Source organism: Pseudomonas sp. I2, from assembly GCF_040984075.1.
In the GTDB taxonomy this organism is placed as follows: Bacteria; Pseudomonadota; Gammaproteobacteria; order Pseudomonadales; family Pseudomonadaceae; genus Aquipseudomonas; species Aquipseudomonas guariconensis_B.
On record NZ_JBCGFQ010000042.1, the window covers coordinates 1 to 48,770 of the forward strand.

A 48,770-nucleotide genomic window follows, 5' to 3' on the forward strand; every position below is an offset into this window, starting at 1 on the left:
GTACCTCGCCATGCAAGGGCGCCACCACCCTGTTGCGGCCACTGGGGCATCCACACGCGACCAGCGAGCCATCCATCGCCAATGGCTGGCCATTGGAAATCCACCCGAGATAGCCCTCCACGACGATTCCAGGTTCGCCACACAGGGGGCATTCAGTGGTTGCATCCCCAACCCGCAGGACCTTGCGCCCCTCGCAGAAATAGCCCTCGCCACTGGCGATGCAGATCGCCCCCGTCGTGGTGATGTCACCGTCTACTGCCTGGCCTCTGCCCTCGAGACTGACGCGGTACATAGGCAGGTTCCTTTGCCTGGAAAAGCTCCGAAACCTAACAGGTGCAAGCGGGCCTGTTGCCTGGGCGCTGACAAAAGAGACCTTTCCTACGCCACGCAGAAAGTATTCTCGCAGGATCGGCTCCCATGGCGTCTGAGTCGATCACACATGATGTGATTTGCCGAGCCTTGTGGGGCCTTGCCCCACGAATGAGCTCCCTCGCGTCCTGTCTCGGAAATACGTTCGCTTTTGGCGAGTGGCTTGGGTGTTCGGTCAAGGCGCCGCCAAAAGCGAACAACTTATCTCCGAGACAGGGCACTAGGATGACAACCTTGAGCTGACTGGCATTAGCCCCCTACTTCACGCCGACTGCCCAGGCTCCTGCAACAACACCATGCTCTGCGGCGACGACAAGGCGATGCCCTCGTCACGCAAGCGCCCGAGCACGGTGAACAGCAGGTCGCTGCGTGTGCCCGACACCTGCCGTGGGCTGGCCACGTAGCCACTGACGCTGAGCACCATGCCGCTGGCGGTGATGTCCTTGAACGACACCGACGTCGCGGGCGCATCGAGGATCGACTCGTGCTCGTGATAAGCCGCCAGCAGCAGTTCGCGCACCTTGTTGGCGTCGGTATCCAGCGGCAGGGTCAGGGTGATACCGACCACGCCCAGGGCATTGCCCATGGTCACGTTGCGCACGTTCTGCGAGATGAACTGGGAGTTGGGCACGATCACCGTGGAGCGGTCGGACATCTGGATCTCGGTGGCACGCACGTTGATCCGGCGGATATCCCCCTCGACCCCGGCCAGGCTCACCCAGTCGCCCACCTTGACCGGGCGCTCGGTGAGCAGGATCAGGCCAGAGATGAAGTTCTGCACGATCTGCTGCAGGCCGAAACCGATACCCACCGACAGGGCACTGACCACCCAGGTCAGGCTCGTCAGGTTGATGTGCAGGGTCGACATCACCAGCATGGCCAGGAACAAAAAGCCCAGGTAGCCGACCAGCGTCACCAGGGAGGCGCGCATGCCAGCGTCCATGTCGGTCTCCGGCAGCAGGCGCTCGCTCAGCCAGCGCTTGAGCACACGAAGACCGAACATGCCGCCGATGAACATGGCCACGGCCAGGAAGATGTCCTGGGGCACGATGTTCAGGTTGCCGAGGACCTTGCCACCGCTCCCGTCCCATTCCCCCAGGCTCAACAGCAGCTCGCCGGGGCTGGTGCCCGACGGCATGAAGGCGAACAGCGCGGCGACGAACAGCAACAAAGTGCGGCCGATACCCGCCAGGATGGTGCTGGCCTGGGCCTGGTGGCGCTGCTGCAGGCCCAGGGCCGAAGCCAGGGCCAGGCCGCCAGGCTGGCGCGGCGAGAGCAGGTTTTCGCAGAGATCGCCGAACAACGTGATGAGCAGGTAGGCGCAAGTAGCTACCACGCTGATCCACAGGAGCTTGGCAGTGAGGAAGTAGGCCAGGGTCAGGTAGCCGGTGAGCAGCGCCAGCAGGATCAGGCCGACCCACACCAGGCTCACGAACGGGATCAACCCAGCCAGCCCAGGCGGGCGCGCCAGGCCATGCTGGCGCCGGGTGCGGCTGTAGCGCACCAGGGCCGCGACGAAGATCAGCGACACCACCAGGGCGGTCAGGCCGTTGGTGGCCACGGTGAGCGCCAGGCTGGTGCCGATCACGCTGTTGATGCGCTCCTGGGTCAGCAGCACCATCAGGGCCAATGCCAGCAGCGGTGGGAACCAGCCCAGGGCGCGGGCGATCTCGTCGGGGATCGGCGGCAAGCGCCAAGTGGGGCGTTGCAGCATCAGCATGGCGCGGCCAAGGCCGGAAATGAAGGCGCTGAACACCACCAGGGTGAGGATGTGGTTGGTCAGGCTGGCGATGTCGGCGCCCAGCTCGGCGCTGCTCTCCAGGCCCCAGCGCACCAAGGACACCGCGCCGCCGATGGTGGCCAGGGTGGCCAGGCTGACACCCACGGCCAGGGCGCTGCGGCGCAGTCGGCCCTCGGGTAGCCAGCGGATCGTGGCGTCGGCCAGCAGGCGTTCGACCATCCGCCGGAGCAAGGTCCAGACCAGCACCGCGATCACCAGGCTGGCGACGAACAGCCAGCGCTGCCCGGCACTGAAAGCGCTGGCCACGGCATCCGCCGCCTCGCCGCGCAGGCTGCGCAGGCGCGCCAGGTCCTCGTCGGTAGGGCGGATCAGGCTCGACCAGAACGCCGGGCTCAAGGGGCTGGCGGCACGGCTTGTGACCTGCGAGTTGAACAGGCTGCGGCGCAGGTTGACGATCTGTGTCGACAGGTCGCGGGCCGACTGGGTCAGCTGGGTGGCCTGCGTCTGCTGGGCGAGCAGGGATTTCTTCTCGTCCTCCAGCTGCTTGCGCTGGCGGGTGATGCTCTCGGCCTCGTCCGGCAACACCGGGCCGAGGACCTTGAGCTGGTCGTCCAGGCGCTCCACGTCGGTGGTCCGCAACGTGCCCAGGGCGTCAGCCTGGCGCTGGACCTGCAAGGCGGCCTGGCGCAACTGCGACAGCAGGTCGTCGTTGGCATTGCTGGTAACGCCCTGGCGGATCTGGTCGAGCCGGTCGCCCAGTTGCTCCAGGCTGGCGTTTTCATCCAGCACCGACAGCTCCGCCGGCGCCAAAGGCGCTGCCGACGCCGACCAGGCCGGTGTCGCCACGCACAGGAGCAAGGCCAGCAGGCCGATGCATAAATGGTCAAGGCTCAAGCGCCTCATCCGAATTCCCCTATTGATAAGCTCTGTTGCGCGGGAATTCTACGCTGCTCGTGATGATCAGGTGAGTGCCGTTTCTCGCTCCAGCAACTGCCGTTTGCGCTCCACGCCCCAGCGATAGCCGCTGATGTCGCCATCACGACGCACCACCCGGTGGCAGGGGATGGCCACGGCGATGTGGTTGGCCGCGCAAGCCTGGGCCACGGCGCGCACTGCCTTGGGCGCACCGATGCGTTCGGCGATCTCGGTGTAGCTGACCCGGCTGCCGGCCGGCACTTCGCGCAGGGCCTGCCAGACCCGCTCCTGGAATGCCGTGCCCTGCACATCCAGCGGCAGGTCCAGGCCCAGGGCGGGCGCCTCGACGAAGCCCACCACTTCGGCGACCAGGCGCTCGAAACCGGTGTCCGCGCCAATCAGCCGTGCCTTGGCGAACTGGTCCTGCAGGTCTTGCAACAACTGTTCAGGGTCATCGCCCAGCAGGATGGCACAGATGCCTCGCTCGCTCTGCGCCACGAGGATCGCGCCCAGCGAGCACTGGCCGATGGCGAAGCGGATGGTCGCGCCTTCGCCGCCGGCGCGGTATTGCCGTGGGCGCATGCCCAGACGCTGGTCGGCGTTTTCGTAGAAGCGGCTGTTGGAGTTGTAGCCAGCGTCGTAGATGGCCTCGGTGACCGTGCTGCCTTCAGCGTCGAGCCGCTGGCGCAGGCGCCGGGCGCGGAAGGCCGAGGCATAGGCCTTGGGCGTCAGGCCGGTCTCGGCCTTGAACAGGCGGTGCAGGTGAAAGGGGCTGACGGCGAGCGCGGTGCCGAGCTGGTCGAGGCTTGGGGGCGTCTCGCTGGCCTCGATCAGGCGGCAGGCGCGGGTCACCAGTTCGGTACGGCGTCCATTCGGGTCGGCCATGGCGTTCATGCAACGCTTGCAGGCACGGTAGCCGGCAGCCTCGGCGCTGGCGGCATCGGCGAAGAACTCGACGTTTTCGCGCTTGGCCAGGCGCGAGCTACAGCCGGGGCGGCAGTACACGCCGGTGGTGCGCACGGCGTAGACGAAGTGGCCAACGGCCTCGGTATCACGGGCCTGCACGGCGAGCCAGCGTTCGTGGTCGGAGGCATAGGTGGGGGCAGGCTTCATGGGGAGGTCTCCTTGCGGTTGATGGCACTAGCCTGGCAGGCCTGGCTTGGGCCATCACTCCGATTCTTGCCGGTGAATCTTCGGTGTCTGCATCTGGAAAGCAATGGGGCTGCCGTGCAGCCCCGACTCCCCGGCCTGAAGTATGCCATTCCCCCTGGCCCGCACTAGGCCCGCCACAGGTACCAGGCCGCCACTGTCCGGTACGGGCTCCAGCCACCACCCAGCGAGCGCAACTGCGCCGGTGTCGGCGCCTTGTCCAGGCCTTTCATCCGACGATACCCCTCACGCACGCCAAAGTCGTCCACCGGTAGGATGTCGGAGCGCTCCAGGCAATAGATCAACAGCATCTCGACCGTCCAACGCCCGACGCCACGCAGGGGCACCAGGCGCTCGATCAACGCATCGTCATGCAGGGTCAACGCCTCCTCGCGGCTCGGCACGATGCCCTCCAGGCTCGCCTGGGCGATGCCTTGGAGGGTCGCAAGCTTGCTGGCAGAAAAGCCGCAGGCCCGCAGCGTCTCGGGCGCGGTCGCCAGCAGTTGCCCAGGGCTGGGGAACGCCACGTCGGGAAACAGCGCCAGCAGCCGCCCGAGGATCGCCTCGGCCGCCCGCGCATGCAGTTGCTGGTAAGCGATGGCCCGCACCAAGGCCTCGTATGGCTCGCGCCCTGGCATCGCCGCATGCTGGCAAGGACCGATCGCGGCGATGTGCCGCGCCCAGTCAGGGTCCAGGGAGGCAAGAAAGTCCGTAGCCTCGCGGTAGGCCTCGGGCGACAGATCGGCCAGGATCATGGCGTGGTACCTGTGGGTGTTGGGGAACAACCAGCTTAGCCCAACCGCTCATCGGGCAAACGCCGGATCTTGCGCGGCAAATTCCCGGCACGCCATTGCTCTGCGACCAATGGCCCGCATAGAATTGAGAACTATTAGCAAACGCACCTCCATCCGGAACCAGGGTTTTCGACACGATGCAGATGAACGACACGCTCAAGCCGTCCGAGGTCGATCTGCTCTATCAAACCCACCACGCCTGGTTGCGCGGCTGGCTGCGAGCACGGGTCGGCTGCCGGGAGAATGCCGCCGACCTGGCCCAGGACACCTTCGTGCGCCTGCTGCGTGCACGCCAGCCTTCCCCCCTGAAGGAACCCCGCGCCTACCTGAGCAGCATCGCCCGGGGCCTGATGATCGACCAGTTCCGCCGCCGTGCCCTGGAGCGCGCCTACCAGGAAAGCCTGGCCAGCCTGCCCGAGGGCGAAGCGCCCAGCGAGGAACACCGGCTGGTCATCCTCGACACCCTCGGACGCCTCGACCAAGCCCTGCACCAGCTCAAGCCACGGGCACGCCAGGCGTTCCTGCTCGCCCAGCTCGACGGCCTGAGCCTGGTGCAGGTCGCCCAGCGCCTGGGCGTGTCGCGGGCCACCGTCGAACGCGACCTGGCCAAGGCCCTGGGTGTCTGCTACCGGTTGCGCTATGCCGACGCCTGATCGCCACCCGGCCCAGTCCCAGGTCGACCAGGCCATCGACTGGCTGGTGCGACTGCGCTTCGACACGCCCAGTGCGAAGACAGAGCAGCAGTTCCAGCAATGGCTGGCCAGCCATCCGCAGAACGCCGTGGCCTGGCAGCGGGTCAGCCACCTCAGCGACGAGCTGGCGGGCTTGCCCAGCGAGCTGAGCCGACGCACCCTCGAAGGCAGCCGTCGCCAACGCATCGGCCGCCGTGACCACCTCAAGCTACTGGCCGTGCTGGCCGTAGGCGGCAGCCTCGGCTGGACCGCGCGCGAGCCGCTGGGTCTACCAGCGCTGCTGGCCGACTCCAGCACCGGTACCGGCGAGCGACGCAGCCTGCAAGGCAGCGATGGCAGCCGCATCCAGCTCAACACGGCCAGTGCCGTCGACCTGCGCTACAGCGCCGATCAGCGCCTGCTGACACTGGTCAGGGGCGAGGTCAGCCTGGACAGCAACGCCAACGACAACCGGCCGTTCCGCATCGACACCCGCGTCGGCCCCCTGGGAACCCAGGGCGGCCAGTTGCTGCTCCGGGAGAACGACCAGGGCCTGCTGCTGGCGGTGCGCCGCGGCGAAGTCACGCTGTTCCCCTCCTCTGCTTCGCCGCGCCTGGTGCGCAGCGGCGAGGTCCTGCAAGTGTCGCCGTCGGGTACGTACCAGGCCGCCGCCCTGCATGGCGACCCCTGGGGCTGGACCGAGGGAGTGCTCAGCGTGCAACGGATGCCGCTGGGCGAGTTCGTCGCGGAGCTCTCGCGCTACCGGCCCGGGCTGCTACGTTGTGCCCCTGGAGTGGCCGACCTCAGGGTGTCCGGCACCTACCAGTTGGCCGATACCGAGCAGATCCTGTTGCTGCTCGCCCGTAGCCTGCCGGTGCGCGTCGACTACCGCACACGCTATTGGGTGAGCATCGAGGCGGCCTGAAAAAATTTTGAAAATAAATGAGGTGGAATCTCATTCTCGTTCGGCCTGAAGGAACAAAGCCCGAAAAGTGGTCTTCACAACCTTCAGGAGCGCTTCATGAGTCACCCCTGTTCCCCCCACAACGACCGGCTGCGCCATGCCGTGCGCGCCGCCGTGCTCGGCTTCGGCCTGGCCGGCGCCTGCTGCCTGCCGGCCCAGGCCCTGGCGGCCCCGGTCAGCCAAGGCCAGCAGATCGACTGGAACATCCCGGCAGGCCCACTGGCCGTCGCGCTGGACCAGATGGCCCGCCAGGGCGGCCTGAACCTGTCGTTCGATGCGAACAGCCTGCAAGGCAAGACCACCGGCGGCGTCCGGGGGCATTACGACAGTGCCCAGGCCTTGTCGATCCTGCTCCAGGGCAGCGACGTGCAAGTGCAGCAGCAAAATGACAAGAGCTTCCTGCTGATCCCCGCAATGGATGTCGGCAGCGCCCTGGAGCTGGGCGCCACCAGCATTTCCAGCAACCGTCTGGGCGAGACCACCGAGCACAGCGGCTCCTACACCACCGGTGCGGTGACCATCGGCAAGGCCCCCCAGAGCCTGCGCCGCACGCCGCAGTCGGTGACCGTGGTGACCCGCCAGCGGATCGACGACCAGAACATCACCAACCTGACCAACCTGCTCGAACAGACCCCAGGCGTGGTGGTCAACCTCACCGACAGCGAGCGGGTGCAGTACTACTCACGTGGCTATGCGATCGATGCCATCCAGTACGACGGCGCCACCGTGGTGCAGAGCAGCGGTGGCGGCTCGTTCATCCAAAGCGATTCGGCGATCATCGACCGCGCCGAAATCCTGCGGGGGGCCACCGGCATGTTGCGCGGCGCCGGCAACCCGTCGGGCACGGTGAACCTGGTACGCAAGCGGCCAACCTACGAGTTCCAGGGCGAAGGCAGCGTGACCCTCGGCTCCTGGGATGCCCAGCGCTACGTCGCCGACCTCTCCGGCCCGCTGACCGAGACGGGCAACGTGCGTGGCCGGGTGATCGCTGTGCATGACGACAAGGATCACTTCCAGGACTCACGCATGGAGCGCAAGGAAGTGTTCTACGGCGTGCTGGCCTTCGACCTGAACGACAGCACCACCCTCACCACCGGCCTCGAATGGACCAAGCTGGACGCCACCGGCGCCTGGGGCAACCTGCCGGCCGACTATGACGGCTCGCCCCTGCCCCTGGGCCGCAGCACCTATCTGGGCGCCGACTGGAACCGCTGGGACCGCAGCAACCTGCAGACCTTCGCCGAGCTGGAGCACCGCTTCGACAACGACTGGAAGCTCAAGCTGATGGCCCAGCGCACCCACTTCGAGCTCGATGACCACGGCTTCAAGCAGACCTACTTCACCCGCGCCAGCGGTGCCGACAACCCGACCAACAACCCGTACCTGATGAACTACCAGGTCACCGAGGGCGATGGCGGCGAAAGCCTGCAGAACAACCTCAGCGCCACCCTCAACGGCCCGTTCGAGCTGTTCGGGCGAACCCACGAACTGATGCTCGGGGTCGAACGCATCCGCAACGACTCCTATGCCTCGGCCACCCATTTCACCCCCTCGGGCCTCTTCGACATCCGCGACTGGGATCCGAAGACCAGCCTGCCGGAGCCGGACATCGACATCACCGCCCACCCGGTGCGCACCCGTACCACCCAGGAAGGTGCCTACGCCACCTGGCGCATCTCCCTGGCCGATCCGCTCACCGCGATCATTGGTGCACGGAACAACTGGTACGACTACGAGCAGGAGAACAACACCAGCGGCAACGGCACGTTCAGCGTCGACAACAAGCTCGTGCCCTACGCCGCGCTGATCTACGACCTGAACGAAAACTTCAGCACCTACGCCAGCTATACCGAGATCTTCAACCCGCAGACCGTGACCGACGTCAGCGGCTCGGTACTCAAGCCAGTCGAAGGCGAGGCCTACGAGACGGGGATCAAGGGCGAGTTCTATGATGGGCGCCTGAATGCGTCGCTGGCGTTCTTCCGTATCTACCAGGTCGGCAACGCCATCGATGACATCGCCTCCGGCATGCCATGTGGCGGCAACACCGGCTACTGCAAGATCGCGGCGGGCAAGAACCGCAGCCAGGGCTTCGAGCTGGAGATCTCCGGCGAAGTGCTGCCGGGCTGGAACGTCACCGGTGGCTACACCTACAACACCACCGAGTACCTGAACGACCCCAACAACCAGGGCAACGCGATCCGCACCACCGACCCCAAGCGCATGCTCAAGCTGTTCACCAGCTATCGCCTGCCGGGTGAGCTCGACGCCTGGACCATCGGTGGCGGCGTGCAGGCGCAGAGCGACATCTATTCACGCGCCACGGCCAGCTCGCGCGGCGTCAACCCCGACGCCGTGGCCAGCCAGTCGGGCTATGCGGTGTACAACGCCATGGTCAACTACCGCTTCAACGAGCACTACTCGCTGCAGCTCAACGCCAACAACATCTTCGACAAGAAGTACTACCGCCAGGTGGCACCGACCCCGACCGGTTACTACTGGGGCGATCCACGCAATGTGTCGGTGACCTTGCGCGGGACCTTCTGAGCCTGGCCCATCCAGGGCCAGTGCTTGCAAGGTCTTCTAGTGATGAGTCAGGGCAAAACTGGGGGCGCGAAGCGGCCCCAGTGGCTGTCTTGGAAGGCACCTCACTCCGCCACCGCCCGCAGCCTCCCCGCCCGCCGATACGACTGCCGGGCAAAGCACACGAACAACCCCGCCATCAGCGCCAGGGCCATGGGCAGCCCGTGGGGCGCCACGTCCATGGCCGCGCCACTGAGCAACGGCCCGACCAGGCTGCCGACACCCCACAGCAAGCCCACGCTGGCATTGGCGGTGACCAGGTCCTGGCCCTTGAAGCGCTGGCCGATCAACACCAGCGCCAGGGTGTAGATGCCCCCGGCCACCGCCCCCAGCAACACCAGCAGCGGCCACAGCAGCCAGGTCATCTGCAGCAGCCACGGCAGGCCGATGCCGATCGCCATGGCCACCAGCCCGCACACCAGGTGCAGCCCGGTACGCTCCACCCGGTCGGCCAGCCAACCCAGGGGCAGTTGGAAGAGCATGTCGCCAGCGAACACCACGGTGACCATCAGCGCCGCCACACCCACCGCGAAACCATGACTGGTGGCGTACACCGGCAGCAGCGACAACACCACCGCATCGAAGAACGAGAAGAACAGCACCGCCACGCACAACGCCGGCGCCACGCGGAAGAATCCTGCCAGGGTGAAACTCTTCTCGCCCTCGTCGCCATGCTCTACATGATCGTCGGGCACGGTCAGCAGGATGCACAGCAGCGCCAGGCCGTAGCAGGCGGTGACCACACCGGTCACCCAGGGGCTGTTGGCACCGAGCACCGCCAGCATCGCCGGGCCGAGCACCTGGAAGCCAGTGAAGCTGGTGGCGTACAGGGCCATGATCTTGCCGCGATTGTGCTCCGGGCACAGCTCGTTGACCCAGGACTCGCCGAGGATGATCGCGATGCCCATGCCGATCCCCAGGCCCAGGCGCAGCAGCGCCAGCAGCCAGATCGAGGAGAACGCCCACTCCAGCAGTGCGATGCTCAGGGTGCACAGGCTGAAGCACAGCAGGTAGATGGTGCGCCGGGTCAGGTGGCGGCAGCAGGTGTCGACCATGAACGCCGAGAGCATCATCCCCGCGGCGGGAATGGCCGAGAGAATGCCGATCTCCAGGGTCCCCGCACCGGCCTCGTGCAGGCGCAACGACACCAGCGGCAGGCTCGCCCCCAGGCTGAAGCCCACCACCGACACGGCGAACAACAGGCCCGCCAGCAAACGCATGTTCATGTACCACTCCTTGCACGCCGACGCACTGGCCCCCTGGGCACCGGTCGGCGGGAAATCACTGAAAAGATGTTCGAACGCAGGCGCCCGCAGCCACGCCATGGCGGCGGGTCATGCAGGGACGCGGATCAATTCAGGCAAGGTGTGGCGAAAAGGTGAAAGCGAACAGCACGCTACGCCGACGCTTGAGCACCGTGTCGCTCGGCCATGCACGACGTACCACCTGGACGACAGGCTGGCGGACGGGGCGAAGGCTCGGGGTACGGCGCATTGCATCGACTACATGGATTGAAAGGAGGCGGCACTCTAGGCCAAGGGCAGTCGGCTCGTCAATTGCCGGGGCCGCTTCGCGCGGTCTGGCAAGCCCGGGAGCCGGCTTGCCGGCGATGGGCTGCAAAGCAGCCCCAACCACGCTCAACGCTTGCCGGTAGAAGGCAGGAACACCGCCAGCAACCCGAACAGCGGCAGGAACGAGCACAACCCATAGACATACTCGATGCCACGCAGGTCGGCCAGGTACCCCAGCAACGCCGCGCCAATGCCGCCGAAGCCGAACATCAGGCCGAAGAAGATCCCGGCGATCATACCGACGCTCCCCGGTACCAGCTCCTGGGCATAGACCACGATGGCAGAGAACGCCGAGGCCAGAATGAAGCCAATCACCACGCTGAGCACGGTGGTCCAGAACAGGTCGGCATAGGGCAGCGCCAGGGTGAACGGTGCCACGCCCAGGATCGAGAACCAGATCACCGCCTTGCGCCCGATGCGGTCGCCGATCGGCCCACCGAAGAAGGTGCCGGCCGCCACCGCGCCGAGGAACAGGAACAGGTGCAACTGGGAACTGGCCACCGACACGCCGAACTTCTCGATCAGGTAGAAGGTGAAATAGCTGGTGAAGCTGGCCATGTAGAAGTACTTGGAAAACACCAGCAGCCCCAGGACCACCAGCGCCAGGATCACTCGCTGGCGGGAGATGCCGTGGCTCGCCGGGGCGGCCTTGCGTGCCTTGAACTGGTTGAGGTGGCCCTGGTACCAGCGGCGCAGCAGCAAGGTCACGGCGAAGAAGAACAGCCCGGCCAGACCGAACCAGGCCACGTGAGTCTGGCCGAAGGGGATGACGATGGCGGCCGCCAGCAATGGGCCAAGGGCCGAACCTGCGTTGCCACCGACCTGGAAGGTCGACTGCGCCAGGCCGAAGCGCCCACCCGAGGCCAGGCGGGCGATACGCGAGGTCTCCGGGTGGAAGGTCGAGGAGCCGATGCCCACCAGCGCCGAGGCCAACAGGATCATCGGGAAACTACCGACGAAGGCCAGCATGACGATCCCCACCAGGGTACACAGGGTGCCCAACGGCAGCAGGTTCGGCGTCGGCCGGCGATCGGTGAAGAAACCGACCCAGGGCTGCAGCAACGACGCGGTGATCTGGAAGGTCAGGGTGATCATGCCGATCTGGGCGAAACTCAGGTCGTAGTTGGCCTTGAGCATCGGGTAGATGGCTGGCAACACTGCCTGGATCAGGTCGTTGATCAGGTGCGCCAGCGCGCAGAAGGCGATGATGCGCATCACCAGTGGGTTGGCTTGCGCTGCCGTCTGCGGGGCGGCGCTGGTGGTCTGGGCACTGCTCATGGCCATGGGCTGGGTATCCGTGCGTGCGCGAGTTGGGATCCGATTATCCGGAAACAAGTAGATACATAGCTAGCTTTTTATGGCGCTCATCAAACACGCACTTGTAAATGGTTCTCAATATATTTAGCATCTTCAATTCTATACCCCTGTAAACATTGGGCGAAACCGCCCTTTCCGCGAGCAGATCCCATGAGCCCGATGCCCGCCTTGCAGATCCAGGCCGATCCCCAACGGGAGGCGCTGGAATGGTTTTCCCGCCTGCGCCAGCCCGGTGGCGACGAACGGCTGCACCAGGCGTTCAGCGCCTGGTGCCAGGAGCCCGACAACGCACGGGCCTATGCCGAGCTGGAAGCCTACTGGCAACGGCTGCAGCCACCTCCGGCACGGCCACGCCCCCGACAAGTCAAGGCGCGTCGCAGTCGGGCCGGCACGTGGCTGGCGGTGCTGTTCCTGCTGGTGCTGGCGGGCCTGGCCTACCTCTACTGGCCACTGGCGCAGCGCCTGGGCAGCGAGCTGCACACCGCCAGCGGCGAGCGCCGCAGCCTGCGCCTGGCCGACGGCTCCACCCTGCACCTGGACAGCGCCAGTGCCATGAACGTCGACTTGCGTGGCCGCACGCGCCTGTTGCAGCTGGTGCAGGGCCAGGTCTACCTGGAAGTGATGCTCGACGGGCGCGCCATGGAGGTGCAGGTCGACGCAGCACGCATCCAGGTGTTCGGCACGCGCCTGATGATCGCCCGTCATGCCGGCCATGACGAACTGGTGGTGCTCAAGGGCAAGGCCATGGTCATCCAGGGCGGCGAGCAGCGCATGGTCTCGGCCGGCGAGCGGGTCACCTTCACCGATACACGCATCGACCCGGTGCAGAAGATCGACGCCAAGGCAGCCGACGCCTGGCGCAGCGGCCATCTGCTGGCCAAGGACACGCCCCTGGGCGAAGTCCTGGAGCGCCTGGCCGGCTACCTGGGCCGACGGGTCTGGCTGATGGACGAGCAGACCGCCTATCGACGCGTCAGCGGCGACTTCAACCTCGACCGCCCCGCCGAAAGCCTCGAGCGCCTGGCCAACGACCAGCGCCTGCAACTGCACGACGTGCTCGGTCATTGGCTGATCGTCCGCTGAAGATCGGGCTTTCTGGCTAAGCGTTTGAAAGCGCGTAAATTTTTTTTGAAAGGGGTGTTGACAGGATCGGGATTCAAGCGAATAATGCGCGCCACTTGGCTACATAGCTCAGTCGGTTAGAGCACGGCATTCATAATGCCGGTGTCCGGGGTTCAAGTCCCTGTGTAGCCACCATCTTCGAAAAGGGTTTACCGCAAGGTAAGCCCTTTTTCTTTTGCCCTGCGAAAACCATTCGCGTAATGCCGGTCGATTAAGGCTTCCATTTAGTAGGGCCGCTTCGCAGCCCAACGTGATGGACAATCTCTCAACGCACACCCGCAACCACCACCGTCACCCCCAACCCGATCAAGGCCACGCCGATCACCCGGTCGACCACCCGCTGCCGTTCGATCATCGCCCTGCGCAGCGCCACACTGGAAAAGAACACCGCCACCAGGCTGAACCACAGCCAGTGAGCGAAGGACATGAATGCGCCGTAGGCGAAGTCCAGTGCCAATGGGCTGCCCGGCTGGACCACCTGGGTAAAGGCACTGACCACGAACAACAGGGTCTTGGGGTTCAGGGCATTGGTCAGGAACCCCGTGCATAACGCCGCCCGAGCGCTCGTGCGGGCTTGCTCGACGCCCTCGAGGCTGATGCGCGTGGTGTTGGTCAGCGACTGGTAGCCCAGGTAGATGAGGTACCCCGCCCCCACCACCTTCATGACCATGAACAGAGCCGGGCTCTGGCTGACGATCACGGCGATGCCGAGCACCGTGTAGCACACATGCACCTGCACCCCCAGAGCGATGCCCACTGCGGCCGCCAGGCCGGCCTTGCGGCCCTGTGCATAACTGCTGCGGGTGACCATGGCGAAGTCAGCCCCCGGGCTGATGACAGCCAGCACGGTGAACAGGGCCACGGCAATCAGTTCGTTCACGCAAAAGCTCCTCGATAGACGATGAAAAGGCACAGAGGCACTGATTATCGAAGGCTTATCCACAAGGAAAAATCGATTTATAGTGCGCTTGATCCGCTAGTTTTTTTCACACAAAAATATTGCGCATTCGACGGCAACCCCATGAAACGGCCCCCATTGACCGCCTTGCACTACTTCGACATCGCTGCCGAAACCGAGAGCTTCGTACGGGCCGCCGAGCGCCTGCACGTCACCCATGGCGCAGTCAGCCGCCAGGTACGGCTGCTGGAGGAAAGCCTCGGCGTGGAACTGTTCGAACGGCGCAATCGGGCGATCTTCCTCACCCCCGCCGGCCGCGCGCTGCACGGCACCACCCAGGCGATCTTCGAGCAACTGGACGGCACGGTGCAGCGCCTGCAGGCCCAGGCGCGCGACAATGTGCTGGTACTGTCGTGCGAACCCACCATCGCCATGCGCTGGCTGATCCCACGGCTGCCCCGTTTCCATGCCGCCCATCCAAGCCTGCAACTGCACCTGGTGGCTGCCGGTGGCCCGCTGGACTTCACCCGCACCGGCGTCGACCTGGCGCTACGGCGCGATGACTTCCATTGGGACCGCCAGTTGTACAGCCTGAAGATCTGCGACGAGTGGATCGGCCCAGTCGGCCGCCCAGGCATGGGCGATGGCCTCGACGGGCAACGTCTGTTGCACAGTACCACCCGCCCCGACGCGTGGAACACCTGGCTGCGCCTGAGCGCTCGTCAGGCCCGCCCTGACGCGCACAGTGACTATGAACATTTCTACCTGTCGGTCCAGGCCGCCAGCGCCGGGCTGGGCCTGGCCATCGCCTCGGCACTGATGGTCCGCGACGAGCTCGACAGCGGACAGCTCCAGGCGCCGTTCGGCTTCCTGCGCGACGGCTCGGCCTATCATCTGCTCAGCCCTCGCCCACTGGATGATGGTGGCAAGCGCCAGTGCTTTGTCGAATGGGTGATGGCTGAGTGCCAGGCTTGTCTCGCTCACCTGGGCTTGGCGCAGAACGACGAACCCGAGCGGCCGTCTCCACCCCAGGTCCGATAGCCCGCCGTATCGAGGTGGATACGCCCGGACGGGTAGCGCCCCAGGCCCATGTTCCAGGCTCGGCCGTGTTGCTGCCAGAAGCGGCACAACGGGTTCGGGTCGGCCCAGGCCGGCAGCAGCAGGTCGACGGCGAAGGCGCGGGTATGGGCGCTGCCCACCGCACCACCGGCGCAGGCGTTCAGGCGGGGATCACGGTAGGCCGAGACCACTTCGAACTGGCGCAGGATGCCCTGGTCGCCGAGGGTCTTGAGCAGCATCAGGGTGGAACGCACCTGGGGCCAGTGGGTAGCCGGCGGCACGGCGAAAGGCGAGGCACGGCACAGGCGCCAGTCAGAGGCCGAGCGCAGCAGTTGATGGATCGGCACCACGCCATACAGCCGGGCATCCACCAGCATCTGGCGGAAGGGGCGGGTCTGGTGATCCCCCGCCCACTGGGCGAACATCCACAGGTCGCGCTCGTCGGCCTGGGCGATACCTGCCATTAGCAAGCACCCAGCCAACGCCAGCAGCCTCGTGCTTTTCATTCCTTTCCCCCTTGCTCCAACTATGGCGGCCCCTGGCAAGGAGTTAAGCATGGCGTGTCGCGCACGGAGGTTTCGGGCTGACCTCTCGAGGGGCCGCTACGCGCCCCAATGCCGCATGCCTGGCCCTCAGCCCTGCTCCACCGGCCGCAACCGATACTGCGGCGGCAACTGGGCGAAGCCACTGATGGTGGTGTCCAGGCTCTTCCAGCGACCATCCTTGATGCCATAGATGCACCCGTGGATCGACAGTTCCTGCCCGCGATGCCAGGCGTTCTGCACGATGCTGGTATGGGCCACGTTGGCCACCTGCTGGATCACGTTCAATTCGCACAGGCGGTCGACCTTGGCCTCCTCGCCGTCCAGCTTGGCCAGCTCGGCGCGCTTCTCGTAGTACAGGTCGCGGATCGAGCGCAGCCAACCGTCGATCAAACCCAGCTGGCGGTCCTGCATGGCCGCACGCACACCGCCGCAGCCGTAGTGACCGGTGACCAGGATATGCTTGACCTTGAGCACCTCCACCGCGTACTGGATCACCGACAGGCAGTTCAGGTCGGTGTGCAGCACCACGTTGGCGACGTTGCGGTGGACGAACAGGTCGCCCGGCAGCATGCCGACGATCTCGTTGGCCGGCACCCGGGCATCGGAGCAGCCGATCCAGAGGAATTCAGGCGCCTGCTGGCGGGCCAGCTTGGCGAAGAAGTCCGGGTCGCGCTGCTTGATCGCATCGGCCCAACGCTCATTGTTGTCGATCAGTTCCTGCAGGTCATGCATGGTCGTTGCCTCATCAGGGTATGCCTGTGTGACTTGGCCAGCCCCCGCCAGGTCACTCTTCGAGCAGGGTGCAGGCCATCACCAGGGCGTCTTCGCGCCCACCGGCAACCGGGTAGTAGTCCCGGCGCCGGCCGATTTCGTTGAATCCGTAGCGTTCGTAGAGACGATAGGCCGACTGGTTGCTGGCCCGTACCTCCAGGAAGCATTCGCGGCCATTGAGCTGGTAGGCCCGTGCCATCAGGTGCTGGAGCAGGCGCAGGCCGAGGCCACGGCCCTGGCTTTCCGGTTTGACGGTGATGTTGAGCAAGTGCGCCTCGTCGATGATCACGTTGATCACGCCATGACCGACCTGCTGCTGCCCCTCGAACATCAGCCAGACTTCATAAGACTTGAGCGCATCCTGGAAGATGCCACGGGTCCAGGGATGACTGAACGCGGCATATTCGATCTTAAGCACGGCATCCAGATCCGCCTCGGTCATCGGGCGGAAACTGATCGAGTCACTCATTCAACGCTCTTCCAGCGCGCCATCAGCCGGCGCATCGCTTGCCAGACGTCCGCCTTGCGCCGCGGCTCGTCCATCAACAGTTCAAGGCCTGGCAGGGCCCAGGCATCGCCCAGGCCCTCGACCTTGAGTTCTTGGTAGTAGGCCTCGGCGTCGGCCTGGCCGGCGAAGCGCACCGCAGGCAGGCCGACCAGCCACAGGCAGGTGCACGGGGCTTCTTCCAGGCGGGCCTGGATGAAGGCCTGGACGAAGTCCCGTGCCGCCTCCGGGCCCTGGTCCATGTTGCCGCGTACCAGCAGGGGCCAACGCACCGGTTCGCCGACGATCTGCGGGGCATCCGGCAGGCCGGCGGCGCGCAGCATGTCCTTGAGCAGCAGGTACGACGGGTCGCGGCTCTGGAACGGCTGGCCGGTGGCCAATTCCACCAACAGCAGGCAGTGACCGGCGCGCAGCAGCTGCAGGGCGAAGCGCGGCGGCGGCACCGGGGTCGGACGAGGCGCTGGCGCCTGCTCCTCGGCTTCGACCGGCTTGCTGGCTGGCTTGGGCGCGCTGCCTGGGCGGGGAATTTCGATCTTCGGCCGCTCGCTGGGGCGGGCCTGGGGCGCGACAGGCGCCTCGCGGGCCGCCGGCGCCGAGGGCTTGACCTCGAACTCGAGCACCTCGACCGGCGCCTGCGGCAACAGCAGCTCGGGCCGTGACGGCGCGGCGAACGGCAGTTCGGCACGCGGCAGCCAATGCACCACTTGCATGGCGGAAAGGTAGGCGCGGCGGCGAGGCTCGGTCAGCAAGGCACGGTCATCCGGGGGGAGAAGTCAGTCGGCCATTCTACCGCTGTTGTCCATCGAGCGCCGCAACTGGGCGACGGAAATTTGTTGTCCGCGAAAGGGCCGGCACTGGCAACGGATACCCACCATTACAGACCAAGGGGTGAAATCCTCCCCCCGGGATGCAGTACAATCGCCCCTTTTATTTGGCAACGAGTCGACCCGCCAATGATCGAACCCAAGCGCGTCCTGCGCGCCCTAGCCGAACACTGGGCCCTGATCGAGCCGCTGTGCGAGCGCTTCGACCAGGGCACCCTGAGCCTGGTCGAACTACGCCAGCAACTGGCCCGCCAGCAGGTGGAGAGTACCCCGCAGGACATCACCCAGCTGCTCGATGTGTGGATCCGCCTGGATATCCTGGTGCCGGTGGCCAAGAGCCCGAACCGCTTCGAGCTCAACGCCCAGATCCACGACTTCCTCGCTTACCTGCGCCGCGAACACCGCCTGGGCCTGTGCCTGGAGATCGAGGCCTACCTGCGTCACCTGGAGCGCCTGGCCGGGCATATCCAGGACGCCTTCGACAACCGCGACAGCGACGACCTGGCGCGCCAGTTGCGCCTGCTCGACATGCGCGTGCGCGACGTGCTCAAGAAGCTCGACAACGACGAGCAGGCGCTGGTCGCCGTGGCCGAACGGGCCAAGACCAGCAACCGCCAGATCCCCCTGCGCCAACGCTACGCCGAGGTCCTGGCGACCTGGGACGAGTATGTCGAGCCGATGATCCAACTGGTCAACGCCGACGGTGCCTTCGAGCAGGGCGTGCGCAAGGTCGAGACCGTGCTGCTGCGCCTGCTCGGCGAGCAGGCGCGCCTGGGCCACCTGGTCGACGACGACATGCTGCTGCGCACCCACGCGCGCATCCTCGAGATGCAGACCAGCGCCCAGTTGACCCTGCGCCATGCCCGCGAGCTCTTGCTGCCGCTGCGCGAAGAAGCGCGCCGGCACAATGCCGTGACCCGCGGCGCCGCCCTGGCCCTGTCGGTGATCCGCCGCAAGGGCATCGACGCCGTGCCCCACGCGGCCATGCCACTGTTCACCCGGCCGCAGAGCACCTTCCTCGGCAGTGCCAGCCAGGTCGAGGCCTACGTCTATGCCCTGGCCCGCTTCGAACCGAAACCGGCGCGCTTCCCCAAGGCGCACAAGACCCAGAAGGGCCCGTTGCCGCGCGCACCGCGCACGGTCAAGGAAATGCTCGAGCGCTGCGAGGACGCCCTGCCCCTGCCGGACCTGATGGTCTGGTTGCTGGAGCAGGAACCCGAAGGCGCCACCGACGAGCTGCTGTACTGGTTCTCACGCCTGTCGCGGGAGAAGCGCTTCAACCGCGAGCGCCTCGACCGGCGCGAGTACACCACCCGCGAACACCTGGTCAGCCTGCGCTCCTTCGCCCTGACCTCCAGCCGCGAAACCACGCCCGCGGCCACGCCCGAATCCAACGCGAGCCCAGCCCATGCATCTTGATCTTTCCGAACTGTCCCAGCTCGCGCCGATCTTCCGCGAGCTGTTCAAGGGCTTCCATATCAGCCGCCGCGACCCTGAGCTGTACGCCCAGCTGTCGAACTTCCAGGACCAGTACCGCACCCTGTTCAAGGCCCTGGGCTTCGAGCTGGTGTGCGACACCCGCGGTTTCTACTACTTCGTCCCCGAACAGGCTGCCGCCCAGGTCAACAAGACCGCCCAGCGGCTGTCGCTGTTCACCTTCATCCTGGTCGAGCACCTGGCCGACCAGGGCCGCGACCCGATGGCCGTGCTCGATGGCGGCAGCATTGGCCGCGACGAGCTGCCATCGCTGCTGGAAAAATACCGCGACCTGTTCATCCAGGCCGAGGTGCAGACGGTCGACGAGCTGGAGGAGAAGATCCTGCGGCGCATGACCCAGCTGGGCTTCGCCCACGAGGAAGGCGGCATCTACCGCTTCCTGCCACCGATGCACCGCTTCCTCGACGTCTGCCTGTCGGTCCAGCAGGACCGCGACCTGGCCGCCAGCCTGCACAGCGACCTGCCGCTGCCGACGCCGGTACTGGTCGAGGAAGAAAGCCCGGAAGAACTCAACCGTACCGACGACCCGCTCGACCTGACCCCCTTCGAGGCCGAGGAAAGCGAGGAAGAAGCCCTGGCCCGGGCCATCCGCGAAGAGCAACAGGAGATTGACGCATGAGCCAGGAACGCTACGGCATCCGCCGCTTCGCACTGCTCAACACCGCCGGCTACAGCCTGGGCCTGTTCCCCCTGGAGCACCCGCTGTCGGTCTACGGCGCCAACAACCTGGGCAAGTCCGCCTCGATCAACGCCCTGCAGTTCCCGATCCTGGCGCGCATGTCCGACATGAGCTTCGGCAAGTACAGCCTGGAGCAGTCGCGCCGCTTCTACTTCGCCAGCGACACCAGCTACATCCTCTGCGAACTGAACCTGCCCCACGGTCCGCACGTGATCGGTGTGGTCGGTCGTGGCCCGGGCGGCGGCTTCGGCCACCAGTTCTTCGCCTACCAGGGCCAACTGGACCTGGCGCACTACCAGAAAGACGACACCTGCCTGCGCCAGAAAGAACTGTTCACCAACCTCGAGCGCCACGGCCTGAAGGCCTACGAGCTCAAGCCGGACGAACTGCGCCGGTTGCTGGTCGGCGGCCACACCTCGGTGCCGCTGGACCTGACCCTGATCCCGCTGCGCTCGACCAGCGAGCAGAGCCTGAAGACCTTCCGTGCCCTGTTCATCAACCTGCTGCACATGCGCGAGATCACCGCAGCCAAGCTCAAGCAGCTGTTCCTCGATGCCTTCGAGCACAGCCTGCGCTCGGGCAGCGTCGACTACATCGCCGCCTGCGAGGAAGCCTTCCGCGACGTGCGCCGCATGGAGCAGGACTACAACGCCCTGGTCGCCGCAGGCCCGCTGGTCGAGGCACTGGCCGGCGGCGTGGCCCAGCGCGACATCCTGCGCGGCAAGCTGCACCGCCTCTCGCCGCTGCTCGACAACCTGCTGGGCACCTGGCAGGACTACGCCATGGCGCGCAAGGAAGAGCTGGTCATCCAGGCCGAGCACTACCGCAACGAGCAGGACAGCCTGCAGAACGACCAGCGCAGCGGCACCCAGGAGCTGATGCGCCTGGAGCGCGAGATCACCGGCATCCAGCGCTGGCTCGGCGAACTGTCGGTACTCAAGCACCGCTTCGCCCTGGTCGACGACGTCAAGGTCCTGGAGCAGCAGTTGCTGGCGGCCAAGGACGCCCATGACGAACTGGCCGGCGCCCTGGCCCAGTCGCGGCAGTTCTCCGCCGAGGACCTGGACGAGCGCGTGCGCGACCTGGAAAAACGCCTCAAGCAGGTCAGGCAGCAGCTCGACCACGCCGACAACAACAGCTACGCCCGCCTGCGCGAGGAGTTCTCCCAGCAGGATGTGGACCGCCTGATGCGCCTGTTCAACGGCGCGCTGTTCAGCCTGCCGCTGGGCGAGCGCGGCATCGAGCTGGACGACAGCGACCTGTGGGTGAAAACCCTGGAGGCCGTGCTCGACGGCTTCAAGGGCGAGCGCTTCGAGGCCCCGGGCCTGGCCATCGACCTGTCGCACATCGATCCGCCGGCCCTGCAGGCCCTGGCCGACCGCGCCGCCCTGCGCGACCAGAAAGAACGCCTGGAAAAAGAGCTCAAGCAGCTCAAGACCCAACAGGCCGTGGCCCTCGACCGTGCCGCCAGCAAGGCGCAGACCGAGGCCCTGTACCAGCAGGTGCTGGATGCGCAGAAGGCCCTGGAGGACTTCCGCCGCACCGAGACCCTGAGCGCCGAAGAGCCGGAAAAGCTCGAGCAACTGGCGCAACTGGAAGCTGCCCAGGACGAGCTCAAGCGCTCCAGCGACGCCTTCACCGAGCGCGTCCAGCAGCTGTCGGCCAAGCTGCAACTGGTGGGCCGGCAGATCGCCGACCTGGAAGCCAAGCAGCGCACCCTCGACGACGCCCTGCGCCGTCGCCAGTTGCTGCCGGCCGACCTGCCCTTCGGCACGCCCTTCATGGAGGCGGTCGACGACTCCATGGACAACCTGCTGCCACTGCTCAACGACTACCAGGACAGTTGGCAGGCCCTGCAGCGGGTGGACAACCAGATCGAGGCGCTGTACGCCCAGGTACGCCTCAAGGGCGTGGCCAAGTTCGACAGCGAAGACGACATGGAGCGCCGCCTGCAACTGCTGATCAACGCCTACTCGCACCGCACCGAAGAGGCCCTGACCCTGGCCAAGGCACGCCGCGCCGCAGTCACCGACATCGCCCGGACACTGCGCAACATCCGCAGCGACTACGACAGCCTGGAGCACCAACTGGCCCTGTTCAACCGCGAGATCAACAAGCGCCAGGTGTCCAACCTGGAGAGCTTCCGCGTGGTCCTGGCGCCGAACAAGGAAGCGCTCAAGCACATCGACCAGATCATCCACAGCGCCGGCCAGTACGAGGAAGGCGAGACCCTGTCAGTGTTCGACCTGACCCAGAGCGCCGAGCAGGATCACAAGAACGAAGAGGCCAAGGAGTACCTGGCGCGGCTGGTGGCGGCCAACCACAACCAGCTGGGCCTGAAGGACTTGTTCGAGCTGGCCTTCGAGATCACCAAGATCAACAGCCAGCCGGTGATCCACGCCGACATCGATGGCGCGGCGTCCAACGGCACCACCATGACCATCAAGGCGCTGACCAACATGTACCTGTTGCTGCACCTGATGGACCGCGACCTGGCCGGCCGCATCCGCCTGCCCTACTACCTCGACGAGGCGGCGGACATCGACGAGCGCAACCAGGCCGCGCTGCTGGAGACCAGCCAGCAACTAGGCTTCGTGCCGATCCTGGCGAGCGTGAAGCCGCAGGTGTCGGCGCGGGTGGCGATCGACCTGGAAGGCGGCAGCGGGCCGAACGGTATCTACATCGACGAGGCGGACTGGAAGTTCATCAGCCGCCGGGATGAGGTGAAGGCGATCGTTCGTGAGGATCAGGCCGAGGAACTGGCCTGAGATGGGGGTAACCGGGGCCGCTTCGCGGCCCCACTACCAGATGGCCAACGCCGAACTTGTGGGAGCGGGCTTGCCCGCGAATGGAGGCCGAAGGCCTCCCCGCCCTCGACCCGGTATCACTGGGCCCACGGCACGATCGGAATCGCCGTCACCGCATTCTGCGGGCTGCCTTCGATCAGCCGGTCGCTGTACACCAGGTACACCAGCGTATTGCGCTTCTTGTCGAGAAAGCGCACCACCTGCATGGTCTTGAACACCAGCGAGGTGCGTTCCTTGAACACCTCCTCGCCCTCCTTGAGCTCACCCTTGAAGTTGATCGGCCCCACCTGGCGGCAGGCGATCGACGCCTCCGCACGGTCCTCGGCCAACCCCAGGCCACCCTTCAGGCCGCCGGTCTTGGCCCGCGACAGGTAGCAGGTCACGCCCTCGACCTTGGGATCGTCGAACGCCTCGACCACGATACGGTCGTTGGGCCCGACGAACTTGAACACCGTGGAGACCTGGCCGATCTCCTCGGCCCCGGCCAGCATCGGCAGCGCCAGGGCGGCCACGGCAAACATCCTTTTCAGCACGGTGCGCTCCTCAGACCAGAACCAGGTTGTCGCGGTGCACCAGCTCCGGCTCGGCGATGTAGCCGAGCAACCCTTCGATGGCGTCAGAAGGCTGGCCGATGATCTTCTGTGCCTCCAGGGCACTGTAGTTGGCCAGGCCACGGGCCACTTCCTGGCCGTCCGGGCCGACGCAGACCACCATCTCGCCACGGCGGAAGCTGCCCTGCACGGTCTTCACGCCGACCGGCAACAGGCTCTTGTTATCCTCGCGCAGGGCCCGCACGGCACCGGCATCGAGCACCAGGGTGCCGCGTGTCTGCAGGTGACCGGCCAGCCATTGCTTGCGCGCGGCGAGCATGCCGCGCTCGGGCGACAGCAGGGTACCCAGGCGCTCGCCGGCCTTGAGCCGGTCCAGCACACGCTCGATACGCCCACCGACGATGATGGTGTGGGCGCCGGAACGCGCAGCCAGGCGTGCGGCGCGCAGCTTGGTCTGCATGCCGCCACGGCCCAGCGCGCCGCCGGAGCTGCCTGCCACGGCATCGAGGCTCGGGTCGTCGGCGCGGGCCTCGAAGATCAGCTGGGCGTCGGGGTTGTTGCGTGGGTCGGCGTCGAACATGCCGTCGCGGTCGGTGAGGATCACCAGCAGGTCGGCCTCTACCAGGTTGGCCACCAGGGCCGCCAGGGTGTCGTTGTCGCCGAAGCGAATCTCGTCGGTGACCACGGTGTCGTTCTCGTTGATCACCGGCACCACGCCCAGGTCCACCAGGGTGCGCAGGGTGCTGCGGGCGTTGAGGTAGCGCTTGCGGTCGGACAGGTCGTCATGGGTCAGGAGAATCTGCGCGGTGTGCTTGCCATGCTGGCCGAAGCTCGACTCCCAGGCCTGCACCAGGCGCATCTGGCCGAGCGAGGCAGCAGCCTGCAACTCGTTCATCGCACTCGGTCGCTTGGCCCAGCCCAGCTGGCTCATGCCAGCGGCCACGGCCCCGGAGGAAACCAGCACCAACTCCACGCCTGCCTCCCGCAGCGCGACCATCTGCTCGACCCAGACGGCCATGGCGCCGCTGTCCAGCCCCTTGCCATCCGCCGTCAGCAGGGCGCTGCCGATCTTCACGACCCAGCGCTTGGCGCCTGTCACCTTGCTTCGCATCTTCTCTTCCAACCTATGTCGAATCTGTAGATACCGTAGATACCAAAACGCCGCTCCAGAGAGCGGCGTTTAGTGTACTGCAACCGGTCAGTCGCGCACGTAAATGATTTCCGGGCCGTCCCCGTCGTCCTCGTCATCATCCCAGTCGTCATCGTCGCCGATGTCGTGCACGCTCTTGACGCCGCTGCGGCGCAGGGCGCGGGCGTCGTCCAGGGCTTGCAACTGGGCGCGGGCCTCGTCCTCGATGCGCTGGTCGAGCTCGGCCAGTTCCTCGGCATAGGCCGGGTCGTTGGCCAGGCGGTCGGCGCGGTCTTCGAGGTAGCGCATGATGTCGTGGCTGAGCTGCTCGGTGCCCTGCTTGGAGATGGCCGAGATCACGTAGACCGGGCCTTCCCACTGCAGGCGCTCGACCACTTCCTTGACTCGCTCGTCGCGCTCGTCGTCCATGACCATGTCCGACTTGTTCAGCACCAGCCAGCGTTCACGCTCGGTCAGCGAGGGGCTGAAGCGGGTGAGCTCGTTGACGATCACCTCGGCGGCATCGGCCGGGCTGCTGCCGTCCAGTGGCGCCAGGTCGACCAGGTGCAGGAGGATGCGGGTACGCGCCAGGTGCTTGAGGAAGCGGATCCCCAGGCCGGCACCGTCGGAGGCACCTTCGATCAGGCCAGGGATGTCGGCGATGACGAAGCTCTTCCAGCGGTCGACACTGACCACGCCCAGGTTCGGTACCAGGGTGGTGAAGGGATAGTCGGCGACCTTCGGCTTGGCCGCCGAGACCGAGCGAATGAAAGTGCTCTTGCCCGCGTTGGGCAGGCCCAGCAGGCCAACGTCGGCCAGGACCTTGAGCTCGAGCTTCAGGTCGCGCTGATCGCCCGGCTTGCCTGGCGTGGTCTGGCGCGGCGCACGGTTGGTACTGGACTTGAAGCGGGTGTTGCCCAGGCCATGCCAGCCACCCTGGGCGACCAGCAGCTTCTGGCCGGGGGTGACCAGGTCGCCGATGATCTCCTGGGTACCGGCGTCGATCACCGTGGTGCCGACCGGCACGCGCAGGACCAGGTCATCGCCCTTCTTGCCGGTGCAGTCGGTGCTGCCGCCGTTGGCGCCACGCTGGGCCTCGAAGTGGCGGGTGTAGCGGTAATCGACCAGGGTGTTGAGGTTCTCGTCGGCGACCATGAACACCGAACCGCCATCGCCACCGTCACCACCGTTGGGGCCACCGTTCTCGATGAACTTCTCGCGGCGGAAGCTCATGCAACCATTGCCGCCGTCACCGGCCTTGACCCGGATCGATACTTCGTCAACAAACTTCATAGAAACCGCCTCTCGTCGGCAGACGAGCTGAATGACTCAAAAACATGAGGCTCTTGCAAAAATGAGCGCGGCGGCCCCGTAACGACCGTAAACACCAGCGCCAGCAGCCCATACAAACAGCTTTGCAAGAGGCTCACCACAAACGAAAAAGCCCCGTCGCATGACGGGGCTTCTCCAGCGACTTCGCGATCAGGCCGCGACGACGCTTACATAGCGACGGCCGAACTCGCCCTTCTTCTCGAACTTGATCACGCCTTCGATCTTGGCGAACAGGGTGTGATCCTTGCCCATGCCAACGCCGTAGCCGGCGTGGAACTGGGTGCCGCGCTGGCGGACGATGATGTTGCCGGCCTTGATGACCTGGCCGCCATACATCTTCACGCCAAGGCGTTTCGATTCTGAGTCGCGACCGTTACGAGTACTACCACCAGCCTTCTTGTGAGCCATGGTTCAATTCTCCAAATAAATTCAGGGGATCTAGGGGATTAAGCCTGGATACCGGTGATTTTGATCTCGGTGAACCACTGGCGGTGGCCCATACGCTTCATGTGGTGCTTACGACGACGGAACTTGATGATGCGGACCTTGTCGTGACGGCCTTGCGAAACGACTTCAGCCACAACCTTGGCACCTTCGACGACTGGCGCGCCGATGGTGACGTCGTCGCCATTGGCGACCAGCAGAACGCGATCGAAAGTCACGGATTCGCCGGTGGCGACTTCCAGCTTCTCGACCTTCAGGAATTCACCTTCAGCGACTTTGTACTGCTTGCCGCCGGTAACGATTACTGCGTAAGACATGGTATTTCTCCGATAATCCTGCTCACCCAGCGCTTTATAGGAAAGAGTATTGGCTGGCATGGCTGCACTGGGCTGGAACGGCCCGGTGCAATTGCGTAAGGCAGGTGCTGCCCAGGAAAGTTAGGGTGCGCGATTGTACGCAACCGCTGATTACCTTGCAAGTCCCGCCCCCGGCCCGCGGGCAGCGCGCCTTGACACACCGGGACCCGCGACCTAGCATGCCGCGCAACCTCAATGGAGCAGCCGATGCAACCCCAATCCTTCTACCGCGCGGTGGCTGACGATTTCAGCGCCGTCGACGAGATCATCAAGAAGCAGCTGACCTCGCGCGTGCCGCTGGTATCGAAGATCGGCGACTATATCACCTCCGCCGGCGGCAAGCGCCTGCGCCCACTGCTGGTGCTGCTGTGCGGCAAGGCCCTGGGCCGCGAAGGCGACGACCTGCGCCTGCTGGCGGCGACCATCGAGTTCCTGCACACCGCCACCCTGCTGCACGACGACGTGGTCGACATGTCCGGCATGCGCCGCGGCCGCTCCACCGCCAACGCCCTGTGGGGCAACGCGCCGAGCGTGCTGGTGGGCGACTTCCTCTATTCGCGCTCGTTCGAGATGATGGTTGAGCTCGGCTCGATGCCGGTCATGCAGATCCTCTCCAAGGCCACCCGGGTCATCGCCGAGGGCGAAGTGCTGCAACTGTCGCGGGTACGCGATGCCAGCACCAGCGAAGCGGTATACATGGAGGTCATCCGCGGCAAGACCGCGATGCTGTTCGAGGCCTCGACCCACAGCGCCGCCGCGCTGGCAGAAGGCACCGACGAACAGCGCGAGGCGCTGCGCACCTTCGGCGACCACCTTGGGGTCGCCTTCCAGCTGGTCGACGACCTGCTGGACTACAAGGGCGACTCGCAGACCCTGGGCAAGAACGTCGGCGACGACCTGGCCGAGGGCAAGCCGACCCTGCCGCTGATCTACACCATGCGCGAAGGCACGCCCGAACAGGCTGCGCTGGTACGCCAGGCGATCCAGAAGGGCGGCCTGGAAGACCTGGAGCAGATCCGCATTGCGGTCGAAACCTCCGGCGCCCTGGACTACACCGCGCAGCTGGCACGTGACTACGTCGCCCGCGCCATCGCCTGCCTGGAAGTGCTGCCGGCCAGCGAGTATCGCGATGCCCTGGTCGAGCTGAGCGAGTTCGCGGTCGCCCGTACCCACTGACCACACCGAAAAACTCCATTCGCGGGCAAGCCCGCTTCTACAAGGCCAATGCGGCCCCTGTGGAAGCGGGCTTGCCCGCGAATGCATTTGCACAGGCGGCACACACCTGGCAGACAAAACCTTATACAATATGCGTCTTTAACCGCCCGTCTGTTTAAGGAACCCCCGTGAGCACTCTGCCACCCTGCCCCAAATGCAACTCCGAATACACCTATGAGGATGGCACCCAACTGATCTGTCCCGAATGCGCCCACGAATGGTCGGCCAGCGGCGAAGCCGAAGCCGTCAGCGACGAGGTGGTGAAGAAGGACTCGGTAGGCAACATCCTCCAGGACGGCGATACCGTTACCGTGATCAAGGACCTCAAGGTCAAGGGCTCGTCCCTGGTGGTCAAGGTCGGTACCAAGGTCAAGAACATCCGCCTGTGCGATGGCGACCACGACATCGACTGCAAGATCGACGGCATCGGCGCCATGAAGCTGAAGTCGGAGTTCGTGCGCAAGGTCTGATGCACTGCCACTCGGGGCTGCCGGCGCGGCGGCCCTGACAGGTCCTGCAACAGGGCCCCTGCCCCATTCGGAAGAATTCCGCCAATAGGGGCTTGCTATTCTGATAATAAGAATTATTCTCATTGGAGTCGCTATCCAATGGAGAATAGCCATGACCTATCTGATCGACGCCTGGCTGGACCGGCCACACCCCTACCTACGTATCCTGCACCGCGAGACCGGCGAGGTCTGTGCCGTGCTCGAGGAAGACGCGCTCGACGAACTGCGCGACCAGGGCGACCTGGACCTCAATGGGCTGAATTCAAGCGAGCCGGTGGTGCTCAAGGAACTGGTGCGCAACCTGTTCCTGTTCTGCTATGCGCGGGCATTGCGCCCTGGAGGGACGGATTGGAACTGAGGGTGTGTCGGCCGATGGGGCTTTGCAGCCCATTATTCGCGGACAAGCCCGCTCCCACAGGGGCCGCGTCGATCGCACATGATGCGATTTGCAGGGCCTTGTGGGAGCGAGCTTGCCCACGATAAGGCCGCGAAGCGGCCCCAGAGGTATTACAGAACGTCGAGCAGCTCGACGTCGAACACCAGCACGCTGTGCGGCGGGATGCTGCCAACGCCCTGGGCGCCATAGGCCAGCTCGCTCGGCACGTACAGGCGCCACTTGCTACCGGCGTTCATCAGTTGCAGGGCTTCGGTCCAGCCCGCGATCACGCCGCCGACCGGGAACTCGGCCGGCTGGCCGCGCTCGTAGGAGCTGTCGAACACGGTGCCATCGATCAGGGTGCCGTGGTAGTGGGTGCGCACGTTGTCCTCGCGGGACGGCTTGGCGCCCTCGCCGGTGTTCAGCACTTCGTACTGCAGGCCCGACGCCAGGGTAGTGATGCCTTCGCGCTTGGCATTCTCGGCCAGGAAGGCCTTGCCGGCGGCAGCAGCGGCTTCGGCCTTGGCTGCGGCCTCGGCCTGCATCAGGTCACGGATGACCTTGAAGCTGGCCGACAGGTCGGCTTCGCTGACACGGCTGTCGGCACCGTTGAAGGCATCGCTCAGACCGGCCAGGATGGCCTCCAGGCTGACGCCCGGCGGCGGGTTGTCACGCAGCTGGCCGCCCAGCTGACGGCCGATGCCGTAGCTGACGCGGGTTTCGTCGGTGGACAGGTTGAGTTCGGACATTGGCTTGCTCCGCTGCAGGGCGCAATGAAGCCGCGCCCTTGATGAAAAGGGCGAGCAGCCTAGCACACTGGGGCTGCGCCAGGCAGCTTACCAAGCCGAACGCTGGGAAATCGGCACCTTGAGGTCGTCGTCCGACTGCACGCTCATGCCACACATTTCGTCCTGCACCGACCAGTGCACCAGGTTCATCGACAGCATCGGCAGCGATTGCAGGAGGTTGCGCGCATCTTCCACGCAGTGCACCCGCAGTCGCTGTCCACGGTTGTCGGCCAGGGGATGGGCACGGCCCTTGACCCGCGCCTCGAGGAGGTAGTCGCCACCTTCGATGGCGATAAGGTTGAGTTCATCGACATGGCCGGCCCTGGCCTCGACGTTGAGCTGATGCAGGTTCATGGGCGCACCTCGCTACGGGAACCACGCATGTCCGATCATTTTTCGTACAGCTGCCGGGAAAGCACAAGCCATGAACGCGACCGCCCGTCCGTTTCGCAACGGACGGGCGGTGGAGGGCTCGCCGGGGTCGGCCATCGGTCAGTGCTTGGTGACCTTGTCCAGGTAACCCATGACGAACGCCGAGATGACGAAAGTCATGTGGATGATCACGTACCACATCAGGTAGTCGGTGGAGATGTTCTGGGCATCCATGAACACCCGCAGCAGGTGGATCGAGGAAATCGCCACGATGGAGGCGGCGACCTTCATCTTCAGCGAGGAGGAGTCCATCTTGCCCAGCCAGTTGAGCTTCTCCTTGTTGTCGTCGATGTCCAGCTGCGAGACGAAGTTCTCGTAGCCGGAGATCATCACCATCACCAGCAGGCCGCCGACCAGCGACATGTCGATCAGCGACAGGATGACCAGGATCAGGTCGGCCTCGCTCAGGGAAAAGACATTGGGCAGGACGTGGATGACTTCCTGGAAGAATTTCAGTGCCAGCGCCAGCAGGCCCAGGGACAGGCCGAAATAGATCGGGGCGAGCAGCCAGCGCGAGGCATACATCGCATTTTCGAGGATACGTTCCATGGAGGATAGGGACTCGTCAGAAGGCTAGAAAAGCGAGCGCGAGTATAAGCAAAAGACCGACATCTTGCATTGCACGGGCTCGCCCCGATGCCAGTCGGTCAAGCGGTATTGGGGCTGCCTTGCCGGCGATGGGGCGCGAAGCGGCCCCACTTGGCAGCGGACAGCGCCTGCTCAGGTCTCCGGATGAAACTGGTAATCCCCCAGGTTGCGACAGCGCTCGCCATTGATCCGGCGCAATTGCGCCTGCAGGTGCAGGCACCAGATCTGCGGATCATCGGCGACCTGGTAGCCATGCAAGGTGAGGCTGTCGACGATGGCATTGAGCACCGACTCGGCCACCAGCGGGCCATGGAACGGGCCCTGGGCCTTGATCGCAGAGGGTTGTTCACCGGCCATGCCGGCGGCGAAGAGCAGCGTCCACATGCCGTTGTCACCGGCCAATGGACGAATGCTGCATTCGATGCGGGTCACCAGGCCCAGGCACTGGCGGGTGAGGCTGAGGTTGCGCATGGCGGCGTCCCCTCTGTGAAGCCTTGTTCAGCCTGAACCTCAGGCTGTCTCCATCCTGAACGCTGATACCGTCCTTAAAAACCAGCATAGAAGACCCGCGCCCAGGCTGGAAAACCGGCGCTGAACGGTAGCACATGGCCGCCAGCGCCGTTTTATTGACTCAGGCAGGCTTGGCCTGGGCCAGCGCCTCCTCCAGCCGCTCTTTCTCCGCCTCCTTGATGTCTTCCTCGCTGACCATCTCGGCGATCTCGCGCAGGCGCTCCACCACCCGCGCATTGACGCTGCCCTCGGGGAACTGGCCCTGCGCGTCCGGCGCGCCGGCCTCCTCGCCCACCAGCAGGCTCAAGGCCTCGTCGGCCTGGCTGACGGCATAGACATGGAAACGCCCGGCCTCGACCGCCCGCAGCACCCGCTCATCGAGCATCAAGGTGGCGACGTTGGCGCGCGGAATGATCACGCCCTGCTCGCCGGTCAGCCCGCGTGCCTCGCACAGCCGGAAGAAGCCTTCGATCTTCTCGTTGACGCCCCCCACTGCCTGCACCTCGCCGAACTGGTTGATCGAGCCGGTGATAGCGAAACACTGCTTGAGCGGCGTGCGGGACAACGCCGAGATCAAGGTGCAGACCTCGCCGAGCGAGGCGCTGTCGCCGTCGACGTAACCATAGGATTGCTCCAGGGCGATGCTCGCCGAGATCGCCAGGGGGAACTCCTGGGCGTAGCGGCTGCCCAGGTAGCCGGTGAGGATCATCACCCCCTTGGAGTGGATCGGCTGGCCGAGGTTGACCTCACGCTCGATGTCGACGATCCCGCTGCCGCCCGGGTAGACCGTGGCGGAGATTCGCGCCGGCATACCGAACGCCGAGTCGCCGACCTCGAGCACGGTCAGGCCGTTGCACTTGCCGATGGCCGCCCCTTCGGTGTCGATCAGGATGATCCCGGCGAGCATGTCGTCGAGCACCCGCTGGGACACCCGCCCGGTGCGCGTGGCCTTGGCCTTGAGCGCCCGCTCGATGTGCCCGGCATCGGTCATTTCGTCGCTGGCCAGTTGGCGGATGAAGTCGGCTTCGCTGACCAACTGGAACAGGTCGCCGATGCGTGCCGACAGGCGCGACTGGTTTTCCGCCAGGCGAGCGCTGTAGGTGGCCAGCCGCGCCACCGCGTCGCTGGTCAGTGGGGCCATGCCCTCTTCGTTGGTGCGTGTGCGAAGCAACTGGGCGAACTGCTCCAGGTTCTCTTCGACCAGGGGCATGTCCTCGTCGAAGTCCACCAGGACCCGGAACATCTCCTGGAAGTCCGAGTCGTGGTCCTGCAGGGCGTAGTACAGCTGGCGCGAACCGATGATCACCAGCTTGACGTTGAGCGGGATCATCTGCGGCGTCAGGGTCACGGTGGCGACCCGGCCCAGTTCGCCCAGCGGCGACTCCATCTTCAGCTTGCGCGACTGCAAGGCGCGCTTGAGGGCGTCCCAGACGAAGGGCTCGCCGAGCATCTTCTCCGCCTCGAGAATCAGGAAGCCACCATTGGCCCGGTGCAACGCGCCTGGGCGCAGCTGGCGGTAGGAGGTGTACAGCGCGCCCTGGTCGGTGCTGTATTCGATACGGCCGAACAGGTTGTCGTAGGTCGGGTGCGGCTCGAACACCACCGGCGCGCCGCCGTTGGCGTGGTGGCCGACCACCAGGCTCGGCGCGTACTGCTCCTCGAGCATCTTGCGCGCCACGGCGTCAGGCTTGCTGTCGTCGACCAGTTGCTCGACCACGGTGCGCAGCAGGTTCAGTTGCACCGATTGCAGGTAGGCGCAGACCGCCGCGTTTTCCGCGTACTTCTCCGACAACGGCGCCAGCAGCGGCTGCAGAGACAGGGTGATGGTCTCTTCGTTGAGCTGGCGCAATTGGTTGTTCGACTCGCGTTTCCACTGGGGCAAGCTGGCCAGTTCCTCGTTGAGGCGCTCCTCCAGCGCGGCGATGTCTTCGTGGAAGCGCTCGCGGACTTCCTCGGGCAACTGGGCGAACTCGGCCTCGTCCAGGGCCTTGCCGTCGCTCATGGGGGTGAAGGCGACATTGCTGGCATCGCGGTACAGGGCCACGTCCTTTTCCAGCGAGGCCCGCTCGATCACGTCCAGGGCACGGTCATAGCGCTGGTTGAAGGCGCGATCGATGGCCCCTTTCTTCTGCTGGTAGGTGGGGTGCTCGAACACCGCCGGGAAGGTGGCCAGCAGGTTGTCGATCAAACCGTTCATGTCGGCGATGAATTCGCTGGCGCTGCCGGCCGGCAGCTCCAGGGCGCGGGGCTCGCGGGTCTCGTCGAAGTTGTTGACGTAGACCCAGTCGGCCGGGGTCTGCTGGCGCTTGCCCTCGGCCTTGAGGTAGCGCTTGACGAACGAGAAGCGCCCGGTGCCGGGCTCGCCCATGACATACACGTTGTATCCGGGGCGCGGCATGGCCACGCCGAACTGCAGGGCCTCGACGGCACGCTCCTGGCCCAGGACCCCTCGGAACGGCTCCAGATCGTCGGTGGTGGAAAAAGCGAACTGCTCGGCGGAGAAACGCCGGGTCAGGGCTTCGGGCGCAAGACGCAGGCGCGAGGCGACAGGATCGGGCATTGGGTTTCCTTACTTCGGCGGGGCGGATGAAAGGCATTCTGGCGCCGCCAACGCGCTGCTTGCAAGGCTTGCCGGGACTTTATGTCGCAGTCCAACCCCAACGATTTCGCAAGCAATTTTTCGCAATAAACAACGCAACCTTTGGATCGTGCCTAAACTCCAACCTGCGCGGGTGGGCGTATTTGCTTTCCCGACCTGGCAACCGGCTTGCCAGAACCCTGACCATTGGTACGTCTACTGAGAAAGAGAACAACGCTATGAAACGGATTCTTCTGGGTACTCTGTTCACCGCAGTTTCGATCAATGCCATGGCAGAAGCGCCTGGCGGACCCAACTGCGGCTGGGGCAACCTGCTGTTCGAGGGCCAGCGCGGCACACCGGCCCACTTCCTGGCATCCACCACCAACGGCACGTCCGGCAATGCGACCTTCGGCATGACCTCGGGCACCAACGGCTGCTCGACCAAGGCGGCCCTGACCTACGGCGGCAAATCCTGGTTCGCCATGAACGGCATGATGAACGAACTCTCCGAAGACATGGCCAAGGGCCAGGGCGAAGCCCTGACCACCTATGCCGTGGTCCTGGGCGTGGCGCCCGAAGACCGCGCGCACTTCGCCACGGTCACCCACCAGCACTTCAGCGAGATCTTCAGCAGTGCCGACGTGACGGCCGAAACCGTCCACAGCAACACCCTCGCGGTCCTCAAGAGCGACCCGCGCCTGGCCAAGTACGCCACCGAGGCCTGAGTCCCGCCTGTCCCGCCCCGATACCGGGGCGGGTACGGCTCATCCACCTTCGGCATCATCCAGACGTAGTTGCCCGACATGCTCAAACGCCTCGCCTCCCTGGCGCTCATCGCCAGTGCCCCGCTTCATGCCGCACCGCAGCTCGACCCGGCACGCCTGCAACAGTTGGCTTCGACCCCCTACTGGATCGCCCTCGGCCACTACGAGACCGGCACGCTCGGCGGCTGGCGCAGCTATGTGGACGATGACGCCTTCTTCCTCGCCGAGGACGGCGCCCATCACCCGGACCGCGAACTGCAAGCCACGGTGCAGGCGCTATACGCCCCGGCCAGCCTGGGCGACAAGCATGCCCAGTGCGTCTTTCCGGCGCGCACCCGCTGGCTGCGTGAGCAGCTCGCGCTGAACGACCTGCCGCAGCCGGACTGCCAGGAATACACCACCTGGTACCGCGCCATCGACCCGCACAGCACTGTGCTGGTGTTTCCGGCGGCCTACCTGAACAGCCCCTCGTCGATGTTCGGCCATACCTTGCTGCGCATCGACCAGGCCAATACCCGCAGCGACGACACCACGCTGCTGAGCTACGCGATCAACTTCGGTGCCTACATCGAGGGCAGCGACAACAGCATCCTCTATGCCTGGAAAGGCTTGATGGGCGGCTATCCGGGCCTGTTCGCGCTGATGCCCTACCAGGAAAAGCTCTCCGAATACCGCAGCCTGGAGAACCGCGACCTGTGGGAATACCAGCTGGACCTGACACCGGAGGAGACGGGGCGCATGGTCGAGCACGTCTGGGAGCTCAAGCAGATCCAGTTCGACTATTTCTTCTTCGACGAGAACTGCTCCTACCGCCTGCTGGAACTCCTGCAGGTGGCGCGCCCTGGCCTGGACCTGACTTCACAGTTCCCGTTGACCGCCATTCCCACCGACACGGTCAAGGCCGTCAAGCAGTCCGGCCTGGTCGCCAGCGTACGCTATCGGCCGTCCCGCGAACGCGAACTGCTGGCCCGCGCCGAGCCGCTGGAGCATGACGAGAAACGCCAGGTGCTGGCCATCAGCGCCGACACCGACCAGTTGCAAAGCCCCGAGTTCACTGCCCTGCCCCGCGAGCGCCAGGCGCTGGTACAGGACGCGGCCTACCGCCTGGAGCGTTACCGTGCCAACGGCCGGGAACGCGACCCGGCCCAGGCCAGGCGCAGCTTCGAGCTGCTGCGGGCGATCAATCGCAACCCACCGCCGCCCCTGGAGATCGAGCGCCCGGGCCTGCCCGAGAACGGCCACCAGTCGCGCACCTGGCAGTTGGGTGTGGGCACCCGCGACGACCGCGCCTATGCCGAATACGGCCTGCGCATGGCCTACCACGACCTCAACGACAACGCCTACGGCTTCCCCCTCGGCGCGCAGATCGAGATCCTCCAGCTCAAGCTGCGCCAGTACGAGGGCAACGACTGGCAGGTACAACGCCTGGACCTGGCGACCATCCGCTCCCTGACCCCGCGCAACGAACTGCTCAAGCCCTGGTCGTGGCAGGTTGCCGGTGGCCTGGAGCGGGTGCCGGGCAAGCACGACGACGAGGTGCTGGTCAGCCACGTCAATGGCGGTGCCGGCGGAACCTGGCAGTTGGCCGATGGCCTGCTGGGCTTTGCCCTGGGCACGGTGCGGGTCGAACACCACAACGACTTCGCCCAGTTCGTCGCACCGGCGGCGGGTTTCAATGGCGGGCTGTTGTGGCGCAATGGCCTGGGCAACATGACCCTGGAGGCCAAGGGCGACTATTTCGCCAATGGCGAAGTGCGGCGCAGCCTGAGCCTCAACCAGCAGTGGGAGATCAACCGCGACCTGGGGCTGAGGCTGAGCGCCCGGCGCACCTTCAGCCAGTTGGCCACGGCGCAGAACGAGGTGATGCTGGAGTTGAAGTGGTATCACTACTGATGGGGCTGCCTCATGGCTGACAGGCCATCGCTGGATGGCAAGGAAGTCGCAATCGGACAACCCTTGAAACTCGCAACCTGCCATCATGGTCTGCTGCACAAGGAGGCCTTCCATGAGCCGAGCATTCGTCAACGAGGATCAGGCCGCCGCCCAGGCCAACCAGCCGGTGGAGCGCCGGGTCAGCGACCAGCCCAACTACGTCACGGCCAAGGGCCTGGCCCAATTGCAGCAGCGCCTGGCCGAGCTCAATGCGCTACGCAGCGAGCTGCAGGCCCAGGGTGAACACGCCGACAAGCAGCGCCTGGCCGATGCCGAACGTGACCTGCGCTACTTCGGCGCGCGCGTGCAGAGCGCCCAGGTGGTGCCCGCCGCGACCTCGCGGGACAAGGTGCAGATCGGCAGCCGGGTGACCTTCGTCGATGAACAGGACCAGGAACACAGGGTTCAACTGGTGGGAGAGGACCAGGCCGATGCCGCGCAGGGCCTGGTCAACTGGGGATCGCCCCTGGGCCGCGCGCTACTGGGCGCCGGCCCCGGCGACGAGGTGCTGTGGCGACGACCTGCCGGCGATCAGCTGATCGAGGTCATCGCCATCGAGGCGCAGGACGAGTAGCCCGCAGGCTACTAGACCACTCCCTGGGCCAGCATGGCATCGGCGACCTTGACGAAACCGGCGATGTTGGCGCCCTTGACGTAGTTGATGGAGCCGTCGGCTTCCTCGCCGTAGTGCACGCAGGCGTGGTGGATCGACTGCATGATGTTGTGCAGCTTGCTGTCCACTTCGCCAGCGGTCCACAGCAGGCGCATGGCGTTCTGCGACATCTCCAGGCCCGAAACGGCCACGCCACCGGCGTTGGAGGCCTTGCCCGGGGCATAGAGGATGCCGGCTTCCAGGAAGATATCCACAGCCTCGAGGGTCGTCGGCATGTTGGCGCCTTCCGCCACGCAGATGCAGCCGTTGCGCAGCAAGATGCGGGCATCCTCGGCGTCCAGCTCGTTCTGGGTGGCGCACGGCAGGGCGATGTCGCACGGCAGGCTCCACGGGGTCTGGCCCTTGCGGAACTCCAGGCCATACAGGCTGGCCAGCTCGCTGATGCGGCCGCGCTTGACGTTCTTGAGTTCCATCAGCGCTTGCCACTGCTCGTCGGTCAGGCCGGCTTCGCAGAACAGGGTGCCTTCGGAGTCGGACAGCGAGATCACCTTGCCGCCCAGGTCCATGACCTTGCGTGCCGCATACTGCGCGACGTTGCCGGAGCCGGAGATGGCCACGCGGCGGCCGTCGATGCGCAGGTCGCGGCGTTTGAGCATTTCCTCGGCGAAGTACACGCAGCCGTAGCCGGTGGCCTCCGGGCGGATCAGGCTGCCGCCGTAGGTCATGCCCTTGCCGGTCAGCACCGACGTGAACTGGTTGGCCAGGCGCTTGTACTGGCCGAACATGTAGCCGATCTCGCGGGCGCCGACGCCGATGTCACCGGCAGGCACGTCCAGGTCGGCGCCGATGTGGCGATACAGCTCGCTCATGAAGGCCTGGCAGAAGCGCATGACCTCGGCATCGCTCTTGCCCTTCGGATCGAAGTCCGAGCCGCCCTTGCCGCCGCCCATGGGCAGCGAGGTCAGCGAGTTCTTGAAGACTTGCTCGAAGGCCAGGAACTTGAGCACGCCCAGGTTGACCGACGGATGGAAGCGCAGGCCGCCCTTGTATGGGCCGATGGCGCTGCTCATCTGGATGCGGTAGCCGCGGTTGACCTGGACCTTGCCCTGGTCATCGACCCAGGACACGCGGAACAGTACCGCACGCTCCGGCTCGACCATGCGTTCGAGGATGCCGGCCTGCAGGTAATGGGGGTTGGCTTCGAGGAAGGGCCAGAGGCTGCGCAGCACTTCTTCGACGGCCTGGTGGAACTCGGGCTGGGCCGGGTCGCGCTGCTTGAGGCGGGCCAGGAAATGGTCGACGGATTCGATCATGGTAGACATCTCACCAAGAGGGATTTGGACTTATTTGGTTTTTTCTGGAATGTACCAAGAAGCAATCGCACTGGAATAGGGCGCAATGTCGTTTTTTTGAATTTTTTTGGTGCGTTTTATATAAATGTATACAAAACGGGCGTTTCCTGCTGGCGGCTCCGCCCTCTTCGCGTCGGCGCGGCGCCAAGATGCCAGCCCCGTTTCGAGCCGGCACAAAAATGGGGCCATGAAGGCCCCACTATCGTGCAACCCGTTGCGGGTTACTGCGCCAGCTTCTTGTGCCGTACCCGGTGCGGCTGGGCGGCAGCATCGCCCAGGCGCTTCTTGCGATCGGCTTCGTACTCGGTGTAGTTGCCCTCGAAGAACACCACGTTCGAGTCGTCCTCGTAGGCCAGGATGTGCGTGGCCACGCGGTCCAGGAACCAACGGTCGTGGGAGATCACGATGGCCGCGCCCGGGAAGTCCAGCAGGGCTTCTTCCAGCGAACGCAGGGTCTCGACGTCGAGATCGTTGGACGGTTCGTCGAGCAGCAGGACGTTGCCACCCTCCTTCAGCGTCAGGGCCAGGTGCAGACGGCCACGCTCACCACCGGAGAGGTCCTTGACGAACTTCTGCTGGTCACCGCCCTTGAAGTTGAAGCGGCCGACGTAGGTGCGCGACGGGATCTCGTAGCTGCCGATGCGGATCATGTCGGAGCCATCGGAAATCTGCTGGAACACGGTCTTGCCGCCGTCCAGGTCGTCGCGGCTCTGGTCGACGCAGGCCAGTTGCACGGTTTCGCCGATCTCGATGCTGCCCGAATCCGGCTGTTCCTTGCCCATGATCATGCGGAACAGGGTCGACTTACCGGCACCGTTGCCGCCGATCACGCCAACGATGGCGCCCTTGGGCATGGAGAACGACAGATTGTCGATCAGTACACGGTCGCCATAGCCCTTGGTGACGTTCTTGAACTCGATGACCTTGTCGCCCAGGCGCGGGCCTGCCGGGATATAGATCTCGTTGGTCTCGCTGCGCTTCTGGAACTCTTGCGACTGCATCTCCTCGAAGCGCGCCAGACGGGCCTTGGACTTGGACTGGCGGGCCTTGGCGCCTTTGCGCACCCACTCCAGTTCTTCCTTCATGGCCTTCTCATGGGCGGTCTGCTGCTTGGATTCCTGCTCCAGGCGCGCCGACTTGGCTTCCAGCCAGCCCGAGTAGTTGCCTTCGTACGGGATGCCGGCGCCGCGGTCCAGCTCGAGGATCCAGCCGGCGACGTTGTCGAGGAAGTAACGGTCGTGGGTGATCGCCACCACGGTGCCGGGGAAGTCGTGCAGGAAGTGCTCCAGCCAGGCCACCGAGTCGGCGTCCAGGTGGTTGGTCGGCTCGTCCAGCAGCAGCATGTCGGGAGCCGACAGCAGCAGGCGGCACAGGGCCACACGGCGCTTCTCACCGCCAGACAGGTGCTCGACCTTGGCGTCCCACGGCGGCAGGCGCAGGGCGTCGGCGGCGACTTCCAGCTGACGCTCCAGGTTGTGGCCATCGGCGGCCTGCAGGATGGCTTCCAGCTTGGCCTGCTCGGCGGCCAGCTTGTCGAAGTCGGCATCCGGCTCTGCATAGGCGGCGTAGACCTCGTCCAGGCGAGCCTGAGCGTCCTTGATCACGCTCACCGCTTCCTCGACCACCTCGCGGACGGTCTTGTTCGGGTCCAGTTGCGGCTCCTGGGGCAGGTAGCCGACGTTGATATCGGGCATCGGACGGGCTTCGCCGTCGAACTCCTTGTCGACGCCCGCCATGATCCGCAGCAGGGTCGACTTGCCCGCGCCGTTGAGGCCGAGCACACCGATCTTCGCGCCTGGGAAGAACGACAGGGAGATGTTCTTCAGGATTTCCCGCTTCGGCGGCACGACCTTGCTCAGCCGATGCATGGTGTAGACGTATTGAGCCAAAACCAAGCCCTCTATAGATAGGTAAAGACATCGACGCTCGCCTGGCGGGCGCCAGGGGGATGCGTTTACGGGGTGTCATTGAACAAAGTGGGCCATTCTACGCCAAGTGGTGGCGTTGACCAGATGGGGCGCCGAAGCGCCGCTCCCACACCAGGACACTGTGGAAGCGGGCAAAGCCTGCGGTCGGGGACGAAGCCCTCGCCAGGCCTCAGACGTGGGCCTGTTTCACCTTGCCCCGTGGCAGGCGGCAGCGCTCGGATTGCCCGGCCAGGCGAGCGGCCCAGGCGGCCTTGACGCTGAAACCGCCGGAGCGGGCAGGTTTGCCGGTAGCCGCTGCGGCCGGCTTGGGCGCAGGCTTGGCGGCAGACGCCACGACCGGCTCGGCAACGGCCTTGGCGGACTTGCGCAGTTCAGCCAGCGACGGGCTCTTGCGCACATTGGCGGCGGCCGGGTCGGGCTTGGCCAGCGAACGCTGGCAGGACTTGCAGGATACGTCATCGGCCACGGCAGTGCTGACCAGGGTCTGACTGCTGCGCCCGCAGGCGGAATCGAGGCCATTGGTGGAATAATGGGTAACCAAACCGTACATCTCCGATGCGTTGACTATGAAGCGGCGGCATTCTCGCACAGGTCGCAGGGACTTGCCGAACGAGGATCAGCGGTAGCGACCACTGGCAGCAGACACAGCCGCTGGCACTTTGCCATAATTGGGGGCATGCTAGTCGGTGACTAGCTGCAAGCTGCAAGAAAAAGCAGATTGGCGTAGAGGCTGCTTTGGCTTTTGGCTTGCAGCTTGCCGCTTTGTCTCACCCCTGCCATCGCCAGCCCAATCGCAGGACCATCGCTTGACCGATCTTACCCACCCGTCATCCCTGCGCCCTGCCCTGCCTGCGTCGAGCAGCGCCCTGCGCGGCTCGCTCAAGGGCACGCTGGCCCTGCTGGCCTTGGTCCTGCTGGGGTTGCTGCTATGGCAATTGTTCGCCCAGTTCCGTCACACCCAGGCCGACCTTCGCCAACGGAGCCTGGCGACGAATGCGGAACTGGCCGACCACCTGACCCTGAACATGGCGCTTCAGGCCCAACAGGCGGTGAACCTGCTGCAACCCTACATCGAAGCGCCGACACCGGCGGCGCTGCCCTCGCTGCTGCAGACCCTGCAGCAGCGCCTGCCCGGCCTGCACCACGTGGCCTGGCTGGGCAGCGCCGGGCAGGTCAGGCGCGACAGTCTCGCGAACACCCCCGACCGTCAACTGATCGCCGAGCTCCTGCAACTCAGCCAGGGACGTGCATATTTCTTCAGCGACGCCGCAGACAGCCGCCAGGTCTACCTGCTGCTGCGCCAGCCGGCCGAACAGGATCGCGGCTACTGGCTGTTGCGCCTGTCCAACGACTACTACAAGACGCTGACCCACCGTCTGGAAGGTGCGGGCCATCCCCTGTGGCTGCTGGAAAGCAGCCGCAGCGGCGAGGTGCTTGCGCGCAACAGGCCTACCCTGCTCAGCGACGAGCCCCTGCAAAGCGTGATGCTGGCCTTGCTCGACAACAGCACCTGGCAACTGCGTGGGCTGTTCGATGCCGGCCTTGCCCGAGAGACGCTGCTGCCGGCGCTGATCGGCAAGTGCCTGTTGGTGCTGGTCTGTGCCTTGCTGCCGGTGCTCGCCCTGATCAACATGCGCCGCCGCCAGCGCGCCTTGCAGGAAGATCACCGGCGCTACCAGGAGATCTTCGAGGGCACCGGCGTGGCGTTGTGCGTGCTCGACCTCTCCAGCCTGCCCGGCCAGCTCGACCGCTACCACCTGCGCAACCGCGCCGCCCTCAAGCAGAGCCTGGCCCTGGACGGCAGCCTGCGCCGCTCGCTACTGCAGGAACTGAAGATCACCGAGATCAACCAGGTCGCCCGGCAACTGCTCAACGTCGAATGCAACGAAGGCGCCTGGCAGCGCCTGATCGCAGGCAGCGGCGAGGGTCGCGACAGCATCGGCATGCAGCTGATCGACGCCCTGATCGAGCAACGCCCCCTGCTGGAACTGGAAGTCTGCCTGCCCGCGCCCCTGGGCGGCGAACTGCACCTGTGGCTGATGGCCCGCCTGCCCCAGCAGCGCCGGGACTACCAGGCGGTGATCCTGAGCATCAGCGATATCACCAGCCGCAAGCAGGTCGAGCTGTCGCTGCTTGAGCGCGAGAGTTTCTGGTCCGATGTGGTGCGCACCGTCCCCGACCAGTTGTACGTGCAGGACGTGCAGAGCCAGCGGATGATCTTCAGCAACCGCCACCTCGGCCAAACCCTCGGCTACGACCGCACCGAGCTGACACAGATGGGCGACCGCTTCTGGGAACTGTTGCTGCACCCGGAGGACAGCGAGCACTACCACGCGCTGCGCCGCCAACAGCGCGACACCGGCCACAGCGACTCCTTGCACTGCCAGTTGCGCTTTCGCCACCGCGATGGCAACTGGCGCTGCTACGACATCCGCGAACAGGTGCTGACCCGCGATGCCGACGGCCTGGTCACCCGTATCATCGGCGTGGGCAAGGACGTCACGGTGCAGATCGAGGCCAGCGAGTCCCTGCGCGACAGCGAACAGCGCTATCGCATGCTGGCCGAAAGCATCAGCGACGTGATCTTCTCGACCAACAGCCAGTTGCAACTCGATTACGTCAGCCCTTCCGCGCAAGCCGTGCTGGGCTACCCGGCCGAGTGGTTCTTCCAGCACGGCTGGCAGTCGGTCATCGCCAACCCGGCCCAGCTCACCGGTCTCTACAGCCTGATGGAGCGGGTCAGCAAGGCCCTGGGCGACAGCGAACAGCTGGCCCAGCTGCGCAGCCAGCTGCCGACCCAGATGTTCCTGTTCGACTGCCTGCGCGCCGATGGCCGCAAGATCCCCATCGAACTGCGCCTGGTGCTGGTGTGGGACGAGCACGAGTGCTTCGAGGGCCTGCTCGGCGTCGGCCGCGACATCAGCCAGCAGCGCCGCGCCGAGAAGGACCTGCGCATGGCGGCGACGGTATTCGAACACTCGACCTCGGCCATTCTCATCACCGACCCGGCCGGCTACATCGTCCAGGCCAACGAGGCCTTCAGCCGCGTCAGCGGCTACGCGGTCAGCGAGGTGCTCGACCAGTTGCCGGGCATGCTCACGGTCGATGAACAGCAGGACGCGCACCTGCGCTATGTGCTCAAGCAACTGCACCAGCGTGGCAGCTGGGAAGGCGAGGTATGGCTCAAGCGGCGCAACGGCGAGCCGTATCCAGCGTGGGTCGGCATCACAGCGGTGCTCGACGAGGAAGGCGACCTGGCCAGCTATGTGTGCTTCTTCACCGACATCAGCGAACGCAAGGCCAGCGAGCAGCGTATCCACCGCCTGGCGTACTACGACGCATTGACCCACCTGCCCAACCGTACTCTGTTCCAGGACCGGCTCCATACCGCCCTGCAGCAGGCCGAGCGGCACAAGGCGTGGGTGGTACTGATGTTCCTCGACCTGGACCGTTTCAAGCCGATCAACGACTCCCTGGGCCACGCGGCGGGCGACCGCATGCTCAAGGACATGGCCCAGCGCCTGTTGGCCTGTGTCGACGACGACGATACCGTGGCACGCATGGGTGGCGACGAGTTCACCCTGCTGCTGCAACCCAGGGCGAGCCGCGAGATGGCCTTGAACCGCGCCATCCACGTGGCCGAGAACATCCTCGGCAGCCTGGTACGGCCGTTCGTCCTGGAGGGCCGCGAGTTCTTCGTCACTGCCAGCATCGGCATCGCCCTCAGCCCGCAGGATGGCAGCGAGCTCAGCCAGTTGATGAAGAACGCTGACACGGCCATGTACCACGCCAAGGAGCGCGGCAAGAACAATTTCCAGTTCTACCAGGCCGACATGAACGCCAGCGCCCTGGAGCGCCTGGAGCTAGAAAGCGACCTGCGCCATGCCTTGGAGCAGAACGAGTTCATGCTCTACTACCAACCGCAGTTCAGCGGCGACGGCAAGCGCCTGACCGGTGCCGAGGCGCTGCTGCGCTGGCGCCACCCGCGCCGCGGCCTGGTACCGCCGGGCGACTTCATCCCGGTGATCGAGGAGCTGGGCCTGGTGGTGGATGTCGGCGACTGGGTACTGCGCGAGGCCAGCCGCCAGCTCAAGGCCTGGCACAAGGCCAGGGTGCGGGTGCCGAAGGTGTCGGTGAACATTTCGGCGCGGCAGTTCTCCGATGGCCAGTTGGGCACCCGCATCGCCACCATCCTGGAGGAAACCGGCCTGCCGCCGGCCTGCCTGGAGCTGGAGCTGACCGAAAGCATTCTGATGCGCGAGGTCAACGAGGCCATGCAGATCCTCGACAGCCTGAAGAAGCTGGGCCTGAGCATTGCGGTCGACGACTTCGGCACGGGTTATTCATCGCTCAACTACCTCAAGCAGTTCCCCATCGACGTGCTGAAGATCGACCGCACCTTCGTCGACGGCCTGCCCGAGGGCGAGCAGGACGCGCAGATCGCCCGGGCGATCATCGCCATGGCCCACAGCCTGAACCTGGCGGTGATCGCCGAGGGTGTGGAAACCCATGAGCAACTGGAGTTCCTGCGCGAGCACGACTGCGACGAAGTACAGGGCTACCTGTTCGGCCGGCCGATGCCGGCCCACCAGTTCGAAGCGCAATTCAGCAACGAGACGCTGTTCGTGTTTCAGTGAGCTGCAAGAAAAAGCCGTGCGCGCCGCCGATGAGGCAGATGTCCCACAGGTTCAGCAGCGACCCCTCTTGTAGCTTGCAGCTCGCCGCTTGGTCGTCGTGAATTCCATTGGTCCGCGACATGACGCCTCTTCATATGCCAGGCCAGGGCCAATGGGTTAGAATGCCCCCCCAATTCAGCCCGATCCTTGAGGACCGCCATGTTCAGCCGTGATTTGACCATTGCCAAGTACGACGCCGAGCTCTTCGAAGCCATGCAGCAGGAAGCTCAGCGCCAGGAAGAGCATATCGAGCTGATCGCTTCGGAAAACTACACCAGCCCGGCCGTCATGGAGGCCCAGGGTTCGGTACTGACCAACAAGTACGCCGAAGGCTACCCGGGCAAGCGCTACTACGGCGGTTGCGAGCACGTCGACGTGATCGAGCAACTGGCCATCGACCGCGCCAAGCAACTGTTCGGCGCCGACTACGCCAACGTCCAGCCGCACGCCGGCTCCCAGGCCAACGCCGCCGTCTACCTGGCCCTGCTGCAGGCCGGCGACACCCTCCTGGGCATGAGCCTGGCCCACGGCGGCCACCTGACCCACGGCGCCAGCGTCAGCTCCTCCGGCAAGCTGTACAACGCCGTGCAGTACGGCATCGACGCCAACGGCCTGATCGACTACGACGAAGTCGAGCGCCTGGCCCTGGAGCACAAGCCGAAGATGATCGTCGCCGGCTTCTCCGCCTACTCCCAGGTCCTGGACTTCCCGCGCTTCCGTGAGATCGCCGACAAGGTCGGTGCCTACCTGTTCGTCGACATGGCCCACGTGGCCGGCCTGGTCGCTGCTGGCATCTACCCGAACCCGGTCCCGTTCGCCGACGTGGTCACCACCACCACCCACAAGACCCTGCGCGGTCCGCGTGGCGGCCTGATCCTGGCGCGCAAGAACGAAGAGATCGAGAAGAAGCTCAACTCCGCGGTCTTCCCGGGCGCCCAGGGCGGTCCGCTGGAGCACGTCATCGCCGGCAAGGCGATCTGCTTCAAGGAAGCGCTGCAGCCTGAGTTCAAGGCCTACCAGCAGCAAGTGGTGAAGAACGCCCAGGCCATGGCCGGCGTGTTCATCGAGCGTGGTTTCGACGTCGTCTCCGGCGGCACCCAGAACCACCTGTTCCTGCTGTCGCTGATCAAGCAGGACATCACCGGCAAGGACGCAGACGCTGCCTTGGGCCGAGCCTACATCACCGTGAACAAGAACTCGGTACCGAACGACCCACGTTCGCCGTTCGTCACCTCGGGCCTGCGCATCGGCACCCCGGCCGTCACCACCCGTGGTTTCAAGGAAGCCGAGTGCCGCGAGCTGGCCGGCTGGATCTGCGACATCCTCGCCGACCTGAACAACGAAGCGGTGATCGACGCCGTGCGTGAGAAGGTCAAGGCCATCTGCAAGAAGCTGCCGGTGTACGGCAACTAAATTGGCGATTGCCTGATGTGAGAAGCCCGGTCTAGTACCGGGCTTTTTGATTGTGGACACAACCCCATCGCTGACGGCTGAACGCTCTCGCTCACGAGACTGGCCGAGCAAGGCCAGGAATGAACGGATTCCCGCTGCGCCCAGTACTCATGACCACCTTAAGGTAGGCATCCATCACCCCGAGGAGATGCGTCATGCCAACCCACCGCCAGCTATCGTTCATTGCCGAAATCAGCAGCCAGGGTGCTGATCTCAACCTGCTTGAAACCTTGCTGGGCAAGCCTGCCAAAGTCATCCTTCCCGGCACGGGAGGCGGCGTCTTCAGTGGACGCTTCAACGAACGGGACGACTCGCACCTGCTCTGTCACCAAGCAGCCTCTGTGCCCCAGCGCCCCATGAAGGTCTATTTCCGTCATACGGACAAAGGCTACACCTTGTCCGTCCACTCGCCAGGCAATCACTTCGGCAAGTGTCTCTGTCGAGACGACAACGGGGCCATTGCCGTATACAGGCCCGAAGATGTCACGCCTTCCTACTTCGAGATGGTAGGTCCCCAGGGGGAGATCACCCTGACGGATAAGCCCATCAACCCACTCATCTGCCTGCTGCGTGAACGAAGCTCCGGCAAATGCTTGCATCGCCAGCGGCGGCATGACTCCAAGCACATGTACCTGTTCGCCAAGCACGACCAGTTTCTGCCGATCAGGATCAATATCCTCGAATATAAAAATGAGCCGGACGAAGGCTGACTAACCGCCCTGGTGCAGAGGCGACCCAAGCCCACGAGGCCATTAGCTCAACGCAGCGAATCCTTCCCGGATCGTCTCCTCCGGCAGTTCATCGCCAATGAACACCATCACGCTTTCCCGCACCTCTCCTTCAGCCCACTCGGTATCCCAGTCGAAGCCATACAGCTTGAGCACGCCCTGGAATACCAGGCGACGCTCTTCGCCGGCGATGTTCAGCACGCCCTTGTAGCGCAGCAGCTGCTTGCCGTGGTTTTCCAGCAACTCGTTCATGAAGTCACTGAGACGGTCGATGTCCAACGGCGTCTCGCTACGCAGCACCAGGGTGGAGATACGGTCCGGCGTGGCAGGCTTGAGGACTGGGCGCAGGGCTGGCTTGAGGCTGCCACCCAGGTCGGTGTTGAGGTTGAACCCGCGCACGTCGAGCAACTCGGCCAGGTCGATGCGGCCGTGTTCGACCACACGGATCGCGGCGCGACCGTTGATGCGGGCCAGGCGCTCCTGCAGGGCCTCGACGGCGCCAGGCTCGACCAGGTCGGTCTTGCTCAGCAGCAGGCGGTCGGCGAAGCCCACCTGGGCCTGGGCGATGGCCTGGGTCAGGTGCAGCTCGGCATGGGCAGCATCGACCAGGGTGATGATGCCGTCGAGGATATAGCGCTCGCGCAGCTCCTCATCGATGAAGAAGGTCTGCGCCACAGGTGCCGGGTCGGCAAGGCCGGTGCACTCGATCACCAGGCGGTCGAAGGCGATCTCGCCGGCGTCCAGGCGTTCGAGCAGCAGGTACAGGGCACGGGTCAGGTCGCCGTGGATGCTGCAGCATACGCAGCCGTTGGCCAGGGTCATGACCTGCACCGGCTCGTCGCCCAGCAATTGGCTGTCGATGCCGGCCTCGCTGAACTCGTTCTCGATCACAGCGATCTTCAGGCCGTGCTCGGCCTTGAGCATGTGCTTGAGCAAGGTGGTCTTGCCGGCACCGAGAAAGCCGGTCAGGACAGTAACGGGAATGGGCGTTTGCACGCAGTTGCCTCCATGAAGCCGAAAATGACTGTGGGAGCCAGGTTACCCGGGCTCCCACAGGTTCATGCATGTCGCGGGGTCAACAACACTTGGGCCCGGACTTGCCACCGTAACGGGCTTCCTGGCGCTCCCTGAAGAACGCCTCGTAGCTCATCACCGGCTTGTCCGGATGCTTGGCCTGCATGTGCTCGACATAGTTGTCGTAGTCGGGCATGCCGACCATCAGGCGGGCTGCCTGCCCCAGGTACTTACCCAGTCGCCCCAGGTCGTTGAACATCGCGGTATTCCTCTTCGTTACGCGTCAGGCAGCGCCTGGAACGGGGTTTCCTTGTCGGTGCGCTCCTTGCGGCCCAGGGCGGCGAAGCCGACCTTGATGGCGAAGAACAGCACGCTGAACACCACCACCAGGAACAGCACGGTCAGGCCCGCGTTGGTGTAGGCATTGAACACCACGTGCTGCATCTGCGCCAGGTCCTTGGCCGGCGCCAGTACCTGGCCGGCGTCCAGCGCGGTGCTGTACTTGTTGGCCAGGGCCAGGAAGCCCACCGCCGGGTTCGGGTCGAACAGCTTGATCAGGCCCGCGGTGGTGGTGCAGATCAGCAGCCACACAGCCGGCAGCAGGGTGACCCAGACATAGCGCTGGCGCTTCATCTTGATCAGCACCACGGTGCCGAGCATCAGGGCGATACCGGCCAGCATCTGGTTGGAGATGCCGAACAGCGGCCACAGGGTATTGA

Annotated in this window: 44 protein-coding genes and 1 tRNA gene; 18 read left to right on the top strand and 27 right to left on the bottom strand. The window is 65.2% G+C overall.

The annotated features are described in order from the left end of the window. From WCE05_RS19680 to WCE05_RS19695, 4 genes are all read right to left on the bottom strand, one after another. A partial coding sequence (locus tag WCE05_RS19680) for a PAAR domain-containing protein (RefSeq protein ID WP_368816417.1) occupies nt 1–292 on the bottom strand: 292 nt, incomplete at its 3' end. A gap of 339 nt (nt 293–631) precedes the next feature. Beyond that, nucleotides 632–3,013, bottom strand: coding sequence for a DUF3772 domain-containing protein (locus tag WCE05_RS19685; RefSeq protein WP_225790554.1), 2,382 nt, complete (start codon nt 3,011–3,013; stop codon nt 632–634). 57 nt (nt 3,014–3,070) lie between these two features. Next, entirely contained in the window at nt 3,071–4,138 is a 1,068-nt protein-coding gene (gene ada / locus WCE05_RS19690) for a bifunctional DNA-binding transcriptional regulator/O6-methylguanine-DNA methyltransferase Ada (protein WP_225790555.1), read from the bottom strand. A 164-nt stretch (nt 4,139–4,302) separates the two neighbouring features. Further along, the gene (locus WCE05_RS19695) at nt 4,303–4,929 is read right to left on the bottom strand and encodes a DNA-3-methyladenine glycosylase (protein ID WP_225790556.1); all 627 of its coding nucleotides are present in this window, start codon (nt 4,927–4,929) and stop codon (nt 4,303–4,305) included. A 176-nt stretch (nt 4,930–5,105) separates the two neighbouring features. Here WCE05_RS19695 and WCE05_RS19700 point away from each other — a divergent pair, with 176 nt between their 5' ends. The 3 genes from WCE05_RS19700 (at nt 5,106) to WCE05_RS19710 (ending at nt 9,150) form a co-directional block, all read left to right on the top strand. After that, nucleotides 5,106–5,621: a sigma-70 family RNA polymerase sigma factor gene (locus tag WCE05_RS19700; RefSeq protein WP_368816418.1), complete on the top strand. Its 516-nt coding sequence runs from the start codon at nt 5,106–5,108 to the stop codon at nt 5,619–5,621. Then, complete coding sequence (locus WCE05_RS19705) at nt 5,608–6,564, top strand: FecR domain-containing protein (RefSeq protein ID WP_253103481.1); 957 nt, start codon at nt 5,608–5,610, stop codon at nt 6,562–6,564. Before WCE05_RS19700 ends, WCE05_RS19705 begins: the two co-directional genes overlap by 14 nt. 96 nt (nt 6,565–6,660) lie before the next feature. After that, nucleotides 6,661–9,150 carry a TonB-dependent siderophore receptor gene (locus WCE05_RS19710; protein WP_368816419.1) on the top strand — a complete coding sequence of 830 codons (2,490 nt, stop codon included), beginning with the start codon at nt 6,661–6,663 and terminating at the stop codon, nt 9,148–9,150. Nucleotides 9,151–9,251: 101 nt separating this feature from the next. Here the strand turns inward: WCE05_RS19710 and WCE05_RS19715 are convergent, their stop codons facing one another. After that, entirely contained in the window at nt 9,252–10,412 is a 1,161-nt protein-coding gene (locus WCE05_RS19715) for an MFS transporter (protein WP_253081608.1), read from the bottom strand. 411 nt (nt 10,413–10,823) lie between these two features. Then, a complete protein-coding gene (locus tag WCE05_RS19720) occupies nt 10,824–12,041 on the bottom strand; it encodes an MFS transporter (RefSeq protein WP_253103477.1) in 1,218 nt (405 codons plus the stop codon). Between the two features lie 183 nt (nt 12,042–12,224). Here WCE05_RS19720 and WCE05_RS19725 point away from each other — a divergent pair, with 183 nt between their 5' ends. Both WCE05_RS19725 and WCE05_RS19730 read left to right on the top strand, forming a co-directional pair. Then, the gene (locus tag WCE05_RS19725; protein WP_368816420.1) at nt 12,225–13,157 is read left to right on the top strand and encodes a FecR domain-containing protein; all 933 of its coding nucleotides are present in this window, start codon (nt 12,225–12,227) and stop codon (nt 13,155–13,157) included. Nucleotides 13,158–13,254: 97 nt separating this feature from the next. After that, a tRNA-Met gene (locus WCE05_RS19730) sits at nt 13,255–13,331 on the top strand. Between the two features lie 130 nt (nt 13,332–13,461). Here WCE05_RS19730 and WCE05_RS19735 read toward each other — a convergent pair. Further along, nucleotides 13,462–14,076, bottom strand: coding sequence for a LysE family translocator (locus WCE05_RS19735; protein WP_225790563.1), 615 nt, complete (start codon nt 14,074–14,076; stop codon nt 13,462–13,464). 141 nt (nt 14,077–14,217) lie between these two features. Between WCE05_RS19735 and WCE05_RS19740 the strand changes: the two genes are divergently transcribed. Beyond that, nucleotides 14,218–15,135, top strand: a complete 918-nt coding sequence (locus tag WCE05_RS19740) for a LysR substrate-binding domain-containing protein (protein WP_225790564.1) — start codon at nt 14,218–14,220, stop codon at nt 15,133–15,135. Here WCE05_RS19740 and WCE05_RS19745 read toward each other — a convergent pair. The 4 genes from WCE05_RS19745 to WCE05_RS19760 all read right to left on the bottom strand — a co-directional run bounded on the left by WCE05_RS19745 (nt 15,075) and on the right by WCE05_RS19760 (nt 17,723). Next, a complete protein-coding gene (locus WCE05_RS19745; RefSeq protein WP_225790565.1) occupies nt 15,075–15,617 on the bottom strand; it encodes a D-Ala-D-Ala carboxypeptidase family metallohydrolase in 543 nt (180 codons plus the stop codon). The two genes, WCE05_RS19740 and WCE05_RS19745, sit on opposite strands and share 61 nt — an antisense overlap. Nucleotides 15,618–15,785: 168 nt before the next feature. After that, complete coding sequence (gene can / locus WCE05_RS19750) at nt 15,786–16,430, bottom strand: carbonate dehydratase (protein ID WP_368816421.1); 645 nt, start codon at nt 16,428–16,430, stop codon at nt 15,786–15,788. 52 nt (nt 16,431–16,482) lie between these two features. After that, nucleotides 16,483–16,938 carry a ribosomal protein S18-alanine N-acetyltransferase gene (rimI, locus tag WCE05_RS19755; protein WP_225790567.1) on the bottom strand — a complete coding sequence of 152 codons (456 nt, stop codon included), beginning with the start codon at nt 16,936–16,938 and terminating at the stop codon, nt 16,483–16,485. Beyond that, nucleotides 16,935–17,723 (bottom strand): energy transducer TonB, encoded by a 789-nt coding sequence (locus WCE05_RS19760; RefSeq protein WP_368816422.1) that lies wholly within the window; start codon nt 17,721–17,723, stop codon nt 16,935–16,937. The genes rimI and WCE05_RS19760 overlap by 4 nt, the downstream gene beginning before the upstream one ends. A gap of 204 nt (nt 17,724–17,927) precedes the next feature. Here WCE05_RS19760 and mksB point away from each other — a divergent pair, with 204 nt between their 5' ends. Genes mksB through mksF form a run of 3 tightly spaced genes read left to right on the top strand, consistent with a single transcriptional unit; the run spans nt 17,928 to nt 22,742 of the window. After that, complete coding sequence (gene mksB / locus WCE05_RS19765; RefSeq protein WP_225790569.1) at nt 17,928–19,217, top strand: Mks condensin complex protein MksB; 1,290 nt, start codon at nt 17,928–17,930, stop codon at nt 19,215–19,217. Continuing rightward, the gene (gene mksE, locus WCE05_RS19770; RefSeq protein WP_225790570.1) at nt 19,207–19,914 is read left to right on the top strand and encodes an Mks condensin complex protein MksE; all 708 of its coding nucleotides are present in this window, start codon (nt 19,207–19,209) and stop codon (nt 19,912–19,914) included. Before mksB ends, mksE begins: the two co-directional genes overlap by 11 nt. Continuing rightward, nucleotides 19,911–22,742 (top strand): Mks condensin complex protein MksF, encoded by a 2,832-nt coding sequence (mksF, locus tag WCE05_RS19775; protein WP_225790571.1) that lies wholly within the window; start codon nt 19,911–19,913, stop codon nt 22,740–22,742. Before mksE ends, mksF begins: the two co-directional genes overlap by 4 nt. A 116-nt stretch (nt 22,743–22,858) precedes the next feature. Here the strand turns inward: mksF and WCE05_RS19780 are convergent, their stop codons facing one another. The 5 genes from WCE05_RS19780 to rplU form a co-directional block, all read right to left on the bottom strand. Beyond that, nucleotides 22,859–23,302: a CreA family protein gene (locus tag WCE05_RS19780; protein WP_225790592.1), complete on the bottom strand. Its 444-nt coding sequence runs from the start codon at nt 23,300–23,302 to the stop codon at nt 22,859–22,861. A 22-nt stretch (nt 23,303–23,324) separates the two neighbouring features. Continuing rightward, on the bottom strand, nt 23,325–24,443 hold the full coding sequence (gene proB / locus WCE05_RS19785; protein ID WP_225790572.1) for a glutamate 5-kinase: 1,119 nt from the start codon (nt 24,441–24,443) through the stop codon (nt 23,325–23,327). 87 nt (nt 24,444–24,530) lie between these two features. Beyond that, on the bottom strand, nt 24,531–25,754 hold the full coding sequence (cgtA, locus tag WCE05_RS19790; protein WP_225790573.1) for an Obg family GTPase CgtA: 1,224 nt from the start codon (nt 25,752–25,754) through the stop codon (nt 24,531–24,533). Between the two features lie 189 nt (nt 25,755–25,943). Next, complete coding sequence (rpmA, locus tag WCE05_RS19795; protein ID WP_225790574.1) at nt 25,944–26,201, bottom strand: 50S ribosomal protein L27; 258 nt, start codon at nt 26,199–26,201, stop codon at nt 25,944–25,946. A gap of 38 nt (nt 26,202–26,239) precedes the next feature. Continuing rightward, complete coding sequence (gene rplU / locus WCE05_RS19800) at nt 26,240–26,554, bottom strand: 50S ribosomal protein L21 (RefSeq protein ID WP_225790593.1); 315 nt, start codon at nt 26,552–26,554, stop codon at nt 26,240–26,242. A 246-nt stretch (nt 26,555–26,800) separates the two neighbouring features. On the opposite strand from rplU, the gene WCE05_RS19805 reads away from it, so the two are divergent. From WCE05_RS19805 to WCE05_RS19815, 3 genes are all read left to right on the top strand, one after another. Next, on the top strand, nt 26,801–27,769 hold the full coding sequence (locus tag WCE05_RS19805; RefSeq protein ID WP_225790575.1) for a polyprenyl synthetase family protein: 969 nt from the start codon (nt 26,801–26,803) through the stop codon (nt 27,767–27,769). Nucleotides 27,770–27,936: 167 nt separating this feature from the next. Continuing rightward, a complete protein-coding gene (locus WCE05_RS19810) occupies nt 27,937–28,278 on the top strand; it encodes a zinc ribbon domain-containing protein YjdM (protein WP_225790576.1) in 342 nt (113 codons plus the stop codon). Between the two features lie 151 nt (nt 28,279–28,429). Beyond that, a complete protein-coding gene (locus WCE05_RS19815; RefSeq protein ID WP_225790577.1) occupies nt 28,430–28,675 on the top strand; it encodes a hypothetical protein in 246 nt (81 codons plus the stop codon). A gap of 149 nt (nt 28,676–28,824) precedes the next feature. On the opposite strand, the gene WCE05_RS19820 is transcribed toward WCE05_RS19815, so the two are convergent. From WCE05_RS19820 to WCE05_RS19840, 5 genes are all read right to left on the bottom strand, one after another. After that, nucleotides 28,825–29,442: an FKBP-type peptidyl-prolyl cis-trans isomerase gene (locus tag WCE05_RS19820; protein WP_225790578.1), complete on the bottom strand. Its 618-nt coding sequence runs from the start codon at nt 29,440–29,442 to the stop codon at nt 28,825–28,827. A gap of 87 nt (nt 29,443–29,529) precedes the next feature. Then, complete coding sequence (locus WCE05_RS19825; protein WP_225790579.1) at nt 29,530–29,835, bottom strand: DUF6482 family protein; 306 nt, start codon at nt 29,833–29,835, stop codon at nt 29,530–29,532. 138 nt (nt 29,836–29,973) lie between these two features. Further along, the gene (locus WCE05_RS19830) at nt 29,974–30,462 is read right to left on the bottom strand and encodes a TIGR00645 family protein (RefSeq protein WP_225790580.1); all 489 of its coding nucleotides are present in this window, start codon (nt 30,460–30,462) and stop codon (nt 29,974–29,976) included. A 171-nt stretch (nt 30,463–30,633) separates the two neighbouring features. After that, complete coding sequence (locus WCE05_RS19835; RefSeq protein ID WP_225790581.1) at nt 30,634–30,972, bottom strand: hypothetical protein; 339 nt, start codon at nt 30,970–30,972, stop codon at nt 30,634–30,636. A gap of 160 nt (nt 30,973–31,132) precedes the next feature. Beyond that, nucleotides 31,133–33,571 carry a Lon protease family protein gene (locus WCE05_RS19840; RefSeq protein ID WP_225790582.1) on the bottom strand — a complete coding sequence of 813 codons (2,439 nt, stop codon included), beginning with the start codon at nt 33,569–33,571 and terminating at the stop codon, nt 31,133–31,135. A 257-nt stretch (nt 33,572–33,828) separates the two neighbouring features. Between WCE05_RS19840 and WCE05_RS19845 the strand changes: the two genes are divergently transcribed. The 3 genes from WCE05_RS19845 to WCE05_RS19855 all read left to right on the top strand — a co-directional run bounded on the left by WCE05_RS19845 (nt 33,829) and on the right by WCE05_RS19855 (nt 36,862). Then, nucleotides 33,829–34,317: a DUF3015 domain-containing protein gene (locus WCE05_RS19845; RefSeq protein WP_225790583.1), complete on the top strand. Its 489-nt coding sequence runs from the start codon at nt 33,829–33,831 to the stop codon at nt 34,315–34,317. Between the two features lie 78 nt (nt 34,318–34,395). Further along, entirely contained in the window at nt 34,396–36,249 is a 1,854-nt protein-coding gene (locus WCE05_RS19850) for a DUF4105 domain-containing protein (protein WP_253091496.1), read from the top strand. Nucleotides 36,250–36,361: 112 nt separating this feature from the next. Beyond that, a complete protein-coding gene (locus WCE05_RS19855) occupies nt 36,362–36,862 on the top strand; it encodes a GreA/GreB family elongation factor (RefSeq protein WP_225790585.1) in 501 nt (166 codons plus the stop codon). 11 nt (nt 36,863–36,873) lie between these two features. Here the strand turns inward: WCE05_RS19855 and gdhA are convergent, their stop codons facing one another. From gdhA to WCE05_RS19870, 3 genes are all read right to left on the bottom strand, one after another. Continuing rightward, nucleotides 36,874–38,214: an NADP-specific glutamate dehydrogenase gene (gene gdhA / locus WCE05_RS19860; protein ID WP_368816423.1), complete on the bottom strand. Its 1,341-nt coding sequence runs from the start codon at nt 38,212–38,214 to the stop codon at nt 36,874–36,876. Between the two features lie 260 nt (nt 38,215–38,474). Continuing rightward, nucleotides 38,475–40,142 carry an energy-dependent translational throttle protein EttA gene (gene ettA / locus WCE05_RS19865; RefSeq protein ID WP_225790587.1) on the bottom strand — a complete coding sequence of 556 codons (1,668 nt, stop codon included), beginning with the start codon at nt 40,140–40,142 and terminating at the stop codon, nt 38,475–38,477. 208 nt (nt 40,143–40,350) lie between these two features. Then, a complete protein-coding gene (locus WCE05_RS19870) occupies nt 40,351–40,722 on the bottom strand; it encodes a hypothetical protein (protein ID WP_225790594.1) in 372 nt (123 codons plus the stop codon). A gap of 265 nt (nt 40,723–40,987) precedes the next feature. Between WCE05_RS19870 and WCE05_RS19875 the strand changes: the two genes are divergently transcribed. From WCE05_RS19875 to WCE05_RS19885, 3 genes are all read left to right on the top strand, one after another. After that, a complete protein-coding gene (locus WCE05_RS19875) occupies nt 40,988–44,818 on the top strand; it encodes an EAL domain-containing protein (RefSeq protein WP_368816424.1) in 3,831 nt (1,276 codons plus the stop codon). 198 nt (nt 44,819–45,016) lie between these two features. Beyond that, on the top strand, nt 45,017–46,270 hold the full coding sequence (glyA, locus tag WCE05_RS19880) for a serine hydroxymethyltransferase (RefSeq protein WP_225790589.1): 1,254 nt from the start codon (nt 45,017–45,019) through the stop codon (nt 46,268–46,270). A 194-nt stretch (nt 46,271–46,464) separates the two neighbouring features. Then, nucleotides 46,465–47,019 carry a hypothetical protein gene (locus WCE05_RS19885; RefSeq protein ID WP_225790590.1) on the top strand — a complete coding sequence of 185 codons (555 nt, stop codon included), beginning with the start codon at nt 46,465–46,467 and terminating at the stop codon, nt 47,017–47,019. Between the two features lie 42 nt (nt 47,020–47,061). Here WCE05_RS19885 and yjiA read toward each other — a convergent pair whose 3' ends face one another. From yjiA to WCE05_RS19900, 3 genes are all read right to left on the bottom strand, one after another. Then, nucleotides 47,062–48,033, bottom strand: coding sequence for a GTPase (yjiA, locus tag WCE05_RS19890; RefSeq protein WP_225790591.1), 972 nt, complete (start codon nt 48,031–48,033; stop codon nt 47,062–47,064). Nucleotides 48,034–48,112: 79 nt separating this feature from the next. After that, nucleotides 48,113–48,310: a YbdD/YjiX family protein gene (locus tag WCE05_RS19895; protein ID WP_027918412.1), complete on the bottom strand. Its 198-nt coding sequence runs from the start codon at nt 48,308–48,310 to the stop codon at nt 48,113–48,115. A gap of 17 nt (nt 48,311–48,327) precedes the next feature. Continuing rightward, nucleotides 48,328–48,770, bottom strand: a 443-nt coding sequence (locus tag WCE05_RS19900) for a carbon starvation CstA 5TM domain-containing protein (RefSeq protein WP_368816425.1), incomplete at its 5' end; no start/stop codon positions are given.

Coding starts and splice junctions, on each gene's coding strand:
- WCE05_RS19825 (WP_225790579.1), bottom strand. CDS start 29,835: ATGAACCTGCATCAGCTCAACGTCGAGGCCAGGGCCGGCCATGTCGAT.
- mksB (WP_225790569.1), top strand. CDS start 17,928: ATGATCGAACCCAAGCGCGTCCTGCGCGCCCTAGCCGAACACTGGGCC.
- WCE05_RS19840 (WP_225790582.1), bottom strand. CDS start 33,571: ATGCCCGATCCTGTCGCCTCGCGCCTGCGTCTTGCGCCCGAAGCCCTG.
- rimI (WP_225790567.1), bottom strand. CDS start 16,938: ATGAGTGACTCGATCAGTTTCCGCCCGATGACCGAGGCGGATCTGGAT.
- WCE05_RS19740 (WP_225790564.1), top strand. CDS start 14,218: ATGAAACGGCCCCCATTGACCGCCTTGCACTACTTCGACATCGCTGCC.
- WCE05_RS19885 (WP_225790590.1), top strand. CDS start 46,465: ATGCCAACCCACCGCCAGCTATCGTTCATTGCCGAAATCAGCAGCCAG.
- WCE05_RS19705 (WP_253103481.1), top strand. CDS start 5,608: ATGCCGACGCCTGATCGCCACCCGGCCCAGTCCCAGGTCGACCAGGCC.
- rplU (WP_225790593.1), bottom strand. CDS start 26,554: ATGTCTTACGCAGTAATCGTTACCGGCGGCAAGCAGTACAAAGTCGCT.
- WCE05_RS19820 (WP_225790578.1), bottom strand. CDS start 29,442: ATGTCCGAACTCAACCTGTCCACCGACGAAACCCGCGTCAGCTACGGC.
- WCE05_RS19845 (WP_225790583.1), top strand. CDS start 33,829: ATGAAACGGATTCTTCTGGGTACTCTGTTCACCGCAGTTTCGATCAAT.
- WCE05_RS19855 (WP_225790585.1), top strand. CDS start 36,362: ATGAGCCGAGCATTCGTCAACGAGGATCAGGCCGCCGCCCAGGCCAAC.
- WCE05_RS19815 (WP_225790577.1), top strand. CDS start 28,430: ATGACCTATCTGATCGACGCCTGGCTGGACCGGCCACACCCCTACCTA.
- rpmA (WP_225790574.1), bottom strand. CDS start 26,201: ATGGCTCACAAGAAGGCTGGTGGTAGTACTCGTAACGGTCGCGACTCA.
- WCE05_RS19725 (WP_368816420.1), top strand. CDS start 12,225: ATGAGCCCGATGCCCGCCTTGCAGATCCAGGCCGATCCCCAACGGGAG.
- WCE05_RS19805 (WP_225790575.1), top strand. CDS start 26,801: ATGCAACCCCAATCCTTCTACCGCGCGGTGGCTGACGATTTCAGCGCC.
- proB (WP_225790572.1), bottom strand. CDS start 24,443: ATGCGAAGCAAGGTGACAGGCGCCAAGCGCTGGGTCGTGAAGATCGGC.
- WCE05_RS19830 (WP_225790580.1), bottom strand. CDS start 30,462: ATGGAACGTATCCTCGAAAATGCGATGTATGCCTCGCGCTGGCTGCTC.
- WCE05_RS19780 (WP_225790592.1), bottom strand. CDS start 23,302: ATGTTTGCCGTGGCCGCCCTGGCGCTGCCGATGCTGGCCGGGGCCGAG.
- glyA (WP_225790589.1), top strand. CDS start 45,017: ATGTTCAGCCGTGATTTGACCATTGCCAAGTACGACGCCGAGCTCTTC.
- can (WP_368816421.1), bottom strand. CDS start 16,430: ATGCATGACCTGCAGGAACTGATCGACAACAATGAGCGTTGGGCCGAT.
- WCE05_RS19685 (WP_225790554.1), bottom strand. CDS start 3,013: ATGAGGCGCTTGAGCCTTGACCATTTATGCATCGGCCTGCTGGCCTTG.
- WCE05_RS19695 (WP_225790556.1), bottom strand. CDS start 4,929: ATGATCCTGGCCGATCTGTCGCCCGAGGCCTACCGCGAGGCTACGGAC.
- WCE05_RS19710 (WP_368816419.1), top strand. CDS start 6,661: ATGAGTCACCCCTGTTCCCCCCACAACGACCGGCTGCGCCATGCCGTG.
- cgtA (WP_225790573.1), bottom strand. CDS start 25,754: ATGAAGTTTGTTGACGAAGTATCGATCCGGGTCAAGGCCGGTGACGGC.
- ada (WP_225790555.1), bottom strand. CDS start 4,138: ATGAAGCCTGCCCCCACCTATGCCTCCGACCACGAACGCTGGCTCGCC.
- mksE (WP_225790570.1), top strand. CDS start 19,207: ATGCATCTTGATCTTTCCGAACTGTCCCAGCTCGCGCCGATCTTCCGC.
- WCE05_RS19835 (WP_225790581.1), bottom strand. CDS start 30,972: ATGCGCAACCTCAGCCTCACCCGCCAGTGCCTGGGCCTGGTGACCCGC.
- WCE05_RS19715 (WP_253081608.1), bottom strand. CDS start 10,412: ATGAACATGCGTTTGCTGGCGGGCCTGTTGTTCGCCGTGTCGGTGGTG.
- WCE05_RS19895 (WP_027918412.1), bottom strand. CDS start 48,310: ATGTTCAACGACCTGGGGCGACTGGGTAAGTACCTGGGGCAGGCAGCC.
- WCE05_RS19720 (WP_253103477.1), bottom strand. CDS start 12,041: ATGGCCATGAGCAGTGCCCAGACCACCAGCGCCGCCCCGCAGACGGCA.
- WCE05_RS19745 (WP_225790565.1), bottom strand. CDS start 15,617: ATGGCAGGTATCGCCCAGGCCGACGAGCGCGACCTGTGGATGTTCGCC.
- WCE05_RS19700 (WP_368816418.1), top strand. CDS start 5,106: ATGCAGATGAACGACACGCTCAAGCCGTCCGAGGTCGATCTGCTCTAT.
- mksF (WP_225790571.1), top strand. CDS start 19,911: ATGAGCCAGGAACGCTACGGCATCCGCCGCTTCGCACTGCTCAACACC.
- gdhA (WP_368816423.1), bottom strand. CDS start 38,214: ATGATCGAATCCGTCGACCATTTCCTGGCCCGCCTCAAGCAGCGCGAC.
- WCE05_RS19850 (WP_253091496.1), top strand. CDS start 34,396: ATGCTCAAACGCCTCGCCTCCCTGGCGCTCATCGCCAGTGCCCCGCTT.